Origin of the sequence: Bacillus sp. NMTD17 (assembly GCF_002998735.1) — a bacterium.
Taxonomy (GTDB): Bacteria; Bacillota; Bacilli; order Bacillales; family Bacillaceae; genus Bacillus.
Window position 1 is genome coordinate 228,082 of sequence record NZ_PVRH01000003.1, and the last position, 57,671, is coordinate 285,752.

Sequence of the window (57,671 nt, forward strand, 5' to 3'; positions counted from 1 at the left end):
TTACAAAGAAACAAATTGAAGCGGACAGTGATTTAAATCAAGCACTAAAAGATCGTAAAAAAATCAGTAAACGTGCAGAACCAAATGCAGGCAATCAGAAAGATGAACGAATTGTCGTCGGTGTTCCATTTGAGGCAAACGGAAAAAAAGGCATGGTCTTTCTTTCTCAATCATTACTCGCTGTAGAACAAACAACGAAACATACGACGCGTTATATCTTCTTAGCAGCCGGAATTGCCATTGTTCTGACCACTATCTTCGCTTTCTTCTTATCAACACGTGTCACCTATCCTCTCAGAAAGATGAGAGAGGGAGCACAGGATTTGGCGAAGGGGAAATTTGATACAAAGATTCCTATATTAACGCAAGACGAAATTGGAGAATTGGCCATCGCCTTTAATCAAATGGGCAAGCAGCTTAAATTCCATATCACAGCCTTAAATCAAGAAAAAGAACATTTGTCCAACATTTTAAGCAGTATGGCCGATGGTGTCATCACCATCAATATTGATGGAACGATTCTCATGACGAATCCTCCTGCAGAACGATTCTTGCAGGCATGGTATTACGAGCAAAATATGAAGATCAAAGATGGAGATGAACTGCCACCAGAAGCGAGAGAACTGTTTCATACAGCCGTCAGCACAGAAAAAGAGCAAATGATCGAAGTCACGCTGCAAGGACGTACTTGGGTTCTTCTCATGTCTCCGCTTTATAATCAGCAGGATGTCAGGGGAGCAGTTGCGGTCCTTCGTGATATGACAGAGGAACGAAGACTTGATAAGCTGAGAAAAGACTTCATTGCCAATGTCAGTCATGAACTTCGTACACCAATTGCCATGCTTCAAGGGTATAGTGAGGCGATTGTAGATGATATTGCAGGCTCAGAAGAGGAAAAGAAAGAGATTGCGCAAATTATCTACGACGAATCACTTCGAATGGGACGTCTTGTGAATGACCTTCTAGATCTAGCGAGAATGGAAGCGGGCCATATTACACTTAATCTTGAATCGACAGATACAGAAGAGTTAACCGAGAAGATTTACCGCAAGTTTCTCGGTATTGCGAAAGAAAAACAAGTTGATCTCACATATGACATTCAAGTGGATGAACCGCACTTTGTACTCGATCCGGATAAGATTGAGCAGGTGTTTACGAATCTCATTGATAACGCCATTCGTCATACACCAGAGGGCGGAGAGGTTCACTTCTCGGTTCAATCGGTGGAAAGCGGTCTGAAAATGGATGTAAAAGATTCGGGAAGCGGAATCCCGGAAGAGGATCTGCCATTTATTTTCGAACGTTTCTATAAAGCGGATAAGGCAAGAACAAGAGGGCGTTCTGGTACTGGGCTTGGTCTTGCGATTGTGAAGAACATCGTAGAGGCGCATCAAGGCTCCATTCATGCACATAGCAAAGCGGGTACAGGTACACACTTTACCTTTTATATTCCGAGAAAAAAGCAGGAACTCGTCTAATCCTGACGAAGAATCTTGTTACATGAGAAACACTTCTTTTCTAAAAAAAGAAGTGTTTTTTTATTTTCATATTTTTAAGGAGAAGTTAAACAAAAAGCCCTTCCCAAATTGTCGAACTTGTAATATATTTGTCATAAAGTTGTAATGTAACGTTTTGTAAGAGTCAATCGACAAAAATAAGTGAACGGAGGGGTTTCCTATGCATGAAACCTTTCAAAAAATATATGATTCGTACCATCAAGATTTGTACCAGTTTTTATTTTATATGGTTAAAGATAAAAATCAGGCAGAGGATCTCGTTCAGGAGGTTTACATCCGGGTACTTCACTCATATAAAACTTTTGAAGGAAGAAGCAGCGAGAAAACATGGCTGTTTTCAATTGCGAGGCATGTGGCGATTGATTGGTTTCGCAAACAGCAAACCATTAGACAACGGGTACTCGGCACGTTTGATTGGGATAAGCAGGATGTAAAGGACCCAGACTTGCTCCCAGACGAACTGGCTGTACAGGATGAAAATGTAAAAGAAATCTATGCCGCACTTGATCATTGCACGATTGATCAACGAGCTGTCATCATTTTAAGATTTATCCAGGGCTACTCAATCATGGAGACGGCAAAGGCGCTAAAGTTCTCGGAAAGCAAAGTCAAAACAACGCAGCACCGAGGCCTGAAAGTGCTCCGAAAACATATGGAGCTTTTGAAGGAGGAGCTAGTGAATGAAAACGAACAGGTCCGATTGGAGCGAAGAACGAATCAAGGTGTTACTAAGTCAGCTTCCAAAGGTGGAGGACAACCGTTCATCTAAGCAGATATACCAGCAGATGCTGATGGCAAGCGGGCAGAAAAAGAAAAGTGCCAAATGGATCGGTCCAGCGGTCGCAACCGTTGTGGTTTTATTTATGGCGTTTTTGATTTCTCCTCATTTATTTCAGCCGGCTGCTCAAGATCATCATAAGCAAGTGGAAACAAGTGCTGACAAAAGTCAGGTGAACGCCACATTAGAGGCGGTCAAACAGACTGATGGGCCCTCACACGTTGTTTCTCGTAAGCAGCAGCAAAAGTATATGACCATTGCATACATAGATGAATCAACCTCTCAGGTAGTTCCAATTAGCATTGAAAAAGAGGATGAGTATGATCATTTGCAGGAAATGATGAACACATATGAGCAGGTGCAGCTGCCTGAAATGACAAAACCTCTTCAATCTTATATTGATATGGTAGATCTTCGAGAAAAAGGAGATACACTCATCTTTCAGTTAAAAAATGATTTGTCCCTCGATACGTTAAAAGAAGCCAACCGGTTTAAAGATATGGTAAAAGAAACGCTAAAATGGAGTAAGTATAAGCAGGTACAGGTCAAGACATCCAAAGGTTCTCAACTTCAATTAGGAGCAAATGGCCGCATTGGAACAATGTCGATTGAGAAACAAACAAAGCACGCTTATTATATTTTAGACAACAAAAGCGGGACTTTTTTAGTGCCTTCAAAAACCCATTATTCTTCGTATGAAGATGCGGTAGAGGCCATGAAGCGGACAAGTGATGCCGGACTTGATCCATTAATTAAAGATGAATCGATTAAAGAAGTGACGACTAAAGGAAAACATGTGACTATCACATTTGGAGCATCAGCGCAATTATCGGACTCAAATGATCATATTCTACTCATTGAAGGTCTGCTGCTCTCAGCGAAAGATTTTGGTTTTACAGAGGTCACCATTCAACAGGCGGGGGCAGATCAAGTTGGTCCATATGAATTAGAAGAACCCATAGAGGTGCCGGCTCTGCCGAATCCAGTTGTTATAAGAGACCGTTAAAGGACGCAAGAAATTGCGTTCTTTTTTGATGTATAGAAAATAGCTTCCTTGCTGTATACTAAGCTGTCATAAAAAGAACCTCAAAGAAGGGGAGTCACTGATGAAAAGGTATTGCTTCATATGTGCCAGCTGTTTTTTGCTGTTGATCTTTTCGCCTTTTGCTCATGCACAGAAAACAAGCGAATGGGTGGAGCCGATAAAAGGAGAAGTCACGGATTTGTTTGGGACAAGAGGTGGCTCGCACAAGGGATTAGATATAGCTGCGCCTGAAGGAGAATCCATATTTGCTGCAAGTGAAGGTGTGGTCTCGCGTTCGTATGTATCTGCTACATATGGAGAGGTTGTGTTTATCCAGCATCCAAATGGATATGAAACCGTCTATGCACATTTACACGAGCGTTTTGTTAAAAAAGGTGACCATGTAGAAGCAGGGCAGCCGATCGGCATTATCGGCAACACAGGGGCTTCTAGAGGCACTCATTTGCATTTTGAGGTGCACAAGGGTAATTGGTCAGTCAGTAAAGAAGATGCGGTAGATCCACTCACAATCATTGCGATGGATCGTTTCCAAGAGCCGGCTCTTCATGTAAACGGGCAAGAAAAAAATACATATCTCATTAAACAAGGAGATACCCTTTGGTCGATTGCAAAGGCGCACGAGATGACTGTGGAACAATTGAAAAAAATCAATGAGCTTACTACTCATCTCATCCGAACGGGAGACCGTTTAATGATTTCAACAAAATAAACCTCATGCAAATGCATGAGGTTTAACATTATTTTTTATAGGTCGATCAGACGGACAGAAAGTATATCTTGCACTTCGGTTAATTCTTTGACAATTTCGTCCTCAAGATGTTTGTCGAAAGAAAGCATCATGATGGCTTCGCCGCCTTTTTCTTTACGTCCTACTTGCATTGTCGCAATGTTGACATCATGGTCGCCTAATATTTGTCCAACCTTTCCAATCACACCAGGTGCATCTGTATGCTGGATGTAGACAAGGTGTCCATCTGGATAAAAATCAATATTAAATCCATTAATGGAAACAACGCGTTCTCCTAAATGCGGGATGTAGGTTGCTTTTAGAGTAAAGGTTGAAAGGTCACCTTTGACTTCAATAGAAATGCTGTTTTCGTAACCAGATTCGCTGGAAGAAATTTTTTCACTAAAGCTAATGCCGCGTTCTTTTGCCACCATCCCAGCATTTACTTCATTTACAGTCGAATCGACGCGTTCTTTTAAAAAGCCTGACAGGAGACTTTTTGTAATAAAGGAGGTTTCGAGTTTTGAAATAGAGCCTTCGTAAGAGATGCTTACTTCTTTTACAGGTTCTCTCATTGATTGAGAGACAAGACGTCCGAGCTTTCCTGCAAACTGATGATAAGGCTGAATCTTTTTGAACTCGTCTTTTGTCATCGCTGGTAGATTAATAGATGACATGACAGGGAGTCCTTTTGCAAATTGAAGTACTTCTTCAGAAACTTGCGCCGCTACATTTAATTGTGCTTCCTTTGTCGATGCGCCAAGATGCGGAGTCGCAATGACGAGCGGATGGTCTACAAGCGGATTATCAGTAGGAGGTTCTACCTCAAATACATCGAGTGCAGCTCCTGCAACATGGCCGTTTTCAAGCGCTTCAAGAAGGTCACGCTCGTCAATAATACCGCCGCGCGCACAGTTCACTAGGCGAACGCCTTTTTTTGTTTTTGCAATTGTTTCTTTATTGAGAAGCCCTCTTGTTTCTTTTGTTAATGGGGTATGTACAGTGATAATATCTGATACTTCGAGTACTTCATCAAGTGACTTGGCATTGACACCAATTTTTTCTGCACGTTCTTTTGTGAGAAATGGATCAAATACGTTTACCGTCATGCCAAATGCTCTTGCACGCTGGGCGATTTCGCTTCCGATTCTGCCAAGTCCAACAATCCCAAGAGATTTTCCATAAAGCTCAGCACCAACATATGCGCCTCTGTTCCATTCTTTTGATTTCACAGAAATATTGGCTTGTGGAATATGACGCATGAGCGAAGAGATCATGGCAAATGTATGCTCAGCTGTTGAGATCGTATTACCGTTTGGTGCATTGATGACAATGACGCCATGCTTGGTCGCTTCATCAATATCAATATTGTCTACTCCCACACCGGCACGGCCGACAATTTTTAATGAAGACATTTTTTCATAAAGCTCTTTGGTCACTTTCGTAGCACTTCTGACAAGTAAGGCATCAAATGTGTGTAATTCATCTTCTGCTTCTGTTACATTTTTTTGGACAATTTCAACAAAATCTGATTCTAAAAGTGGTAAAAGACCATCATTGCTCATTTTATCTGAGACTAATACTCGAAACATCGTAAGATTTCCTCCTAAAATAAACGTCATAAATATCTGATAATTTACCATATTCCTTTTCACTGTGTCAATCAAATTAAAGCAGTAAAGCGAAAAAGAAAACACGAACATTTATTGGTATCTTTATAAAGAATGGACACCTTTAAACAAAAGATAACCAATTTTTGCGCATTTGTCATTATAATTTTTAAGTTTTTTACGATTTCTTAAAACTGATGAAATTGCTCAGGATTTTTATCTGTACAAATGCTCATATATCATATATAATGATGTCGAATTGAATAATGATCAATCTTCGGGGCAGGGTGCAATTCCCTACCGGCGGTGATGAGCATAGTCTCTAAGCCCGCGAGCCTTTTTTGGCAGGATTCGGTGTGATTCCGAAGCCGACAGTATAGTCTGGATGGGAGAAGATGGAGGTTCGTAAACGTTGAAAACATGGTTTTTCACACGTTTATTTGTCTAGCCCAAATTCCCCGCTCCTGTTTTCATGAGCGGTTTTTTTGCGGCTGAAATTGAACAATCCTCTTTTCGAAAGATTTGATCGAAAAGGAGAGAGAATATTGAATCAAAGTAAAGTAAAACGTTTAGTCGTCACCAGTATGCTCAGCAGTATTTCGTTCGTGTTAATTTTATTGGATTTCCCTTTCCCAGGGCTTCCAGCGTATTTGAAAATTGATTTCAGTGATATACCAGCCATTATTGCGATTTTAATTTATGGGCCGGGTGCAGGAATTGCCGTTGAGGCATTAAAAAATGTTCTGCATTATCTCATTCAAGGCAGTATGTCTGGTGTTCCAGTTGGGCAAGTCGCGAACTTCATTGCAGGCACATTATTCATCTTACCAGTTGCCTTTATGTTCAAAAAAATTAAATCAGCAAAAGGGATGGCATGGTCAATGATCATGGGTACATTACTGATGACTGTGATGATGAGCATTTTAAATTACTTCTTATTCCTGCCAGCTTACACATGGTTTTTAAACGCACCTGAACTATCTGATCATGCGCTCAAGACGACCATTACAGCAGGGATCTTACCTTTTAACTTTATTAAAGGAATGATCATTACCATCGTGTTTAGCTTCATTTTTGTGAAAATGCGTCCATGGTTTGAAAATAAACGCCGACTTCAAAATAGTTAATATAAAAAAAGCCCCTGCATAAGGGGCTTTTATACTATTCATGCTTAAGTGGGTCACCCTCGAAAGATTCGTCCGCAACTTTGATTGAGTCAGTTGGACATCCTTCAAATGCATCAAGCATATCTTCTTCAAGTACTTCTGGAACTTCTACAGTCCCTTGGTTGTCGTCAAGCGTAACAAATGCAATGCCTTCATCATCATAATCATAAATGTCTGGAGCAGCTGCACCGCATGCGCCGCAAGCAATACATGTGTCTTTGTCTACAATTGTATATTTTGCCATGTTAAAAAATACCTCCCAGATAGTTCGATGGAACACATGGTTTAACCTTTTTAGTTTCACCGATAAAAAACAATTTCCTCAAACCTTATTGTAATGATTTTAAATTCACATTTCAACTGTAAAGTGATTGAGAATGCTTATCACATAAGGGTTTGTTCATAACTTTCCCCCATAAATTGAGTTTAAACATTTCTTCTTGTATGAAATCTGTTAAAATAAAGGGAGAAAATATTCGAATTTTGTCAGGAAGACAGGTGCTTTGATGAATGACTCTTCATTATTTGGATGTCATGTTAATGGACAGCGTATATAAATTGAACGGCGAACGCTCCATTAGTGCTGTCTACCATCTTTTTAAAGGAAAAAAATCATCACAAACCATACAGGATGCCAGCTTGTTTGAGCTTTCCAGGTACTTCGGCTGTTACCCGGGGTTTACGAGGGATCAGCTGAATCGTTCTGCTTTAAAGCTTGAAGAGAAGCACTACATTAGAAAAAACGATGAGACATTCAGCATCACTGAAGCAGGGCAGCGAATGCTAAACCAGCATTTTTCTGAAAAACCGATGCCCGCTTATTTTCATGGTGCCAAATATCACGATAAAGCAAAGATGCTATGGATGAGGCTCTCTTTACTTGTACAAGTGCTTTCTCACTATATGGCTGGATCGCATCAATATGTTCCAATACAAAGAGATGTCTCGGTTCAAAGCTGGACGAAATCTTTCTTGAAACAGCATCAGCAGAAAAGCAAGCTTTCAGAAGATCTGCATCATGAACTAGAAAAGCTCCTTGTTTGTTTAAGCGATCAAGAGGCACTGATTTTTGTTTATTCATTGACCTCAAATGAACGAATCGGGCGTACGTATCAGCAAATGGCGGAGTGGATGAAAGAAGATGTGTGGTATGTGTACCTGCTTTTTTGGAATGTACTCCATTATTTTATTCAATCTGCCCAAAAAGGTGAGGCACCGATTTTGCAGCAGCTCGTAGGTGACCTTGAATTCAAACGCGTGTTAACAACTTCTACCCATAAAACACTTGAGCTTGTCCAAAAAGGATTTGATATTGAACAGATTGCTCACATTCGTTCACTAAAAAAGGCAACGATCGAAGATCATATCGTGGAGCTGTCGATACATGAGCCAAGCTTTTCAATAGATCCGTATGTGAGTATAGAAGAGCAGCGCGCGATCCTTACTGTAGCCAGGGAGCTTCAAACAAATAAAATGAAGCTGATTAAAGAAAAACTCGAGCATCCATTTACTTATTTTCAAATACGATTGGCACTGACAAGGATGGTGAAAGCAAATGGATAAGCTTCATCAGACGCTCATGCGATACTTTGGCCACGACACATTTAAAGTGGGTCAAGAGGACATTATTCAAAGTGTACTGCATCAAAAAGATACGGTTGCCATGCTGCCTACTGGCGGAGGGAAGTCACTTTGCTATCAAATTCCCGGTTATATGACAGAAGGATTAGTTCTGATTATTTCGCCTCTTTTATCGCTTATGGAGGATCAAGTCGAACGAATGAAAATGCGCGGAGAAAAACGAGTGGCGGCGCTTAACAGCACATTGTCTTTTCAGGAGAGACGACATATCATTCGGCATTTGCTATCATATAAATTTTTATTCGTCGCACCTGAGGCATTAATGTCAGAAGTGCTGCTAGAACAGCTCAAGTCGATGCATATTGGTCTGTTTGTCGTCGATGAAGCGCATTGTATATCAGAATGGGGGCATGATTTCCGTCCTGAATATTCAAAGCTGGGAGAATGGAGAGAAGCGTTAGGTCATCCTGTTGCTTTAGCTCTTACAGCTACAGCAACGAAACAAACGCTAAAAGATACAGTGCAAACGCTAAGATTACAGCATCCTGACTTTCATATTCATTCCGTCAACCGCCCGAACATTGCCTTCGTCAAAGAAGCGCACGAATCGAAAGAAGCAAAAGAGAAACGGGCCATTGAGCTTGCGGACTTCCTGCAAGGACCAGGTCTTATTTATTGCCCGACCCGGCAAATGACAGAAGAGCTTGCACTCTGGATGAAACAAAAAACCAATCAGCGTGTTGAGTTTTATCATGGCGGAATGGATGCAGGAGACCGTATGCTCATTCAGCAGCAATTTATCAGCGGTCAGCTTGATCTCATTTGCTGCACGAGTGCTTTTGGCATGGGAATTGATAAAGCGGATATCCGATTTGTCATTCATATGAGCCCGCCGCAATCGATTGAAGCATTTATGCAAGAGATTGGAAGAGCGGGAAGGGACGGGAAAAACAGTGTGAGCATTCTTTTATATACAGAAGAGGATGCAGATATTCAGCAACACTTGATCCAAGCAGAAGGATTTGACGATCCAGAAATTGATTTCTACTTAGCACAGCTCACACAAATGCAGACAAATGATGAAAAAAAATTACGTGAACGATTAATGGAAACAGGGCTTCAGGAGACCCGTGCAAGAATGCTGACGCATTATTACATGATGCATGAGTCCGAACAGCGCCCGGCAATCCTCATGAATCTAAAAGAAAAATTGCAGGACAGACAAACAGAAAAGCTGAGAAAAGTGTGGCAATTTAAAGAGCGGATCATGGGTCATGACTGCTTTAGACAATCTCTGTTATCATACTTTCACGAACAGCTTAATCAAACAGAGCACGCGTCCTCTGATCATTGCTGCTCTTCTTGCGGACTTGACCTGTCTGATTATGAAAAAAAAGATCAATCATTGGAGCTGAATGAAATGAAACACTGGAAGACCGTGCTGGATCGTATGTTTCATCTGACAAAAGAGGCGCAGCATTGATTGAACAACATCGTCGAATCATTGAAAAATTAACCGATCGACAAGTCGTAGAACAGCTGTATTTCACGCAGCTCCTCATGCTTATCGTTTCTTTTTTACTAGGCATATTTATGTTCGATCAATGGACGGATTTTACAGCACTTTGGCAGATTCATGATATGCGCATTCTGACATATGGAATTGGCGGTGCTTTGCTCGTCATCATTGTGGATGCGATTTTCATGAAGGTGTTTCCCGCTCATATGTATGATGATGGCGGTTTAAATGAAAAGATGTTCAAAAACCGAAGCATCCCGCATATTGTTTGGTTAGCACTACTTATCGCCTTTTCAGAGGAAATACTATTTCGCGGAATCGTTCAACAGCAATTTGGGCTGGAGATTGCCAGCATCGTGTTTGCGCTTCTTCACTTTCGCTATTTATCAAAAATACTCTTGTTTATCCTCGTGGTTTCCATTAGTATTTTTTTAGGACTTTTATACGAGTGGACAGAGAATTTATTTGTTCCTGTCATGACTCATTTTGTCATTGACTTAGTCTTTGCTTGTCAAATTCGTTTGAAATATAAGGGGAGGGATGAACATGGAAGAAATGTCGAGAATGCAGAGAAAGAAGGAGCAGCTGACAAACAACCATGACGACGATGTAGAGGAAATTCTTGAAGAAAAAGTACATCCTTCTGATGACTCTCACTTTCCTACACGAGAAGACTTTCATGAATATAAGAAGCAGCGCACGAAAAAAGTGCGCAATCCTTTGTTTACGACATTGGCTATTATCTTTCCTATCATCGTCATCACTGTTTTCTTTCTATTGATCTATTACACATCAAAGGAAATCAACGATAATAACAATCAAGGTGTATACATCGATAAAACCTCAAGTGCTGACACAGACCCAGTTCCGTCAGCACTTGTCGAAACAAAAAATGACGCTAGCGATGATAAAGCGGATGCGTCTGATGAAGAGAAGAAAAAGAAAGATGAAGAAAAAGAAAAGCAGCGATCAAAAGAAAAAGCAGAGCAGAAGAAAAAAGAAAAAGCTGCTAAAGAGAAAGAAGAGCGTGAAAAAGCCGCAGCTGCGAAAAAGCGTGAACAGCAGCAGCTCGCACTGCAAAAACAACAAGAAGAGAAAAAACGAAAAGAAGCCGAAGAGAAAAAGAAGCAGGAAAAAAAGCCGGTTCGTGTCGTACAGCACACTGTGGGCCCAGAGGAAAACCTGTATCGAATCTCGATGAAATATTACAAAAACCGATCGGGTGAAGAGAAAATTAAAGCCTATAATCATTTAAATGGGAGCAGTGTATACAGTGGTCAAGTACTCAACATTCCATTGGAAAACTAATTACCTGACATGATCGAATGAAAAAGCACATACATATGTAGAAAAAAGGGACAGGGTGTATGTGATGACATTGCACGTAATCAGCCGCTATATGGATCAGCCGACACAGAAAATGATGGAAACGTTGATCAAAAGAAAGCACAAATATGAGGGCTTTGCTAAGCAGTGCAAAAGATGGCAATGGACAGCCCTATTGTCGCTGGCGATTCTTTTGTTTTATTTTGTAATAACGGCAAATAAGGGAGGCTCTCTTCAGCCGGAAGCGATGATTGCAACACTGCTTGGTCATGAGATCTTTCTATTTTGGATAATGGCTGAGGTGTTTGCTTTTTACGCATCTTATTACTATAAGAAAAAAGAGGAAAAGGCTGAGGATGAATATCATCGGCTTAGATGTGAGATTATACAAAAAAGCACAGACTTATGGCCGCAATCAGACCAGTGGAAAGAGCGTGAAGCGGTTTTTCACTATATGCAGAAGCAATATGACATTAATCTCTATTATGAAAGTAAATAAATGTGTAAAAAGACGTTTTAATAGTTGAAACGTCTTTTTTCATTCAAGCGTCTTATGAACGAAACATATGCAAGGGAGCCATTTATGATGAAATATGCGATCGGATTTACTGCCGCCATTGCGGCTGTTACAACAGGTGTGTGTGTAACGGCAAAAATGGTGAAAACGGCAAAACAAAACAACATCAAAAAGCATTACTTTACAATAGAAGCGCTTCAATCAGATCGACCAGCAGTGATTTTCTTTATTTCTGATACACACCGGCGTCTTATTAGTGACTCATTATTAGCAGAAGTCACACAAGAAGAACCAGATGTCATTATGGTAGGCGGGGACTTAGCAGAAAAAGGTGTACCCTACGCCAGGATTGAAGAAAATGTGAAACGTTTATCAAGAATTGCGCCCGTTTATTTTGTTTGGGGAAATAATGATCATGAGCTGCACCAGCAGAAGTTTAAAGAGATACTTCATGCATATGATGTCACGACTCTGCAAAATGAAACGGCTGTGTGGGATTTCGAAGGCCAGCCAATCAAAGTTGGAGGTATCGATGATATTCGGCTTGAAAAGGCGGATTATGAAGCGATACGGCCTGAGTTTGTGAAAGATGAAGTGAATATTCTCTTATCACACAACCCAGATGTACATCATTTGATGAGTGAAGAAGAGGGAATCGACCTTGTTCTGAGCGGTCATACGCATGGAGGTCAGATCCGAATCGGAAAATTTGGTCCGTATGAAAAAGGAAGAACAGGTCAGGTCAAAGGCGCGTTTTTTCTCATTAGTAATGGCTATGGAACAACAAAGATTCCAATGCGTCTCGGGGCAGAACCAGAAACCCATCTGATCTATTTAATGCCTGTAAAAACGCGATGACTTGCTGCACCCTCAATATTTTCCATAAAAGTCACCGTAAGCATAGCTTCATGCTTGTCTTCCGTCTTGACACAGTGTAAACTGAATACAAAATTAAGAACCTATGACTCATCATCTCATATACTACAGTATGATGTGTGTTTAGAAGAGGCAGGAGGGAACGTTATGCGACTGGAGCGTCTGAATTATAATAAAATCAAAATTTTTCTCACACTAGATGACCTGACAGACCGGGGTCTTACGAAAGAAGACCTTTGGAAAGATTCGTTCAAAGTCCATCAGCTGTTTAAAGACATGATGAACGAGGCGAATCAGGAGCTCGGTTTTGAAGCGAGTGGACCGATTGCTGTTGAAGTATTTTCTCTTCAGGCGCAGGGGATGGTCGTCATTGTCACAAAGAGTCAGCAGGAAGATGCTGATGATGATGAGTTTGATGAAGATTACATTGAGATGCAAGTCAAGCTCGACGAGAGTAATCATGTGCTCTATCAATTTGCCTCGTTTGAAGATGTGATTCAACTGTCCCATAGTTTAAGTCGTATTGGACTTTTAGGGGGTACAGTTTACCATTATGAAGGTCAATATTTTCTCAGCCTAGATGATTTTGAAGAACTGTCAGCTGATACAGTCATTTCCATTTTAGCGGAGTTTGGTTCTCCTACGACATTAACGATTCATCGGCTAAAAGAATATGGAAAAGTGATCATGCAAGATGATGCAGTGAAAACGATTCAAATGTATTTTTAATCACTTTTTTCTATTATATTTAATACTGTTGTGATGAAACAACAGTATTTTTTATATTCTTTTTTATATTTATAAACGCTGATATTTTATTTTGATAAAAAACGTTTTTTACCTTTGCTTTACCAGTACGAAGGTGTATACTATTGCTTGAAAGGGAGCAGTAGATCATGAAAGATTTCTAGGGGGTTTATTTTAATGGCAGCCGATCAAAACGCCGCTCATAACGCAGAAGATAAGCTAGATGTTTTAAAGTCAACTCAAACCGTCATACATAAAGCGCTAGACAAATTAGGGTATCCGCAAGAAGTGTATGAATTGCTGAAGGAGCCAATTCGTCTATTAACGGTCAAAATTCCAGTACGGATGGATGATGGATCAGTGAAAATTTTCACTGGTTACCGCGCACAGCACAATGATGCTGTCGGACCGACAAAAGGCGGCATTCGTTTCCACCCAAACGTTACTGAAAAAGAAGTAAAAGCGCTTTCAATTTGGATGAGTTTAAAATGTGGTATTGTGGATCTTCCTTATGGCGGAGGAAAAGGCGGTATTATCTGTGATCCAAGAGAAATGTCATTTAGAGAGCTTGAAAAACTAAGCCGCGGCTATGTTCGCGCAATCAGTCAAATCGTTGGTCCAACAAAAGATGTACCAGCACCAGATGTGTTTACAAACTCTCAAATTATGGCATGGATGATGGACGAATATTCTAGAATTGATGAATTTAACTCGCCAGGATTTATTACAGGAAAACCAATTGTTCTTGGAGGGTCACACGGACGTGATACTGCAACAGCAAAAGGTGTGACGATCTGCATCAAAGAAGCGGCGAAGAAAAAAGGAATTGACATCAACGGGGCTCGTGTTGTCGTACAGGGATTCGGAAATGCAGGAAGCTACTTGGCTAAATTCATGTATGATGCCGGAGCAAAAATCGTAGGGATTTCAGATGCTTACGGCGGATTATACGATGAAGATGGTCTTGATATTGACTACTTGCTAGACCGGCGCGACAGCTTTGGAACCGTGACTAAATTATTTAACGATACCATTACAAACCAAGAGCTGCTTGAGCTTGATTGTGATATCTTAGTACCTGCAGCCATTGAGAACCAAATCACTGAAGATAACGCGGCAAACATTAAAGCCAAAATTGTCGTAGAAGCAGCAAATGGTCCAACGACACTTGAAGGAACAAAAATTCTTTCAGATCGTGGAGTACTGCTTGTCCCAGACGTACTTGCGAGTGCGGGTGGTGTAACGGTTTCTTACTTTGAATGGGTGCAGAATAACCAAGGGTTCTACTGGACTGAAGAGGAAGTCGAAACTCGTTTAGAAGATATGATGGTGAAATCATTTAATAATATTTATGAAATGGCGCAAAACCGCCGCATCGATATGCGTCTTGCTGCATATATGGTCGGCGTACGTAAAATGGCTGAAGCTTCTCGATTCAGAGGCTGGATTTAAGCGGCTTATTTGCATCGCGCCTTAAAATCTCCTATCCTTAAATAGGAGATTTTTTTATGGAATGGAACAAATCATCAAACAGCTAGCAGTTGTTATTGTATTGAAACGACAGGAGTGGAACAAATGAAACAAGAAAAAGCGATCATAATAGGAGGCGGCCCATGCGGGCTATCAGCTGCCATCGCGTTCAAGCAAATCGGAATTGATGCACTTGTCATTGAAAAGGGGAATGTCGTTAACAGTATTTATCATTACCCAACACATCAAACCTTTTTCAGTACAAGTGAAAAGCTTGAGATTGGTGATGTCGCTTTTATTACTGAAAATCGCAAGCCCGTTCGTATCCAGGCGCTTTCTTATTACCGAGAAGTAGTCAGACGAAAAAGCCTGCGTGTGCATGCCTTTGAAAAAGTAACCGCTGTGACGAAAAAAGATGGCTGTTTTACCGTGAGCACATCAAAAGACGACTATTCATGTGATTATGTCGTGATTGCTACTGGTTACTATGATCATCCAAACTATATGAACGTCAAAGGAGAAGACCTTCCTCATGTGTATCATTATTTTAAAGAAGGACACCCATACTTTGATAAAGATGTGACGGTGATCGGCGGGAAAAACTCAAGTGTCGATGCAGCGCTAGAACTTGTGAAATGCGGAAGCAGAGTCACTGTGCTGTATCGAGGAACTGAATATTCGTCTAGCATCAAACCTTGGATTTTACCAGAGTTTGAAGCGCTTGTGCGGAATGGAACCATCCGAATGGAGTTTGGAGCGCAGGTGAAGGAAATCACAGAAGAAGAGGTGATTTTTACAAACCAGCAAGATCAAACGGAGCGAGTGAAAAGTGATTATGTTTTTGCCATGACAGGCTATCATCCAGATCATTCTTTCTTAGAAAAAATGGGTGTGACAATTGATCAAGAATCAGGCCGTCCAGCATTTGATGAACAGACGATGGAGACAAACGTAGAAGGTATTTTCATTGCAGGAGTCATTGCAGCTGGAAATAATGCCAATGAAATTTTCATTGAAAATGGAAGGTTTCATGGGGGGCTTATTGCAGAAGAAATCAACAAAAGAATGAACGGATAAAAAAAGAACTGGATCCTTCTGAGGGATTCGGTTCTTTTTGATATAAAATGGGATTATATAGAAGAATATTTTCATAAAAATGGGCTCGAGTCATATAAAAAAAGGGTAAATCATGGTACGATAATGAAGGATAATGTAGGGAAAGAGGTCTGGTTATGATCGCAATCATCTCAGCAGGTTTAGCTCCCGGCATCGCACTTTTAAGTTATTTTTATTTGAAAGATCAGTACGACAATGAGCCGGTTCACATGGTCATCAGATCTTTTATGCTAGGCGTTATACTTGTGTTTCCAACCATGTTTATTCAATATGTCCTTCAAGAGGAGCATATTGCAACGAACCCTATCTTGATTTCATTTGTGACGTCAGGTTTTTTAGAAGAATCTTTAAAATGGTTTATTTTAATGGTCAGCGTCTATGCGCATGCCCAGTTTGACGAACACTATGATGGGATTGTATATGGAACAAGTGTCTCACTTGGTTTCGCAACACTTGAAAATATTCTTTACTTGGTCGGGCATGGGGTTGAATATGCGTTCACCCGTGCTTTATTACCCGTCTCAAGTCACGCTTTATTCGGTGTTGTGATGGGGTTTTATATTGGGAAAGCCCGTTTCTCTGCAAAAAAAGAGCAAGTGAAATGGTTGATCCTATCTTTAACGCTCCCAGTACTTTTTCACGGCTTATATGATTTTATTCTTCTTGGCATGAGAAATTGGGGATATATTATGCTGCCATTCATGATTTTTTTATGGTGGTTTGGCCTGCGGAAAGCAAAAAAGGCTCGTTCCGTGAAAATGGTGCAAATTTAATGTGGAAAACGTCCTATCAGTTGATAGGGCGTTTTTTTTGTCTTTTCATCCAATTCACTCCTGTGATGAATGTATAAAAATAGGGATCGGAAGAAATATATATTCAAACATCAAAAGTACAGGAGGATCAAATATGGACAAAGCTCGTTTCATGAAACAAATCGTCCTTATCTTCTCAATCGTTCTACTCGCAGCTTCACTGATGTCAGCTGAAAAAAGTGAAGCCTTCACCAGTCAAGTCATCCAGCGAGGTGCAACAGGAGAAGATGTAGTCGAGCTGCAAGCACGGCTCCAATATAATGGCTTTTACAATGGCAAAATTGATGGTGTATATGGCTGGGGGACGTACTGGGCCGTTCGCAACTTTCAAAGCCAATATGGTGTAAAGAAGGTCGATGGACTTGTAGGTAAACAAACAAAAAGCCTATTAGTTCAAAAGACAAAATACTATAAAGACTTTGTTCAGCAGCAGCTGCAAAAGGGGAATGAGTTTACCCATTATGGCGGGAAACCTCTTGATCAGCAAACAAAAGCTTCTGCGAAAAGAAGCTCACAAAAAAAGACAGCTCAAGGGGCAAAAGAGAATCAAAAAAGTCAAAGCGGAGGAAGCGGGACATCTGGAAAGACTGGGAATCAGTCAGGCAATCAGCAAGCAAACCAAACACCGAAACAAACGGCAGCCAACATGCCAGGTGGTTTTTCTAGTAATGATATTCAGCTCTTATCACAAGCTGTTTATAGCGAAGCAAGAGGCGAGCCGTATGAAGGTCAGGTGGCGATCGCTGCGGTTATCTTAAACCGATTGAACAACCCGACTTTTCCAAATACGATCGCAGGTGTTATTTTTGAACCGCTTGCGTTTACAGCTGTGGCGGATGGTCAATTTTATATGTCGCCAAATGACACTGCTAAAAAGGCTGTGTTTGATGCCATTAACGGCTGGGACCCGTCTGAGAGCGCCGTCTATTACTTTAATCCTGATACAGCAACCAGTCCATGGATTTGGGGAAGACCACAAATTAAACGAATCGGGAAACATATTTTCTGCGAATAAAAAGAGGTGTAAATAAATGATCAGAGGAATATTGATTGCCATTTTAGGAATTGCTGTCATCTCAACAGGTTATTGGGGCTATAAAGAGCATCAAGAAAAAGACGCAGTGCTGCTGCACGCAGAGAACAACTATCAAAGGGCTTTTCACGATTTAACATACCAAGTGGATCAGCTGCACGACAAACTTGGGGCAACGCTTGCGATGAACAGCCAAACGTCGATTTCACCAGCACTTGCAGATGTATGGAGAATGTCATCAGAAGCACATAACAATGTGAGTCAGCTTCCGCTCACATTAATGCCTTTTAACAAAACGGAAGAATTTTTGGCGAATGTCGGAGACTTTAGCTACAAATCATCAGTCAAATCCTTATCAGATGAACCATTAAACAAAAATACGCACAAAACCATTACGTCTTTATATCATCAAGCGGCTGATATCCAAAACGAACTGAGACAAGTACAGCACCTTGTCCTCAATAAAAATTTAAAATGGATGGATGTTGAAATGGCGCTTGCTGATGGCGACCGAAAGAATGATAACACCATCATTGACGGGTTGAAAACAGTCGAGAGAAATGCAGATGCATTTGCGGATGTCAATCTCGGTCCGACAAATGTGTCGACAGAATCAGAAACACGTGGCTACAATCATTTAAAAGGGAAAAAGATCTCAAAGAAAGAAGCGATACGCATTGCCCAGCAATTCGCACCTGATCATAATCAACATTTTAAGGTCAGAAAAAGCGGAAGCAAAACCAATCGAGATGTGTACAGCTTATCGATGTCAGATCCTGATAGTAAAGCGAATTTCTATTTAGACTTGACTGAAAAAGGAGGGCACCCAGTCTACCTTCTTCAAAATCGAGACGTAAAAAAACAGAAAATCAGTTTAAATGATGCATCAGAAAAAGCACTCAGCTTCTTAAAGAAGCAAGGATTTGATGCAGAGTCGTTCCATTTAGATGAAAGCGCGCAATTTGATAATATCGGTGTATTTACCTATGTACCTCTTCAAAAAAATGTACTGCTTTATCCAGATAGTATACGCATGAAGGTCGCATTAGATGATGGTGAGGTGGTTGGATTTTCAGCGAAAGACTATTTAACGAATCATAAAACAAGAGACATAAAAGCACCTAAAATCTCACAAAAAGAAGCGAAGAAAACATTGAATCAGCATGTAAAAATCGAAGATTCTCATGTAGCGATTGTTCAAAATGATATGTCAGAGGAAGTTTTGTGCTATGAGTTCCTCGGAACTATTAAGAACGATACGTACCGAATGTTCATTAATGCGGATACTGGAAAAGAAGAACGAGTAGATAAACTAAAAAACGCAGAACCTATATATAAAGACCTATAGAAAAGGAAGCGAGGAAAAGGCGACTAAGCCTTTTCCTTTTGTTTTATACATGGTTTAATATAGGAGAGGATATGATTTCACAGATGAAAAGAGTGATGAGGAATGTTACAAATAGGGGATGCAATCACAATTGAATACGTCAATGAGAACAAAGAAGTGAAAATTGCAAAATCGAAAGTTTTGGAAAATAATAACGATGATATTTGCATTAATTATCCAGCTGATAAAGAAACGGGCCGCACGATCTATTTAAACCAGCAAACAGAAATCACCGTTTTCTTTTTCGATGAAAATCAAATTCCATACAAATGTACAAGCGAAGTCATCGGAAAGAGGAAAGAAGATATTCCGATGATTGTCATTTCCATTCCGCCAAGAGAAGAAATGATTCGGCTTCAGCGCAGAGAATACCTGAGAGTCGATACAATGGTCAAAGCGGCGATCACGCAAACGGATGAAGAAGCCTTTGACACGTTTATTGTCAATATGAGTGCTGGCGGCTTAGCAATTGCTGTTCCTGAAGGTGTCTCATTGAAAGAATACGGAGAAGTGGTCACAGAGTTTGAACTTCCGCTGAAAGAGCCTGTGAAAATTAAAGCGGTTGCAGAGATGAATCGAGTATATCAAGATGAGCAGACTGGCAAAACAAGAGCGATCATGGAGTTTTCTGAGATTACAAATGACCACCAGCAGCACATTATGAAGTACTGCTTCCAGCAGCAGCTTTTAACACGGGTAAAAAAAGCATAAGAATAAAGGATGTTAAAAGCTTCCATACTAGAGGTGAAAGAATCTAGCGTGGAGGCTTTTTGTATGAAGACAATGGAAAGATGGTTATTGAAAGCGGTGCTCATTCAGCTTGTCTTATTATTAGCCGTTCAGATCACACTTCATTTGACAAAAGGAGAACTCTTTTTGTCAAAAGTCGTGCAATACGAGGGTGTAAATAACATGAGCATTGAAGATTGGATCGAAACGTTTAAGCAGAAGGATTGATAGAAAATTCCCCCGTTTGAGCGGTGATCGTGTTACAATTCATAAGGGAGATTCAATCAAGGAGAGGTATTATGAAAAAGAAATTATCTATCGCAATTGACGGTCCTGCTGCAGCAGGAAAAAGCACTGTGGCAAAAATTGTCGCAGCAAAAAAATCATATATCTATATCGATACAGGTGCCATGTACCGCGCGATTACACTTGCGGCACTTAATCATGGTGTAGACCTTGAGGACGAAACAGCACTTGATGCATTACTAAAAAAAACTGTGATTGATCTGGTCTCAACGGTCGAGGGTCAAAAAGTTCATCTAGACAATACCGATGTCACAGAGGATATTCGCACAGACCGCGTGAGCAACCAAGTATCGGTTGTCGCAAAGCACAGAGCTGTTCGGGAAGAAATGGTCCGCAGGCAGCAAGAGCTTGGTCAAAAAGGCGGTGTCGTTATGGACGGAAGAGACATAGGTACGCACGTTCTTCCAGATGCCGAAGTGAAAATTTTCTTGCTTGCATCAGTAGAAGAAAGAGCAAAACGCCGTTTTGAAGAGAATCAGAAAAAAGGCTACGATGTCAATTACGATCAGCTGATCGAAGAGATTGCAAGACGTGACAAACTTGATTCTGAGCGCGAAGTTTCGCCACTTAAGAAAGCGGATGACGCCATTGAAATTGACACAACTTCTCTTTCCATTCAAGAGGTAGCAGGTAAAATTTTAGATGCAGCAGACCGCGTGGAGAAACAGTAAGAAATTTTAGAAAACTTTAATAAGTTAGAGGTTTATCTCTTGACAAACAAGGTCTTTTATTAGAAGTTTATACTAATACTATTTTTATTGATCATTCAAGCAATTATATTGATTTGAATGTTTCTTTAATACATATTCGGCTGGTAATCATCATGCTTAAGACACATATTCGCCCAGTCGTTTTAACTAAGCTGTGTAGGTTTGGACCAAGGAGGTTATCGAAATGACAGAGGAAATGAATCAAATCGATGTTCAGGTACCAGAGGTTGGAGATGTAGTGAAAGGGATTGTTTCTAAAGTTGAGGACAAGCATGTCAATGTAGATATCGTCAATGTGAAACAGCCTGGGATTATCCCAATCAGTGAATTATCAAGTCTTCACGTTGAAAAAGCATCAGATGTCGTGAAAGATGGCGACGAGTTAGAGCTTAAAGTAACAAAAGTCGAAGACGATGCTTTGATTTTATCGAAACGTGCTGTTGATGCAGACCGCGCTTGGGAAGACCTAGAGAAAAAGTTTGAGACAAAAGAAGTATTTGAAGCTGAAGTAAAAGACGTTGTAAAAGGTGGTCTTGTCGTAGATATTGGTGTGCGTGGATTTATTCCTGCATCTCTTGTAGAAGCGCACTATGTAGAGGACTTCTCAGACTACAAAGGTAAAACACTCTCACTTGTCGTGGTCGAACTTGACCGCGAAAAAAATCGTGTGATTCTCTCGCACCGTGCAGTAGTGGAGCAAGAGCAATTAGACAAAAAGCAAGACTTCCTGCAAAAGCTTGAAGTAGGCAGTGTGATTGATGGTAAAGTGCAGCGCCTTACTGATTTTGGTGCATTTGTAGACATTGGCGGCATTGATGGATTGGTTCACATTTCTCAACTATCCCATGCGCATGTTGAAAAGCCATCTGACGTAGTGGAAGAAGGCCAGGAAGTCCAGGTCAAAGTACTTGCTGTTGATCGTGATAACGAACGTATCTCACTATCTATTAAAGAAACATTACCAGGACCTTGGAGCCAGATTGGCGAAAAGGTAAAACAAGGTGATGTGCTTGAAGGAACTGTTCAACGTCTTGTGAGCTTTGGTGCATTTGTTGAAATTCTGCCAGGCGTCGAAGGACTTGTGCATATTTCCCAAATCTCTCATAAACATATCGGTACACCGCAAGAAGTCCTTGAAGAAGGGCAGACTGTGAAAGTGAAAGTGCTTGATGTGAATGAAGATGAAGAGCGCATTTCATTAAGCATCCGTGATTTAGAAGAAAATCCTGAAAAACAAATCGAAGAGAATTATCGTCAATATCAGGCGAAAGAAGAAAACACAAGCGGATTCCAGCTTGGTGACCTGATCGGCGATAAGCTTAATAAATTAAAATAATTTGGTGATCAAAATTGACGAGAGCAGAAAGAAAGAAGCAGCATATTGAACATGCCTTGTCCACTGGACAGCATGCAGCAACAGGTTTAAAAGATGTTTCCTTCGTTCACGTCGGTCTACCAGATCTTGCGACATCACAAATTGATACACATACGACAATTGGCGGACTGACTTTCGGTTCGCCAATTTTTATCAATGCAATGACTGGCGGGGGCGGAAAGTCGACCTATGAGATCAACCGCTCTTTATCGATCGCAGCGAAGGAAACGAATATTCCGGTGGCAGTTGGATCACAAATGGCTGCACTGAAAGATAAAGAAGAAAGACGTACGTATGAAGTTGTTCGAAAAGTCAATCCTGATGGAATTGTGTTTGCGAACTTAGGCAGTGAAGCATCGATTAAGCAAGCGGAGGAAGCAGTCGAGATGCTGGAGGCCAATTTGCTCCAGATTCATTTAAATGTGATCCAAGAGATCGTCATGCCTGAAGGAGACCGTGATTTCAGGGGGGCGCTTGAGCGCATCGCAGCCATCGCTGAATCAGTTGGTGTGCCTGTTGTCGTAAAAGAAGTCGGATTTGGCATGAGCAAGGAAACGGCAAAAAAGTTATTTCATGCTGGAGTTGCGGCCGTTGATGTAGGAGGATTTGGTGGTACGAACTTTTCAAAGATCGAAAATCTTCGCCGCCAAAAAGCGCTTCATTATTTTGACCAGTGGGGGATTCCAACAGCAGCGAGTCTTGCTGAAGTACATACAAGTTTTCCAGATCAAACGGTTTTAGCCTCCGGAGGTATACAAGACGCCCTTGATGTAACAAAATCAATTGCTCTTGGCGCATCCGCTGCTGGTCTAGCTGGCTTTTTCTTAAAATCACTGACTGGCGGAGGGGAGAGCGGCCTCATCGCTGATATCATAGATCTTCAAGAAGATGTGAAGATGATGATGACAGTGCTTGGCGTGAAGACCATTGAAGAACTGAGAAAAACCCAGGTTGTCATTTCCGGGGAAACAAGTCATTGGCTCAAAGAAAGAGGCATCGACACAACGTACTATAGTTTAAGATCAAAGAAGAAAAAGGACTAAAATCAAGTTTAGCCCCTAAACATCTAAGGCATGTGGTCATCACATGCCTTTTTTTATTGATTTCTTCTTCGTGCGCTATCTGGACCTTCTAATACTGTTGCCCCTTTATGATGAATGGATTGATCACGGTCAGATTCCACTCTTTTTGATGCCTTTAATCGTTTTTCCTGTCTATCTTTTCCCATTATGCATCCCTCCTCAATTATTAGGGTGTCACCTCTTGTTTATTTCATACAATGTTCAAAGCGATCCCTTACGTTTAAAAATTGGGGATTTTCCCATAATGTAATTGAGGTGATGAGACGTTGGAGGCTTTGTACTATTATTGGTCCATATGGTTCGTTTGGATTATGGTGACATTTATTATGGAAAAAAGCTCATGGCGCAGTATGCTAGGCGTTTGTGTCCTCGTCCATATTATATGTAGTCATTTCATGGTATCCATGTTTGATATGAGCCTCAATGCGGGGTACTTGATGACCTTTTTATATGCATGTGCAGGTTTCGTTATATTCCGGTCTGGCCATCAAATGATGAGAATCATGCAATTAGGCTCTATGGTGAGCGCATATGCCTTTTTTATGATTTTTGCATTATATGACCCGGTTTGGTTCACGCTAATAAAAGTGGATTGGGTCGTATTTGCCTTGCTGATCTTGATGTCTTTGACATATGGACATCATTTCACAGAACGAGTCACCCTATGGATGATGTCTGTATGTCTTGGCGAAGCCCTTTATGCGCTGACGATTCACCGCCTGACATCATCGATTGTCATAGGAGATCTCTCTTTTCTGTCCCTTGTTGTTCAAGGGTCCATCTTCCTATTAGGTGTCGATCAGCTTGAAAAGCTCTTGAACGCCCGTTCATCAAGAAAACCAGTAAAAGGGGCTGCAAAATCAACATGACGGATTATACGTTTCCTGTGATTATTGGTGTCATCTTTGGGATGGCGGCCAGACTTTATATGTTAAGAACAGATTACCGGCAATACCCCACGTATATTCATGGACAAGTGATTCATATTGCGCTTGGTTTTATCGCTTCAGGACTTGGTGCGATCATTATGCCTGCACTCATTCAGGAGGAATTTACGGCGATTACCTTTCTCACGCTGGCGGCCACACAATTCCGAGACGTCCGCAATATGGAAAGAAATACGTTAACTCAAATGGATTCATATGAGCTAGTCTCAAGAGGCAGTACATATATAGAAGGCATTGCCATTGCCTTTGAAAGCCGGAATTATATTGCGATTCTCACGGCACTGATTACGACCACAGCCTGTATTTTCTTCTCGCTCGTTATTGGGACAGTGGTCGGTATTCTTTGTTTTTTCTTGGCAAAGCTATTAATGTCTGGCAGTCAATTAAAGGATATTGTCAATATACAAAAAGGAGAGCTTCGCTTTGATGGGGCAGGGCTTTATGTAAATGATATTTACATCATGAATATCGGACTGCCCGAAAAGCAAAAGCTCATTTTAGAGCATGGGATGGGCTTTATTTTGACGCCGAAAAATTTCAACTCAGCCACAACGATTGCCAATCTTGGGCAGCGGCAAGCCATTTTATTTGATTTATCCAACGTACTTGGTGTGTATCGCGACTCTGGTGAACCATCGCTCTGTCCGCTCGCAAAACGTGATCTAAATAACGGCACACTTGGCGTGTTCATTTTACCGCAATGGTATCGTGAAGATTTGGCTGTCCGTGTATTGGAAGAAGTGCCTATTTTAGAAAATGCCATCAGAATGCCGACAGAGTTCATAAAAAAGAAAGTGAGGTAATAGAGCATGGCGAACACCATTGAACAATTTATACTCGCTGTGGCTACAACAAATAAAGAGCGGGTCATGGGCGGAACAGCCGTTTTTTTCTGTGAAAATAAAGAAGAACTCGACATGTACGCCATGAATTTAGAGGCCATTTTAGATGGAATTGCACACGGAATTGGAGAAGATCTTTACTTGATTGTCAAACATTTTTAAGTTATTCATTGTGGTCTGATTAAAAATTGATATAATATATAAGTTGAACCCTTCATGTTTGAAGGGTTTATTTTATAAAACTGAATGAAAATTTTAAATCCCGGTTGAAACATGATGATGAACATATTGAATCGCGGCTGGATTGAAAGGAAGGGTACTATGGGTAAACCTGTCGTAGCCATTGTTGGAAGGCCCAACGTTGGAAAATCTACAATTTTTAATCGAATCGCAGGCGAAAGAATATCGATTGTAGAAGACACACCTGGTGTAACAAGAGATCGAATCTATAGCTCTGCTGAATGGTTAAATTATGACTTTAACTTAATAGATACTGGTGGAATTGATATTGGAGATGAGCCATTTTTAGCGCAAATTCGCCATCAGGCAGAAATCGCAATGGATGAAGCGGATGTCATTATCTTTATGGTGAATGGCCGAGATGGTGTCACATCTGCGGACGAAGAAGTCGCAAAAATTTTATATCGCACGAAAAAGCCAGTTGTACTTGCTGTCAATAAACTGGACAACCCTGAAATGAGAAGTGACGTGTATGACTTTTATGCGCTAGGGTTTGGCGAACCGTATCCGATTTCTGGAACGCACGGATTAGGTCTAGGTGATTTACTTGATGCTGTCGCAGAACACTTCAAAAATTTACCGGATACACAGTATGCTGAAGAAGTTGTTCAGTTCTGCTTAATCGGCCGCCCGAATGTAGGGAAATCTTCTTTAGTGAATGCAATGCTTGGAGAAGACCGGGTCATTGTGAGCAACATCGCTGGTACAACAAGAGATGCTGTGGATACGATGTTTACGTACAATCAGCGTGACTTTGTCATTGTCGATACAGCAGGTATGAGGAAAAAAGGAAAAGTATATGAAACAACAGAGAAATACAGTGTGCTTCGTGCATTAAAAGCCATTGATCGTTCTGATGTTGTCGCTGTTGTTCTAGACGGTGAAGAAGGCATTATTGAGCAGGATAAACGTATTGCAGGCTATGCACACGAAGCTGGTAAAGCTGTTGTGATCGTTGTGAACAAATGGGACGCTGTTGAAAAAGATGAGCGTACAATGAAGGAATTTGAGCAAAACATTCGCGAGCATTTTCAATTCCTGGATTATGCACCTGTCTTGTTTATGTCTGCTCTCACGAAAAAGAGAATTCATACGTTAATGCCATCCATTATTACAGCTAGTGAAAATCATGCGATGCGCGTTCAAACGAATATTTTGAACGATATCATTATGGATGCAGTGGCAATGAATCCAACACCGACTCATAATGGACAGCGTCTGAAAATTTACTATGCGACACAGGTGGCTATTAAGCCTCCGTCCTTTGTGGTGTTTGTAAATGATCCAGAGCTTATGCACTTTTCTTATGAACGTTTCCTAGAAAACCGCATTCGAGATGCATTTGGTTTTGAAGGAACACCGATTAAAATATTTGCGAGAGCGAGAAAATAAAAAGGGTGAGCAGAATGAAGAAAATTTCAGTACTTGGAGCAGGAAGCTGGGGGACAGCTCTTGCTCTTGTATTAGCTGATAATCATCATGATGTACACATGTGGGGACATAGACAAGAGCTCATTGACCAAATCAATGAGAAACATGAAAATCATGATTACTTGCCAAATGTCGCACTGCCAGCGTCTATCAAGGCGACGACAGACATAAAGCAGGCGTTAGAGGGGACAGACGCTATTATTGTCGCTGTGCCAACAAAGGCCATTCGTGAAGTATTAAAGCAGGCAAATGAGCTGATCATATCGAAAGTGCCGTTTGTTCATGTAAGTAAAGGGATTGAACCAGATACACTTCTGAGAATATCTCAAATGATTGAACAAGAAGTCCCAGATGAGAAAAGAGAAGCTGTTGTTGTCTTATCAGGGCCGAGCCATGCCGAAGAAGTAGGCTTGCGTCATCCGACAACTGTCACTGTCTCATCAGAAAATATTGAAGCGGCTCAATTTGTTCAAGATTTGTTCATGAACAACAACTTTAGAGTATACACAAACCCTGATGTGATTGGTGTAGAAATTGGCGGAGCACTGAAAAATATCATTGCTCTTGCGGCAGGGATCACAGACGGACTTGGATATGGTGACAATGCGAAAGCGGCGCTCATCACTAGAGGACTCGCTGAAATCGCACGTCTCGGTACAAAAATGGGAGGAAATCCTCTGACATTTGCCGGATTAACAGGCGTGGGAGATTTGATCGTGACATGTACAAGTGTTCATTCGCGTAACTGGCGCTGCGGAAATCTACTTGGTAAAGGGTATAAGCTTGAAGAAGTGCTTGAAAAAATGGGGATGGTTGTTGAAGGCGTACGTACAACAAAAGGCGCTTATCAGCTCTCCAAAGAATACAAGGTCAGCATGCCGATTACAGAGGCGCTTTACCACGTCTTATTTGAAGGGAAAAAGGTCGACGATGCTGTAGAATCATTGATGGCACGTGTGAAAACACATGAAATGGAAGACCTTGTGAACATGTTTGAAAACCAAACAAAATAAATGGAAGACTGAACTTAGGCATGTAGAGGATGCAAGAAGGGGAAGACTTGCATAACATAGCAATGAAGTTTGAATAGAGCTTTGCCTCTACAGAATGAGGAAAAATAGTCGATTTAATGACTGAAGCAGAGTCCCCCTCTTTGCTTCAGTTTTTTTATGCGCTTTTTTCTGAATGATTGGAAAAATGATTGATATTTACCTTATTTTTGGTTTAGAATGAAATATAAACGCTTACAATTTGTTCGTTTTGAAGGGGGACAGGCACGATGAGTTTTGCTTTAATCAAGATGTGGTTTGCGCTTGGTTCAATGGGGCTCATGTTTTTAGCCGTAGTAACCATTTATTTCAGTCGATTTAAGCTGAAAAGCCGGTTTCTTAAAATAACAGCCTCGACCGTCGCATACAGCTTGATGCTTATATCAGGTATCATTGTGTTTTTAGTTGTATTTAGCGGGCCGGTCAATGAATAAAGAAAAAGGAAGAATGTGATGATCAAAGCAAAAGTCAGTGTCACGTTGTTAGCACTTATTTTACTAACAGGATGTCTGTATCCAGAAAATCGCAAAACTGAAAACCGTGTGCCATATGAAGAACAGCTGCAAAGCGTTCAGACAGCGATTGAGGAATTTCAAAAAGCAACAAATGGCCTTTTGCCGATTGAAACGAAAGAAGCAGACACGCCGGTTTATCAGAAGTACGTCATCGACTTTAAGCGCTTGTCACCAAGATATTTACACGATGTACCGTCTACATCTTTTGAAGGCGGGGGCGAATATATGTATGTCCTCACAGACGTCGAAAAAAAACCAACGGTGAAACTGCTTGATGTCAAAATGACGCAAACCATCAGTGAATTACGGCTTAGAATCAAAATATATCAAGATGAACATACATATCCGCCATATGGCAAAGTAGTATCAAGCAATTTATATACGTTAAATGAAAAAAAGCTAGGCTTAAAATCGCCGCCTACGGTCATGAGTCCGGTGACGGGGAATTCCCTCCCGTTACTGATTTCATCAAATGGCGAAATCTATGTGGACTACCGAAGTGATTTTGCTCATATTTTGAAGAATACGAAACAAAAGCTCAAACCAGGTGAAAACATTCAAGATGTCTATTGGCAGGAAACCCCGTTTGTACCCGCGTTTTCTGTCCCATATACCATCAACAAAAAAGGTGAGCCTGACTTTTTAGAAAAAAAGACGTCATAAACAAGAATGAACCTTTTTCCTCTGCATATAAATGAGGAGAAAGGTTTTTTTATGGCTAAACATACTCTCAAAACAAAAAAGGTGTCATATTCAAATAGGACAACGTCATACACATATATTGTCCAGACACCTTTCAAGCACAGTTTGATTGAAGAATAGAGTATTTTATTTGAAAACGAGGATAGCAAGTCCGGGAGGGGATCACTTGGAAAAAGTCGATATTTTCAAGGATATCGCTGAACGAACAGGAGGCGATATATATTTAGGAGTCGTTGGCGCTGTTCGTACAGGGAAATCTACGTTTATTAAAAAGTTTATGGAGCTCGTGGTGCTCCCGAATATCAATAATGAGGCAGATCGTGCAAGAGCACAGGATGAATTGCCGCAAAGTGCAGCAGGAAAAACCATTATGACCACTGAGCCAAAATTTGTACCGAATCAAGCGGCATCGATCCATGTGAGTGACGGTCTTGATGTCAACATCAGGCTTGTTGATTGTGTCGGATACACAGTCCCTGGTGCGCGCGGGTATGAAGATGAAAATGGTCCAAGAATGATCAACACGCCGTGGTATGAAGAGCCAATCCCGTTCCATGAAGCAGCGGAAATTGGCACACGCAAGGTCATTCAAGAGCATTCAACCATCGGTGTTGTGATTACAACAGATGGTTCCATTGGAGAAATCCCAAGACATGATTATATTGAATCTGAAGAACGTGTGATTGATGAGCTCAAAGAGGTTGGAAAGCCGTTTATTATGGTGATCAACTCTGTGAGGCCATATCACCCTGAAACTGAAGCGCTGCGGCAGGAACTCAGCCAAAAATATGATATTCCAGTACTCGCCATGAGTGTAGAAAGTATGAGAGAGCAAGACGTCCTTAGTGTGCTTCGTGAAGCATTATATGAATTCCCAGTCCTAGAGGTGAATGTGAACTTGCCAAGCTGGGTCATGGTGCTGAAAGAAGATCATTGGCTGAGAGAAAGTTATCAGGATTCAGTGAAGGAAACCGTAAAGGATATTAAAAGATTAAGAGATGTTGACCGTGTCGTTGGTCAATTCAGCGAATTTGACTTTATTGAAAGAGCGGGCTTAGCAGGGATTGAAATGGGTCAGGGGATTGCGGAGATTGACCTGTACGCCCCAGATGATCTATATGATCATATTCTAAAAGAAGTGGTTGGTGTGGAAATTAGAGGGAAAGACCATCTTCTAGAGCTCATGCAAGATTTTGCGCATGCGAAGACAGAATATGATCAAGTATCAGACGCATTAAAAATGGTGAAGCAGACGGGATACGGGATTGCGGCCCCGGCCTTGTCAGATATGAGTTTAGATGAGCCAGAAATCATTAGGCAAGGCTCGAGATTCGGCGTGAGATTAAAGGCGGTTGCGCCATCTATTCATATGATTAAGGTAGATGTAGAGAGTGAATTTGCACCGATTATTGGAACAGAGAAACAAAGTGAAGAGCTCGTCCGCTACTTAATGCAAGACTTTGAAGATGATCCGCTTTCGATTTGGAATTCTGATATATTTGGGCGCTCACTCAGCTCCCTTGTCAGAGAAGGTATTCAAGCAAAGCTGTCGCTGATGCCAGAAAATGCAAGGTATAAGCTGAAAGAAACGCTTGAAAGAATCATCAACGAAGGATCAGGCGGTTTGATCGCCATTATCCTATAGCATGTGAGACCTCTCATTGACAGGGGTCTTTTTTTGCGTATTGAATGAGTCATAAAAAGACAAATGTATAAAGATTAGTCAGATTCAGGCTGAAATTAGGAATATTCGTTCGCAAAAGTGCCCTTAATCCTTGACGAATAAGGATTCTTCCCTTTAAAATGCTTGATATGGTATTTCATATGTGTTAATCTACTTACAGAAAATCTTCACTTTGTTGGACAAACATTCCTTCAAAGAGTTGTTTTCTAATGAATAGCCATGTATAACGCTTTCTAAACGCTCTTTTTTTCGAAAAAAGTGTATAGAAAGAAGATGAATTGTGAAGAAATGATAACAATCTACTGAATGCATATTTTTGGGAGGAGGTGAAAGGCATGAACAAGACAGAACTTATTAACGCGGTTGCTGAAGCAAGCGAGTTATCTAAAAAAGACGCGACAAAAGCAGTTGATTCTGTTTTTGATACAATTTTAGATGCACTTAAAAATGGTGACAAAATCCAACTTATCGGTTTTGGTAACTTTGAAGTACGTGAGCGTTCAGCTCGTAAAGGACGTAACCCACAAACTGGTGCAGAGATCGAAATCCCTGCAAGCAAAGTACCTGCTTTCAAACCAGGTAAAGCACTTAAAGACGCGGTGGCAGGTAAATAATCGTTATGTGTAATGATCCTATTGCAGGAGTTATACATATACAGTTTCACACTGGTCTAGAAAAGCCCCTTTCATAAGGGGCTTTTCCTTTTGAATCAAAAGGTTCGTTTAGAACGCTCTCCTTTGCTTTTAGGATCTGAAGTGTGCTAGAATCTGATTGAAATGTAATCGCCTTTGGAGGATATAATACATGAGTGAAATAAATAAAGAACTAATTGAACACGCAGTACGCGATATATTAAAAGCCATCGGAGAAGATCCAGATCGTGAAGGACTTCTTGATACCCCAAAACGAGTAGCAAAAATGTATGAAGAAGTGTTCTCGGGATTAAATGAAGATCCAAAAGAACATTTTAAAACCATTTTTGGTGAAGACCACGAAGAACTCGTTCTTGTAAAAGATATTGCTTTCCATTCAATGTGTGAACACCACCTTGTACCTTTTTACGGAAAAGCCCATGTCGCTTATATTCCGCGCGGCGGAAAAGTAACGGGACTTAGCAAACTTGCAAGAGCTGTAGAGGCTGTTGCCAAACGCCCGCAGCTTCAGGAACGCATTACATCAACCATTGCAGATAGTATGGTGGAAACACTCAATCCGCATGGCGTGATGATTGTCGTTGAAGCAGAACATATGTGTATGACGATGCGCGGAGTGAAAAAGCCAGGTGCTAAAACCGTGACATCAGCAGTACGCGGTACATTTGCAAATGATACGGCGGCAAGAGCAGAAGTGCTTTCCTTTATTAAAAACGACTAATTCAATAGATGGAAGGTGAACAGATTGAGTGAAAATAAAGCATCTGATTTTGTAGTGATTAAAGCCATTGATAATGGTGTAAATGTCATCGGCTTAACTAGAGGCTCTGATACAAGATTTCACCATTCCGAAAAGCTCGATAAAGGTGAAGTCATCATTGCACAATTTACTGAGCATACGTCAGCGATCAAAGTAAGAGGCGATGCTGTCATTCAAACAAGCTTCGGTGAAATTCAAAGCGAAGCAAAGAAATAAGCACTTGAATGCACTTGATAGCATAAAAGTGAGAGCTGATATGGTATAATAAATCTCTATACAATGTGCAGGGCTACATATGAAACTGTAATTTTTGGGACAAGGGTGATATCTTTGCAAGACATCTACGGAATTTTATCTAATCTAAATATAAAATTAAATAAAAAGCTTTCTCATCCTTATTTGGCGAAGCATTTACGTGCGCCACTCATCGATGAAGATAAGCTCCTTCTTTTTCATGCAATGTTTGATGAAGCTCAAATTGATGCAGAGAAAAAAGAAAATTATATTTTAACGGCGATGCTTGTACAAATTGCCCTTGATACCCATGACGAAGTCACAACTGCTGCAGCCATCAAACAAGACGAATTCAAAAATCGTCAGCTGACCATCCTAGCAGGAGACTATTTCAGCGGTCTCTATTATTCTCTTCTCTCTGACATGAAAGACATCTACATGATTCGCACGCTCGCAACGGCGATCAAAGAGATCAATGAACATAAAATTAGACTGTATGATCGATCCATTCAAGATGCAGCGCACTTTTACAAAAGTGTAGCAACTGTTGAGTCTGCGTTATTCCAAAGGGTTTCTGAGCATTTTCAATTAACGCATTGGAATGAGATTGCAAGTCGTTTCCTTGTTTATAAGCGTTTCATGAAACAAGCAGAAGATGACAAACATTTAAAACTTTTTTTGAACGATAGCTATACGGACGCCTATACATGTTTTGACAACTTTGAGAAGGAAGGCTATGAAAAGGCCAAACGATCGATCAAGGAGCATCTTGTTTCATCTCCGGTCGTTCAAAAAGAGCTATTAAATCGCTTGGATCATATGAAAAATGAACCTGCGTACCATCAGAAAGTGGAAGAAGGGTAAGTCATGCAGCAATCAAAAGAACAGCGAGTACACGGTGTATTTGAAAAAATTTATAAAAATTATGATCAAATGAACTCTGTCATCAGCTTTAAGCAGCATAAAAAGTGGCGCGATAAAACAATGAAACTCATGAATGTTCAAAAAGGAGCCATAGCATTGGATGTATGCTGCGGAACAGCCGATTGGACCATTGCGCTTGCTGATGCTGTAGGCGAAAAAGGCGAAGTCAAAGGCCTTGATTTTAGTAAAAATATGCTGAGTGTTGGAGAAACGAAGGTGAAAACTGGGGGCTATAATCAAATTGAACTGCTTCACGGCAATGCGATGGAGCTTCCTTTTGAGGATAACACATTTGATTATGTCACGATCGGTTTTGGCCTACGAAACGTCCCTGATTACTTAACGGTGCTAAAGGAAATGACAAGAGTCGTGAAGCCTGGTGGAATGGTTGTCTGTCTTGAGACATCACAGCCTGAAATGATTGGGTTTAAACAAGGTTACTATGTCTATTTCAAATACATCATGCCGCTCTTTGGTAAACTGTTTGCCAAAAGCTATCAGGAGTATTCTTGGCTTCAAGAATCAGCCAAAGCGTTCCCTGGCATGAAAGAACTGGCGGCTCTTTTCGAAGAGGCGGGTCTGTCTGATGTCTCGTATCATCCATTTACAGGCGGTGTAGCAGCAACACATATCGGAAAGAAGCTTTGAATAAACGATATTTGGGTGAAAATAATGAAACTAAAAGCAATGATCTCTTTTTTAAATCATGATATCGATATTATTGAAAAAGAGCTTGAACAAACAGTTCGCTCTGATTATGCATTATTAAGTGAAGCAGGTCTTCATTTGCTGCAAGCGGGCGGAAAACGAATCCGCCCCGTTTTTGTTCTCCTTTCAGGCATGTTTGGCGACTATGACATTAATAAAATTAAATATGTTGCCGTTGCTCTTGAGCTGATTCATATGGCATCGCTCGTTCATGATGATGTCATTGATGATGCTGAGCTGAGAAGAGGCAAGCCAACGATTAAGGCAAAATGGGACAATCGAATTGCCATGTACACAGGAGATTATATGTTTGCAAGATCGCTTGAGTATATGACAAAGATCAATCACCCAATGGCGCATGAAATTTTGTCAAAGATGGTCGTCGAGCTCTGTCTTGGTGAAATCGAGCAAGTGAAAGACAAATACAATATGGATCAAAACCTGCGTACATACTTAAGAAGAATCAAACGAAAAACAGCCTTGCTCATTGCAGGCAGCTGCCAGTTAGGTGCGATAGCAGCAGGTACAGATGAGAAAACACATAAAGCCCTTTACTGGTTTGGCTATTATGTCGGTATGTCCTATCAGATCATTGATGATGTGCTTGATTTCACATCAACTGAAGAAGAGCTTGGTAAGCCTGTTGGGGGAGACCTTTTACAAGGAAATGTCACACTCCCGGTCTTATATGCACTGAAGAACCAGGCACTCGAAGGCCAATTAAAGCTGATTAATAGTGAAACAACGGAAATGCAGCTGAAGCCTGTGATTGAACATCTCAAACAAACAGATGCGATCGACCGCTCGATTCGAGTGAGTGAAATGTATTTGAAGAAGGCATTTGAACAGCTGGACAAACTTCCTCGAGGACGAGCGAAAACGTCACTCGCCTCCATTGCCAAATATATTGGAAAACGAAAATTCTAATCAACATGTTGTTGATTGGTTTTTTTGTGAAATTTTTTGTCAAAAATTGATTATTATAAAAAAAAATGATACGATCACTTTGTAACAATGTAAGCCTATACATACATAACGACGGGGTGGAGAACGTATATGGACAAAACATTTCTTATGGTCAAACCTGATGGTGTGGAAAGACAATTAATCGGTGAAATTGTGTCAAGATTCGAAAAAAAGGGGCTTCAGCTTGTTGGTGCAAAACTAATGAGTATTCCAAAAGAAGTAGCAGAAACACATTACGGAGAGCATAAAGAAAAACCATTTTTCGGGGAATTGGTTGACTTTATTACGTCAGGACCAGTATTTGCAATGGTATGGCAAGGTGAACAGGTAGTAGATGTAACAAGACAGATTATCGGCAAAACAAACCCGAAGGAAGCACTTCCAGGCACAATAAGAGGAGACTATGGATTGACGGTTGGAAAAAACATTATCCATGGCTCAGACTCACCAGAAAGTGCTGAAAGAGAAATCAACTTATTCTTCAAACAAGAAGAACTCACAAGCTGGGATCAAACCATCTCAAGCTGGATTTATTAAGGTTCAAGCCAAGGTGTTCATCAAATGAGCACCTTGGCTTTTTTTATATGAATATTTCTACACGAAATTTCGCATGAGAAGATACAAATTTTCGATAAAAACAGCTATACTAGGACAAAGATAGATGAGACAGGAGAGGACTTTGATGGATCAATATCAAGTATTTGTCGGAAAATGGAAAAAACTAACCGGGGTGGATCTGAATTTATATAAAGAAGCACAAATGAAACGAAGATTAACGTCACTTTATGATAAAAAAGGATATAGAGATTTTGAAGCATTCGCGGCTGCCCTTGAAAAGGATAGAGCACTATTAGATGAGACGATGGATCGAATGACGATCAATGTGTCAGAATTTTACCGAAACTATCAGCGCTGGGAAGTGCTTGACCAAAAAATTCTTCCGCTGCTTTCGAAAAACAGCGGCACCCTAAAAATATGGAGTGCAGCATGTTCGACAGGAGAGGAGCCGTATACACTCTCAATGCTTCTATCAAGCCATCCGCTCGTGAAGGACTTCCAAATTATTGCAACTGATATTGATGATAAAGTTCTGCAATCAGCTCAAAAAGGAAGATATCATGAACGATCATTGCAAGAGGTACCAGATCAAATCAAGCAAAAATATTTCACAAAAGAAGATTCTTCATTTTACACTGTGAAGGATGATGTGCGAAAGCACATTCAATTTAAGAAGCACAACCTTTTAGCAGATCCTTATGAAAAACAGCTTGATCTTATCGTGTGCCGAAATGTCCTCATTTACTTTACAGAAGAGGCAAAAGAAGAGATTTACTTGAAAATGAGCAGCAGTTTAAAACCAAATGGCGTATTATTTGTGGGTTCTACTGAACAAATTTTTCACCCAGAAAAGTTTGGACTGACATCTGCTGATACTTTCTTTTATCAAAAGAAGGGGTTGTAGCTGACTTTTTAGTAGTAAGTGTGTTATCATAGTTTTACTTAAAAGCGTTAATGCGATGAAGGGAGATCAAGTCATGAGATACTTAACAGCAGGTGAATCACATGGTCCACAATTGACCACAATTATTGAAGGCGTTCCAGCGGGACTTTACATAGAGCAGGATGACATCAATTATGAATTGGCTAGAAGACAAAAAGGTCACGGCCGCGGGCGAAGAATGCAGATTGAAAAAGACCAAGCGAAAGTGTTAAGTGGTGTTCGCCACGGGAAAACATTAGGTTCTCCTATTGCACTTGTCGTTGAAAACAACGACTGGAAGCATTGGACAAAGGTGATGGGGGCAGAGCCGATCACAGAAGAAGAAGAGAGTGAAATGAAGCGTCAAATTTCACGCCCTAGACCAGGACATGCGGATTTAAATGGTGCGATTAAATATGGACATCGTGATATGCGAAACGTATTAGAGCGTTCATCAGCCCGCGAGACAACCGTTCGCGTAGCAGCAGGCGCAGTCGCCAAACAAATCTTGGCTCATCTAGGAATCAAGGTAGCTGGCCACGTTCTTGAAATTGGCGGAGTGAAAGCAGCTCATACGACATATAAATCGATTGAAGATTTGCAAAAGGTAACGGAAGAGTCGCCTGTTCGCTGCTACGACAGTGAAGCAGGTCAAAAAATGATGGATGCCATTGATGAAGCGAAGAAAAACGGTGATTCAATTGGCGGAATTGTTGAAGTTATCGTTGAAGGAATGCCGGTTGGAGTCGGAAGCTATGTTCACTATGACCGCAAATTAGACAGCAAGCTTGCAGGTGCTGTTCTGAGTATCAACGCTTTTAAAGGGGTTGAATTCGGTATCGGCTTCGAGGCGGCTTCTAAAAATGGCAGTGAGGTCCATGATGAAATCATCTGGGATGAAGAAAAAGGCTATACGAGAAAAACAAATCGCTTAGGCGGTCTTGAAGGCGGAATGTCAACTGGTATGCCAATTGTCGTAAGAGGGGTCATGAAACCAATCCCAACGCTTTATAAACCGCTTCAAAGCGTTGACATTGAAACAAAAGAACCTTTCTCCGCAAGTATTGAACGTTCTGACAGCTGTGCTGTTCCTGCCGCAAGTGTTGTCGCAGAAGCAGTCGTGGCTTGGGAAATTGCCAATGCTGTTGTTGAGCAGTTTGGTCTTGATCAAATCGACCGCATTAAAGAAAATGTTGAAAAAATGCGCCAGCTTCAGAGGGAATTTTAATGAAAACACTGGAAGTTAAGGCGTCTTCAGCCACTTATCCTGTATACATCGGTGATGGGATTAAACGCAATATCGTCGACTTGATGACTTCCACGGGGCATTCCTATACGAAGCTCCTAATCGTTACAGATACAGCTGTTGATGCCATTTACGGTGATGAAATGGTTCGATTACTTAAGCAGAAGTGGTCTGTGCATAAAGTGGTTGTGCCAAGCGGAGAGCAGTCGAAATCTTTTGCTGAGTTTGAGCATATTCATACGAAGGCCATTCAGTTTCAGCTGGATCGCTCCTCGTGCATCATTGCGCTGGGAGGAGGCGTAATTGGGGATTTGGCTGGCTTTGTTGCTGCTAGTTATATGAGAGGCATTGATTTTATTCAAGTGCCGACGACGCTGCTGGCACATGACAGTGCAGTTGGCGGGAAAACAGGGATTAACCACCCGCTCGGTAAAAATTTAATCGGTGCATTTCATCAGCCGAAAGCTGTGATCTATGATACGAGTATGCTTGAGACACTATCTCAAATTGAAATGAGGTCAGGCTTTGCTGAGGTCATCAAACATGCCCTCATTTCAAGTGAAGACTTTTTATCAGAACTGATGTCCATTCGTTCTTTGGCGGAATGTTCAAAGAGCGAGCTGGCACATATGCTGTATCAAGGGATTCAAGTCAAAGCGTCGATTGTTCAAAAAGACGAAAGAGAACAAGGCGTGCGTGCATTTTTGAATTTAGGTCATACACTTGGGCACGCCATTGAAGCAGAGTATGGATACGGCGTTATCACGCACGGAGATGCTATTGCAATCGGCATGCAGTTTGCGCTATATGTGAGCGAAAAGAAGCTGGGACTCAGCCTCAATCGGATGGAACTAAAAAATTGGATGAAAGAACTCGGATTCCCGGTACAAGTCACTCAAAACATTTCCATGAAAACATTTGTTGACCGAATGATTGGTGATAAAAAGGCAAGAGGCGGAACCGTTCAATTTGTTTTATTAAAACAGGTTGGAGACGCTGTCTTGCAGTCTTTCACAAAAGATGAGCTGCATCACTGGCTCGAAGAATGGAAACGGGAGGAGGGATGTCTATGATGTTTCGCGGGATACGTGGGGCTACAACTGTGACAGAAGATACAGAAACAGAAGTGTTAAACAAAACGAAACAGCTGCTAGAAGCGATTATTTCAAGAAATCAAGTAGATCCAGAACGTGTCGTGCAGATCTTAATTTCAGCTACACAAGATATTCACTCCGTTTTTCCGGCAAAAGCCCTTCGTCAGTTTGAAGGATGGACGTATGTGCCTGTTACTTGTATGCAGGAGCTGGACATTCAAGGCGGTCTAAAGCATTGCATTCGCGTTTTAATGACGGTCCAAACAGACACAAAGCAGGAAGATGTGCAGCATGTGTACTTGGAAGAAGCTGTGACGCTTCGCCCTGATTTACAGTTGACAAAAAACAAGGAATTATAATACGATATGAACAGCCGAAGTTTACACACAGGTGTAAACGGCATTGCAAGCTTAGAGAAGATGAGAATGAGACTAGGGTAGTTGAGATGAGTAGAGTTGAGCAGAGATACGATACGTCTATTTCATCATACTGCCTAAAAGAGCAACCCTCTTTTAGGCTTATTTCGTATACTCATACAAACCCTCTATATGTCCCCTCATTCTCCTTAATCCCATTTAAGGAGTGTGCTTATGAATTCCCAATCAAACCTGACCCAATTTTTAAGGGACAGCGAGTCCCACAAAACAATCCCGATTGTTGAAACCATTACAGTTGATACGCTCTCACCGATTCAAATTGTCGAAAAACTCAAGCAAGATATTGTGTATCTGCTAGAAAGCAGAGACGAGTCTTCTAGCTGGTCGAGATATTCCTTCATCGGATTACATCCTTTTTTAACCTTACACGATGACCAAAACCAATATATTGCACGTGACGCTGCAGGGCAGGAAGTCATGAAAAAGCAAGAACTGAAAGACTTACTAGACTGGATGAAAGAGCAATACCAAATCAAGACACCAGATGTTGACATCCCATTTACAGGCGGGGCAGTTGGGTACTTAAGTTACGATCTTATTCCAAATATTGAACCTTCTGTCAGGCCACACCTAAGCGCATCAACGACAGACAATTGTACTCTATTTGTCTGCCAAACGATGATTGCCTTTGATCATGAAACGAATCATGTTCATTTTATCCAATACACCCAGCTGACCGGAAATGAAACAGAAGACGAAAAAATACAAGCTTATAAAGAAAATCAAAAGCGGCTTGAACAGATGATTCACAAGCTCCATACAAAGATTGATATGAAAGAACTGATTTTATCAGGGAATATGAACGAATCACCGTCCTTTGAACATGTGACGTCAACCTATGAAAAAGCGCAATTTTTAAAGGACGTAGAAAAAATCAAAGAATACATTCGAGCAGGTGATATTTTTCAAGGCGTCCTCTCACAGCGCTTTGATATCCCAGTGTCAGTGAGTTCATTTGAATTATACCGCGTGCTTCGCATTGTGAATCCATCTCCATACATGTATTTTATGAAATTAAAAGACCGCGATTTAGTCGGAAGCTCGCCAGAACGATTAATCCATGCCAAAAATGGGCACTTAGAAATTCACCCCATTGCAGGCACAAGAAAACGAGGAAAAACAAAAGAAGAGGACGCTGCGCTTGCAAGAGAGCTGTTAGAGGATGAGAAAGAAAAAGCAGAACATTACATGTTAGTAGATCTAGCCAGAAATGATGTCGGCCGCGTAGCAGAATACGGCAGTGTGTCTGTACCGACCTTTACAAAAGTTGTGAACTTTTCACATGTCATGCACATCATCTCCATTGTGACAGGGAAGCTAAAGCAGGATACACACCCAGTCGATGCGCTCATGTCCGCTTTTCCTGCAGGCACATTAACAGGGGCACCGAAAATAAGAGCGATGCAATTATTAAATGAAATGGAGCCTGAGCCAAGGGAAACGTATGGCGGCTGTATTGCCTATATTGGGTTCGACGGCAATATCGACTCTTGTATTACCATTCGCACCATGAGCATCAAAGATCAGACCGCTTCCATACAAGCAGGCGCTGGCATTGTCGCAGATTCTGTTCCAGAAAATGAATGGGAAGAGACTTGTAACAAGGCAGGAGCGCTTCTGAAGGCCATTCAGCTTGCTGAACATATTTTCTCAGAAAAGGAGAGTGTGCAGGATGAATCAGCGACTTTCAGCTCTTGTTAACGGAGGCTTCCTATCAGAAAATGAAGCCCATAGGCTAATGCATGATATGATGAGCGGATCTTTAACAGATGCTGAAGTCGCTGCAAGTCTATCGATTTTAGCGCACAGAGGAGAAACCGCTGAAGAAATGACAGGCTTCGTGAGGGCCATGCGGCAAAAGGCAGCACCAGCGGAAAGATCGCTCGATGTCGTTGACACATGCGGTACAGGAGGCGATGGACTCTCTACATTTAATATATCAACTGCAGCTGCCATTGTGGCTTCCGCCGCTGGTGCTAAAATCGCAAAACACGGAAATCGTTCAGTCTCTTCTAAAAGCGGAAGTGCCGACGTGCTAGAGTGTCTTGGCATTCACATTCAATCCACTCCAGAAGAAACGAGAAGACAAATACAAGACAAAAACATGGGCTTTTTATTTGCACCACTGTACCATTCATCTATGAAACAAGTAGCAGCAGTCCGCAAGCAGCTTGGCTTCCGGACGGTATTTAATCTATTAGGACCGCTTTGCCACCCGATGCAAGCCAAAAAGCAAATCATCGGTGTGTATGCAAAGGAAAAGGCGAAATTAATGGCGGAAGCCCTTGCCCCATTAGAGCCAGAGCATGTCTTGTTTGTATGCGGGGAAGACGGGCTGGATGAATTAACGATTACAGCAAATTCATATGTGATTGAACTCAAAAAAGGTGCCATGACAGAATATACGCTAAACCCAGAAGACTTTGGACTGGAAAAAGGATACTTATCAGATATTCAGGTCCAATCACCGGAAGAGAGCGCAAAATTGATTCAGAATATATTGAATCATCAAACAGAAGGGGCGCCGCTTCATATTACAGCTCTGAATGCCGGAGCGGCTTTATATATCGCAGGCAAGTCTGAAAGCCTCATGGCAGGAACATTAAAAGCATTAGAAACGATAAAAAACGGAGCAGCCAAAGAACAATTGGCTCGTTTAAGACAAAAAACGAAAGAGGAAGAGATCTATGCTTAATCAAATCATTGCACGCAAAAAAGAACATATCCAAACGTTGGAGTTACCTGATGATGGACACTATGAAAGACGATCATTTAAAGAAGCACTGATGAATCCTCACCGTTCGATTGGGCTCATTGCTGAGGTGAAAAAGGCATCTCCTTCCAAAGGAATCATTCAGCCGAATTTTGATCCTCTGCAAACAGCAAAAGCATACGAAAAATCGAATGCTGATTGCTTATCAGTCTTAACAGATGAACCATTTTTTCAAGGGAAGAACGAGTATCTTTCCTTAATTAAAGAACACGTCGGACGTCCAATTTTAAGAAAAGACTTTATCATCGATTCCATACAGGTAGAAGAGTCAAGACGTATCGGTGCAGATGCCATTTTATTAATTGGAGAAGTGCTTGAACCGAAACATCTGCATGAACTCTATGTTGAAGCGAAGGAAAAAGGACTAGATATTCTTGTCGAAGTTCATGCAGCAGATACACTGGAACAAATCTTAAACCTATTCACCCCTGAAATCATTGGCGTGAATAACCGAAATTTAAAAACATTTAAAACAACAGTTGAGCAAACAAAAGAGATTGCACCACTTGTTCCAAAGGATGTCTTACTAGTAAGTGAAAGCGGTATTCAGACATTTGATGATCTGACCTTTGTTAAAAAACATGGAGCGAGTGCTGTCCTTGTAGGTGAATCATTAATGAGAGAACCCTCACAAGAAAAAGCCGTCCAGACGTTGTTTGGTGAATGATCACGATGAAGCCTTTTTTAAAATATTGCGGAGCGGTCTCACTAGAAGATGTAGAATGCATTGCGCAATCTCAAGCAGATGCGATCGGGTTTATTTTTGCTCCAAGTAAAAGACAAGTCGATCCAGAACAAGTGAAACAATGGCTCACCGAGTCGCAGTGCGAGAAAGAGATTACTGGTGTATTTGTAAATGAAAAAATCCAAAAAGTGTGTGACATCACAAAGCATATTCCTTTAGATATCGTGCAGCTGCATGGAGATGAAACACGAGAGGATGCAAAAGAAATAAAACAACAAACAGGAGCGATTGTGTGGAAAGTCTTTCACCACGAGCCCGATGTAAAAGAAACACTCGATAAAATGACGGCATTTGCGCCGTTTGTCGATGGTTTCCTCATTGATGCGAAAGTAAAAGGAATGAGAGGTGGTTCTGGCACAGCTTTTACATGGGAAGCGGTACCTGTATACATTCAGCAGGCAAAACGACTGGAGAAAACATGCATCATTGCAGGCGGAATAACACCAGAAACGCTGCCAGAGCTGCTTGCCTATGGCCCAAAAGCGATCGATCTTTCAAGCGGCATAGAAGAAAACGGGAAGAAAAGCAGTGCTAAGATCAAAGCGCTCGAAGAAAGGATGTTAAACGATGTACGCATATCCAAATGAGATTGGCAGATATGGAGAATTCGGAGGGAAATTTGTTCCTGAGACGCTCATGCAGCCACTCAAAGAAATCGAACAAGCATTTAAAGAATTAAAAGAAGACCCTGCTTTTGAGCAAGAATATCTTTCCCTTTTGCAAAACTATTCAGGCAGACCGACTGCGCTGACATATGCTGATCAATTATCAGCATACCTCGGCGGCGCAAAAATCTATTTAAAAAGAGAAGATTTAAACCATACAGGCGCTCATAAAATTAACAATGCACTTGGGCAGGCTCTGCTTGCGAAAAAAATGGGGAAATCAAACATCATCGCGGAAACAGGCGCAGGACAGCACGGAGTAGCAGCCGCAACGGTGGCCGCAAAGTTTGGATTATCCTGCACGGTATTTATGGGGAAAGAGGATGTGGAAAGACAATCACTCAATGTATTCCGAATGAAGCTCCTTGGCGCTGAGGTCATACCTGTCACAAGCGGGAACGGCACATTAAAAGATGCAACCAACGAAGCGATTCGTTACTGGGTCCAGCACTGCAGTGATCATTTCTATATGATCGGCTCAGTTGTAGGACCTCACCCGTATCCCCAAATCGTCAGTGAGTTCCAGCGGATGATTGGTGATGAAGCAAAAGAGCAGATAATTAAAAAAGAAGGCAGGCTCCCACATAAAGTCATTGCTTGTGTCGGCGGCGGAAGTAATGCCATTGGAATGTACCGAGCGTTTTTAGATGAAGAGATTGATATTATTGGTGTAGAAGCCGCTGGAAAAGGAATCGATACGCCGCTTCATGCAGCAACCATTACGAAGGGGACAAAAGGGGTCATTCATGGATCTTTGACATATTTAATCCAAGACGAATTTGGCCAGATTATTGAGCCCTATTCCATTTCAGCTGGTTTAGATTATCCTGGGATCGGGCCAGAGCACGCATATTTACATGCGAGCGGCAGGGTTCAATATGTGAGTGCTACAGATCAAGAAGCACTGGATGCGTTAAAGCTGCTGACAGAAAAGGAAGGAATCCTGCCAGCGATTGAATCAGCACACGCTTTAGCCAAGGCGTTTGAGATGAGCAGGACGATGAATGAAGATGAAATCGTCCTTGTCTGCCTGTCAGGAAGAGGAGATAAGGATGTGCATACATTAATGAATGTGTTTGAAAGTGAGGGCAAAACCAAATGATCACATTTCAATTAGAGAAAGGCGAGAAATTATTCATCCCATTTATCACGGCAGGAGATCCGTCAGAAGAAGTCACGATTGATTTAGCTGTGTCCCTTCAAGCAGCCGGTGCACATGCGATTGAACTAGGTGTCCCTTATTCCGACCCGCTAGCGGACGGTCCTGTCATTCAAAGAGCCTCCAAAAGAGCTCTAAATCATGGCATGAATATCGTAAAAGCGATAGAATTAGCAGGGAAGATGAAAAAAAATGGTGTAAAAATTCCTGTAATTCTATTTACGTATTATAATCCTGTGTTACAATTAGACACAGAATACTTTTTCGCTTTACTGCGCAAAAATCATATTTCGGGACTCTTAACACCCGACTTGCCGTTTGAAGAGAGCAGTGAGCTGCAAAAGAACTGTCAAACATATGACATTTCATATATTTCGCTCGTTGCACCAACCAGCAAGGAACGATTAGTAAACATTGTAGAGCAGGCAGAAGGTTTTGTGTATTGTGTTTCATCTCTTGGTGTAACAGGTGTCAGACAAACCTTTGACGAATCGATTACTGATTTTATTCAACAAGTGAAACAGCTGAGTCACATACCGGTTGCGGTCGGTTTTGGCATCTCAACAAGAGAGCAGGTAGACTCAATGAATAAACTGAGTGACGGTGTCGTTGTAGGCAGTGCACTTGTGAAAAAAATTGAAGAACTTCAAGATCAATTGTTAGCAAGTGATACACGTCAAGAAGCTTTAAGAGAATTTGAAACCTATGCAAAAACATTTAGTCCCCTCTATTCATTCAAATGAGGTGAAACTTTTGCAAATCAAAGATCAATTAAAACAACTAAAACCGTATCAACCTGGGAAACCAATTGAAGAGGTCAAAAAAGAATATCAATTAGACAAGATTGTGAAATTGGCTTCAAATGAAAACCCTTTTGGATGTTCCTTACATGCAAGAGAGGCGATACAAGCTGAGCTCGAACATTTAGCGATCTATCCAGATGGATACAGCGCAAGTTTAAGAACGGAGCTTGCTGAGTTTCTTCAAGTAAATGAAAAACAATTAATATTCGGGAATGGCTCAGATGAACTTGTGCAAATTATTGCTAGGGCATTCCTTGACCAACATACAAATACCGTCATCCCCGCTCCATCTTTTCCGCAATACCGTCACAATGCCGTCATTGAGCAGGCAGAGATTCGAGAGGTGCCGCTTTTAGACGGAGGAGCTCACGATCTGAAGGGCATGCTGGATGCGATTGATGAGAACACGAAGGTCGTCTGGGTATGCAACCCGAATAACCCGACGGGAAATCATTTGTCAGAATCTGAGCTTGTGGCGTTTTTAGACCAAGTACCAGCTCATGTGCTTGTTGTACTAGATGAAGCATATGTCGAATACGTTCGTGCGGAAGACTTTCCGAACAGCTTATCTTTATTACACTCCTATCAAAATGTCATCGTACTCCGAACGTTTTCAAAAGCGTATGGACTGGCTGCACTTCGAGTAGGCTATGGCATTGCGTCGGAAGAGTTGATTACTGCGATTGAACCAGCGAGAGAGCCGTTTAATACGAGTCGTATCGCTCAGGCAGCTGCACGTGCAGCGATAAAAGATCAGGATTTCATTCAATCTTGCAGACAGAAAAATGAAGCAGGTCTCAAACAATATCAAGAATTTGCTGACCGTTTTGGACTTTTTATTTATCCGTCTCAAACAAACTTCGTGCTGATTGATTTTAAGAGAGATGCAGATGAATTATTCAATGCATTATTGAAAAAAGGCTACATTGTTCGTTCTGGTAAAGCACTTGGTTTTCCGACTTCTTTACGTATTACGGTCGGAACAATGGAGCAAAATGCAGAAATTCTAAGTACACTTGCCGATTTAATGCAAGGCATTCGTGCGTAGCATAACCATAAAGTCATATCCTAAGGCAGGATATGGCTTTCATTGTACCAACCTCATATACATATAAGCTGTTGAAATGGCTTTTTTAATTTTCGTGAAAAAACAGGTGATGAACATGAATGATGCAAACGAAACAATATTAATCGCTGGACTTGGCTTAATTGGAGGTTCCATCGCACTGTCGATTAAAAAAGAGTATCCCCATAAAAAAATTGTAGGATACGATGTGTCCAAAGAACAAATGGTTGCGGCAACAAAGTTGGGTATCATTGATTTAGCAGCTGATTCATTTGCGGCAGGTTTGGATGAATCTGCGACTATTATATTGGCAACACCAGTTCAGCAAACAGTCAAGATGCTTCGTGAGATTGCAAACTCTGGAATTGAGAGAGAGCTCACAATTACCGATGTTGGCAGCACAAAGCAAAAGGTCGTCCATTTTGCTGAAAAAACGCTTCCTAAGCACTACCAATTTATTGGTGGACATCCGATGGCAGGCTCTCATAAGTCAGGAGTCATTGCAGCGAAAGACTTTTTATTTGAAAATGCATTCTACATTTTAACGCCGGCAAAGGAAACAAATCGCCAGGCTGTTGATCGTTTGAAGGACTTGTTAAAGGGGACAAATGCTCATTTCATTGAGATGACTCCAGAAGAACATGATGGTGTAACAAGTGTGATTAGTCATTTCCCTCATATTGTTGCAGCCAGCCTTGTGCATCAAGCACATCATTTTGAAGAACAATTCCCACTTGTCAAACGGTTTGCTGCTGGAGGCTTTCGTGACATTACACGTATTGCTTCAAGCAATCCTGCAATGTGGCGAGATATCCTTCTGCACAACAAAAACAAGATTTTAGATCGGTTTCATGAATGGAAAAAAGAGATCGACCGCATTGAGACCTTTGTACAGCAAGAAGACGCTGAAGGCTTGTTCTCTTATTTTCAAGAGGCAAAGGAATATCGCGATGGACTTCCTCTTAGGAAAAAAGGTGCCATTCCTGCTTTTTATGACCTTTATGTGGATGTTCCAGATCACCCTGGGGTCATTTCGGAGATTACAGGGCATTTAGCAAATGAAAACATCAGTATTACGAATATCCGTATTATTGAAACGCGAGAAGACATTAATGGGATTTTGCGCATTAGTTTTCAAACAGATGACGACCGTAAGCGTGCAGAGATCTGTATAAAAAATAGAGCGAATTACGATACATTTTATGCTGACTGAGGTGACAAACATGAAAATTCATAAAAATGCTCCTATGAATGGAGTCATTCATATTCCAGGTGATAAATCCATTTCTCATAGATCAGTGATGTTTGGTGCAATTGCTGATGGGACTACAGTGGTGAAAAACTTTCTTCCTGGAGCCGATTGTTTAAGTACGATTGATTGCTTTAGAAAGATGGGCGTTGAAATTGAACAAAAAGGGACAGATGTTGTGATCCACGGTAAGGGACTGAAAGAGCTCAAGGAGCCGTCTGACGTCCTCGATGTTGGGAATTCTGGTACAACCATTCGATTAATGATGGGAATATTAGCTGGTTGTGAGTTTCACAGTACACTGATCGGTGATGAGAGTATTGCTAAAAGACCAATGCAACGAGTAACAGGTCCACTTAAACAACTGGGAGCGAAAATAGATGGCAGAGCAAACGGCGAGTATACGCCACTGTCTATTCGTGGCGGTCATTTAAAAGGTATCTCATATGAGTCTCCGGTGGCAAGTGCCCAAATTAAGTCCGCTGTCCTTTTAGCGGGACTTCAAGCAGAGGGAACAACAACATTAACTGAACCGCATAAATCAAGAGATCATACAGAAAGAATGCTCTCTATGTTTGGTGTAAAACTAGACGAAGATGAACAAAGTGTTTCCATTGAAGGCGGTCAAACATTAAAAGCAACAGATATATTTGTTCCTGGAGACATCTCTTCAGCTGCATTTTTCCTTGTTGCTGGATCTATTGTTCCTAACAGCCGGATTGTGTTAAAAAATGTCGGGCTAAACAAAACAAGAACGGGTATTATCGATGTACTGAAACAAATGGGTGCGAATCTTGAGATCAAAGAAGTAGATGCAAAAGACGGAGAACCGTATGGTGATTTAACGATTTCAACCTCTTCATTAAAAGGGATTGAAATTTCTGGTGACATGATTTCAAGACTCATCGACGAAATCCCGATTATAGCGCTTCTAGCGACACAAGCAGAAGGAACAACGATTATTAAAGATGCTGCTGAGTTAAAAGTAAAAGAGACCAATCGAATTGATACCGTCGTGTCAGAACTTAAAAAACTCGGTGCTGAAATTGAAGCAACTGATGATGGTATGAAGATTCATGGTAAAACCACACTTAAAGGCGGCGCTATCGTGTCAAGCTACGGAGATCACCGAATCGGTATGATGCTGGGGGTTGCTGCTTGCATCACAAAGCAAGCTGTTGAGATTGAAGATACAGATGCTGTTCGTGTATCATACCCGAATTTCTTTGAACACATTGAATACTTAACCAAAACAGTCTGAGGATGTCCTCAGGCTTTTTCTTTCCTTATGCATATTTGTAAGAAATATAGCATAGCTTGTCTCAAGATGAAACCTGGAAAAAAATCATTTTATCCGATAAAAAAATGAATTTCAGGTGCTTGCAGTTTACAAAACTTCCGTTTCGTAAAGGATGAAATGAAAAACAGTCTTTAAAACAAAAAAATGGGTTCATTTTAAAAGAGCAACATATTTGCTGGATGAGTACCTGTCGATTATGATATGAAGTAACAATAGTTTAGGTTTTTGGAAACAGAAAGGAACGGTTTGATTTGAATAGTTCATTACAAGAAGCCATAAAATTAGTTGAGGCGGGTGAGACTGAAAAAGGACTCCAAACACTTGCTCAGGCAGAAAATCATTTGCATGATGAAGAAAAGGCGCAGGCAGCTCAGTTATATTATGATTGGGGAGATATCGATAAAGCGCGGAATCTCATCAGTGATTTACATGATTTATATCCAGAGGAAACAGGGTTAACATGTTTTTATGCAGAGCTACTGATTGACTCTGATGAAGAAGAAAAGGCGATTTCGGTATTAGAGACGATTCCTGAAGATGATGATGCGTATCCAGAGAGTTTATTGTTAATGGCAGATTTGTATCAAATGCAAGGACTATTTGAAGTCAGTGAACAAAAGCTCTTAAAAGCGAAAGAACTGCTTCCAAATGAAGCCATCATTGATTTTGCGTTAGGTGAATTGTATTTTTCACAAGGTCTTTCAAAGAAAGCCGCCGACTATTTCTACAAAGTCGCAGATCAACAACATGAGGTTGGCGGCGTCAATGTTTACCAGAGACTCGCTGAATCACTCAGCACCGCTGGAGAATTTGAAGATGCGCTTGAATGGTACGAAAAGGCAGTAAAAGATCAAACAGACCCGAATACACTTTTTGGCTACGGATTTACAGCGATGAGGGCCGGCAGAACGAAAACAGCCATTCAGCAGCTTTCAGAACTAAAAGATATTGATCCGTCTTATTCGTCTCTTTATATGCCTTTAGCGAAAAGTTATGAGGAAGAAGGACTATATCAGGAGGCTTTAGAGGTAGTAAAAGAGGGTATTAAAATTGATGAGTATAACAAAGAATTATATTTATATGGTGCAAAGATTGACTTGAAAAATGGGGATTCAGAAGATGCGAAAAAGCTGCTTCAAGAAGCACTTGCTCTTGATCCGGGATATATTGAAGCGGTTCAAACATTGCTCGCGATCTATTTAAATGAAGAGCTTTTTGATGAAATCCTGGATGTCATTAAAGAGGTTAAAAGCTTTGGGGAAGATGATCCAAAATGGAATTGGTATGCTGCATCTGCTTCTGTTGGACGAGAGGAATACAAAGAAGCAGCCGATTACTTCAAGCTGGCTCTGCCTGATTTTGATGAGGAGCGTGACTTTTTATATGAATACGCTTCGTTCCTTTTAGAAGAAGGCAGACAAAAAGAAGCATTGCCGCTATTACGCAAAGTTCTTCAGAAAGATGGCACGAATGAAGAAATCGAAGAAACGATTTTAAGAATTGAAGACGAAATTTCCTTATAGTTTGCAGGAATGAAGAACTGGTTTGTTGAATAATTCATGTATAGCAATTTAATTTACGATAGAGGAGGGAATAACATGCAGACCCCTGTTTCTGTCAATGAAAAGAAGGAATTCATCCGGTGGTTTTTAAACCATTATCAGCTAAAACGAAGAGAGTGTGTTTGGATATTAAATTATTTAATGAGTCACGACTCTTTGATGGAAAAGGTTCATTTTGTAGAGCAAGCAGAATTTTGCCCAAGGGGAATCATTATGTCAACACACTGTGTGGATGAAGTTCCCTTTAGATTTTATAAAGAAAACATCATGACGACAGATGCTGAAAAGTCATTTCATGATATTCGTTTGAATAAACAGCAAGATTTGTTTATTCAATTGAATTTCCGTTCTGCTTATCGTTCGCCGGAATATGCAGCTGTGCTTGAAACAAATCCTCATATTCCAAAGGATCTTTATGAGAACGAAAAAGATAAGGATCTTGCGGAGAAAGTGCTTGAACACTCGATCGCAACGTTCCAAAAAGAACGGCTTATGAAAGAGATAGATGAGGCACTTGACCGTCATGATCAAGAAACATTTAATAAGTTAGCAAAAGAATTAAGCCTATTGTCATAAACTGAACGAATAAGCCTTGCCCTATACAGGCAGGGCTTATGTCATGAAAGAGGGGAAATTGATGAAGTTTCAAGCGGAGGATGCGGATCGCTTTTTGCAATCTAAAGATTACATTGATACCGCTATCATTCCAATAGTTGGAATAGATGCGAATCAAATCAAACAAACTGTATCTTTAGGTGAGTTTACCATTCTTGTAGCAGAGGAACTTGAAAGGCAGCTGAAAGGGCGGGTCTTTCTTTTTCCACCACATACATATGTAGAGATCAATGATCGAAAACTAGAAGACATCTTCACGATGAAGCAGTCGCTAGAAGATCATTTTCAGCATGTCGTGTTGATCTCATCTGATCATCAATGGAAAGAGCATGCGGCGGTTAGTGAAGCGCTATTTTTGTTAAAGCCGGTTCCGCTCGAGCATTTAAAGGTAGAATTAAAGCAAAAAATCGTTCAAGACAGTGTAGAACAAATTTTGAACTTTTTGTTACAAAAGTGGAACCCTTCATAAAAACCCTTACATTTGCATTGTACATAGCTTTTTAGGCTGTTGACCTTGTGAATAGATTGATATATTATGAGGGTGTCCTAGTTTTATGAAATTTTTTCTAATTCAGTTATAAAGTAGCTGACGACCTGAGGGGGGGAGAAAAAAATGAGCGAGAAGAGACATGGAGTGTCCAGGCGTCAATTTTTGAATTACACGTTGACCGGCGTGGGGGGATTTATGGCCGCTGGAATGCTCATGCCTATGGTTCGCTTTGCGCTTGACCCTGTGCTAAAAGGAACAGAGGATCAGGATATGGTTCAAGTTGTCAGTGTAGATGAACTGACGAAGGAACCGAAGCGCTTTGACTTTAAAATTGATCAAGTAGATGCATGGTATGAGTCAAAGGAATCTAGGTCAGCATGGGTGTACAAAGAAGGGGATGAAATTGTCGCTTTATCGCCAATCTGTAAACATTTAGGATGTACAGTGAACTGGAACAGTGATCCGAAAAATCCAAACAAATTTTTCTGCCCATGCCACTATGGGCTGTACGACAAGGATGGTACAAACGTACCCGGAACTCCACCGCTTGCACCGCTTGACCATTATAAGCAGCAAGTGAAGGACGGATACCTCTATCTTGGAAAAGCTGTGCCGAAAGGGGAAGGGTAACGATGCTTAACAAGATTTATGATTGGGTAGATGAGCGGCTAGACATTACACCAATATGGAGAGATATTGCGGATCATGAGGTGCCAGAGCATGTCAATCCAGCACATCATTTCTCCGCTTTTGTGTACTGTTTTGGCGGTTTAACGTTTTTTGTGACAGTCATTCAAGTCCTTTCGGGCATGTTTTTAACGATGTATTATGTGCCGGATATTAAAAATGCCTGGGAATCTGTCTATTATTTGCAAAATGAAGTGGCATTTGGTCAGATTGTCAGAGGGATGCACCACTGGGGTGCGAGTCTAGTCATTGTCATGATGTTTTTACATACGCTAAGGGTCTTTTTCCAAGGGGCGTATAAAAAGCCTAGAGAGCTGAACTGGATTGTTGGTGTGCTCATTTTCTTTGTGATGCTTGGACTTGGTTTTACAGGATATCTCTTGCCATGGGATATGAAGGCGCTATTTGCGACGAAGGTTGGTCTTCAAATTGCAGAAGCCACACCATTCATTGGAAAAGAGATCAAAACGCTGCTTGCAGGTCATCCTGACATTGTAGGGGCACAAACGCTGACGAGATTTTTCGCTATCCATGTCTTTTTCTTGCCAGCGGCATTATTTGGGCTGATGGCTGCCCACTTTATTATGATTCGTAAGCAAGGAATTTCTGGACCGCTATAAAAAAAGTTGCGTTTGATGAATGTTCAATGAGGAGGGGATGACTTTGCATAGGGGAAAAGGGATGAAGTTTGTCGGAGACTCCAGAATTCCGGCAGAAAGAAAACCTAACATACCTAAAGACTATTCCGAATATCCGGGAAAAACAGAAGCCTTTTGGCCGAACTTTCTTTTAAAGGAATGGCTTGTAGGTGCCGTTTTTTTAATTGGATTTCTTGTCCTAACTGTTGTTCATGCACCTCCGCTTGAGCGGATGGCTGATCCAACAGATACCGGCTATATTCCGCTGCCAGACTGGTATTTCCTATTCTTGTACCAGTTATTAAAATATGAATTTGCTGCAGGAGGCTATACAGTAGTTGGCGCGATGATTATGCCTGGAATTGCGTTTGGTGCACTTTTGCTCGCACCATTTCTTGATTCTGGTCCTGAACGCAGACCGTATAGAAGACCGGTTGCAGTGGGGATGATGATCCTTGCAGTCGGCGCAGCAACATATTTAACGTGGGAGTCTGTTGCTACTCATGATTGGGAAGCAGCGGCGAAGCAAGGTGAAATTAAGAAAGAAGCAGAGATTGATACCTCAGCGGAAGAGTATAAAATTTATCAGGAGCAGACATGTATTTCCTGTCACGGGGATAACATGCAGGGCGGAGCAGCCGGACCGTCACTTGTTGACAACGGTCTTGCACCTGAGGAGATAGCTAAAATCGCTGTTGAAGGAAAAGGCAACATGCCTAAGGGTATCTTTAAAGGTAGCGATGAAGAACTTGAAAAGCTTTCTAAATATTTATCTGAAGTCAAATCTAAATAATTCAGTTGTTTAAATGCAAGTACAAGGATATACTCAAAAGAGAAAAAGCTGGCGCTGTCAGCTTTTTTCTGATTTTAACAGATCGTGAGTGAAGAGACGTATGAGATGGATTCAATATCTGCTAGCCACGCGCTACATGCTTGTGCTAGTCCTGATGATCAATTTCCTTGGCACTGTGTACGGCTACTATTGGTATATTCCTCAGCTTGTAGAGACGCCGGCTATCTTTTTAGCTTTTGTTCCAGACAGCCCAACGGCAAGCTTTTTCTTTTTATTTGTACTACTTGCGTTTTTGATGAAACGAAACGCTCCTTATTTTGAAGCACTTGCCCTTGTGACCTTGATTAAGTACGGGTTATGGGCTGTAGGAATGAATATCTTTGTGCTTTTATCTGTTGATGACTTTCCGTGGGAAGGATACATGCTGATTGGGTCTCACTTTGCGATGGCGGTTCAAGCTGTATTGTTTGCACCGTATTATCGTTTTAAAATGCGTCATTTGGTGGTAGCCGGCATATGGATTTTACATAACGATGTGATTGATTATGTATTTGGTATGATGCCGCGTTATTCTATGCTGTCTGCCTATTCAAACGAGATCGGCTATGTCACGTTTTGGTTAAGTATTGCCGTTCTTCTTGTTTCGTATTATCTCGTCCTATCGAAAAAATCGGTCAAGCTTGAACTCCCTTAACAATATTGGTCTAACCTTGTCCTTTTCTTCATACGCTGTATGGAGAAGGGCTAGGAGGGACTTGCATGAAACGAAAGCCAATCGCGATGATTCTATTATTTTTTCTCGTATTACAGCCATCTGTTGCCAAAGGCGAGGAAACAGCCGCTAACGTGCTGCAAGAATTAACGGAACTATCAGATTCAATCTTTCAATTAACGAGACAAGCTAAATATGATGAGGCGTTACAGGTCGCATTGTATGTTGAAAAGACATTTAAAGCTGAGAATTGGCGTGGTACTCTGACAAATACGCAGATTCGGCAAATTACACTTGGCTATCAAGATATTATAAAAGGGCTGCCGCAGGAAGAATTGAATGAGCGCGAAAAGCTTCGTTATGCCTCTCAGTTTAGAATGCTGCTTGATGCAATCCAGTCAGACTCTGAGCCTCTTTGGGGTTCGCTGGAGAAGCCCATTATGGGGTCTTTTCCTACTTTGAAAAAAGAAGTGAAGGATCCGGAGTCGACGACGTTTTATGAAACTTGGAATGAGCTGGTTTCTTTATACGATATGATATACCCTAGTTTAACCATTGATATTTCGCCTGAAAAGCTGCAAACGATTAAGCAGCATATGGAAGTGATTGAGCAAGGTGAATTTTTAAAAGCATCAAGTGGAACAAAGCTTGAGCGTCTCACGAAGCTCGAAGAGGATTTATCGAGTGTGTTTGCTCACGTCGATCAAGATGAAGCTGATCCATCGCTTTTATGGGTCATTTTAACAACAGGGAGTATCATTTTATTAACGTTAACGTATGTTGGGTTTCGGAAATACCGTGCTGAAAAAGAGAAGAAGCAAAAGCGTCAGGCTGATTATCCGAAATCATAAAAAAAAGAAGCACCATTTTTGGGCTTCTTTTTTTAATGCGGATTAAGCGGCTTTTTGTGTTCATCTAATGTGAAGCCTTCACCAAGCACATCATGCACGTCACTGACAGATACAAATGCATGAGGATCGACTGAGGTCACGACGCTTTTGAGATGGACAAGCTCGTTTTTCGGGACGACGCAATAAAGGACGTTGCGCTCCTGTTTTGTATAGGAACCAACCCCTTTTAAAATGGTCACACCGCGCTCCATTTCCTCTGTGATTTTCTTTTGAATGATGTCATCTTTTTCAGAGATAATCATGGCGCCTTTGGCTGCGTAAGCGCCTTCTTGCATGAAGTCAATGACCTTTGCGGCAACAAACACTGCGACGAGTGTATACATGGCTTCTTTGTAATTTAAATAAGTAAGAGAAATCGTAATGACACATGCGTCGAAGATGAACATTGTTCGTCCCATGGCCACCTGATAATGCTTGTTGATGAGTCTTGCGATGATGTCCACGCCGCCGGTTGTACCGCCGAACTTAAAGATGATCCCGAGGCCTGTTCCGATAAACACACCAGCAAAGAGCGCGGCTAGCGCCAAATCGTGCTGGAGAGGCATATGTATTTGAAAGCGCTGGAAGATGGCAAGAAAGACAGAAAGACTGACGGTTCCTACAATTGTATAAGTAAACATGGTTTTGCCGAGCATTTTCCAGCCGATAAAAAAGATCGGAATGTTTAAGACAAGGTTTGAAATGGATGGATCAATGTGGAATAGAAAATATAAAAGCAGTGTAATACCTGTAAATCCGCCTTCCGCCAAATTGTTCTGCATATTAAAATGAACAAGACCGAAAGAAAAAATCGCAGATCCTATTAAAATAAATACGATATTTTTAAGACGAATTTCTTTTAGCAAGAGACCACTCCTTTTTTTGCTTAGACAGCGATAATATTATATGGTATGGGAGAGAAACAAGCAAACTGAGTCTTAAACATTTGTCAAATATTTATGATTTCGCTAACATGTAAGAGATGGATAGGAGGATGAGCTTCATGACGAATGAAAAAACGCTGCGTCACGTGCAGCAAGAAGTAGATGATTACATAGGACAATTTAAAGAAGGCTATTTCAGCCCGCTTGCCATGATGGCCCGTCTGACAGAAGAATTAGGCGAGCTAGCAAGAGAGGTTAACCATTACTATGGAGAAAAGCCGAAAAAAACAACGGAAACAGAAAAAAGCATGGAAGAAGAAATTGGCGATGTTTTGTTTGTGTTAACATGCCTCGCTAATTCACTAGATATATCACTAGAGGAAGCACACGATCGTGTGATGCATAAATTCAATACAAGAGACAAAGACCGCTGGACGAAAAAAGAAGGGAAGTAGAGACGATGACGAACCAAACCATCAAAGTAGTAATCGCTGGAGCAAGAGGAAGAATGGGGATAGAGGCTGTGAAGCTGGCAGAAGAAACGAGCCATTTTGAGCTTGTGGCAGCCCTTGATCACGCGCACGAAGGAAAAAAATTATCTGATGTGATTCATACGACATCTGAGGCGCCAATTTATACAGATATTGATGTGTGTCTTTCAGAGACAACACCTGATGTATTAATTGATTTGACGACACCAGAAATCGGGAAAGTACATACAAAAAAGGCACTTGAACATGGCGTCCGTCCAGTCGTAGGAACCACTGGATTTTCTGAAGCTGACCTGAAAGAGCTACAGCAATTAACAGAAGAAAAGAGCATAGGCTGTATTATTGCGCCAAACTTTGCTGTCGGTGCGGTCTTAATGATGAAGTTTGCCAAAATGGCAGCGAATTACTTTCCTGACGTTGAAATCATTGAGCTTCACCATGATAAAAAACTAGATGCTCCGAGCGGTACTGGGCTTAAAACAGCTGAAATGATTGCAGAAGTCAGAGAAAGCAAAAAGCAGGGACATCCAGAAGAGAAAGAATTAATCGAAGGTGCACGAGGCGCAGATTATGACGGTATCCGTCTGCACAGCGTAAGACTTCCGGGTATGATTGCACATCAAGAAGTACTGTTTGGAATGGACGGACAGACGCTCACCATTCGCCATGATTCTTATAACCGTGCATCATTTATGTCAGGTGTGAAGCTTTCAGTTGAACAGGTCATGCATATTGATCAGCTCGTCTATGGTTTAGAAAATATCATCGACTAATAAGGAGTGGATTCCTGATGAACATTGCTTTAATC

General features: G+C 41.2%; 65 protein-coding genes and 1 riboswitch (2 of these 66 only partly in view). Of the genes, 61 read left to right on the top strand and 4 right to left on the bottom strand.

All coding sequences use genetic code 11. From position 1 onward, the window contains the following. The 4 genes from C6347_RS10825 to C6347_RS10840 form a co-directional block, all read left to right on the top strand. A protein-coding gene (locus C6347_RS10825) for an ATP-binding protein (RefSeq protein WP_060596757.1) crosses the window boundary here: on the top strand, positions 1–1,478 show its 3' portion. 304 nt of this gene lie to the left of the window's left edge; the window shows 1,478 of its 1,782 coding nt (coding positions 305–1,782); its start codon lies beyond the left edge, outside the window; the stop codon is at positions 1,476–1,478. 199 nt (positions 1,479–1,677) lie between these two features. Further along, positions 1,678–2,286, top strand: a complete 609-nt coding sequence (gene sigX, locus C6347_RS10830) for an RNA polymerase sigma factor SigX (protein WP_034318821.1) — start codon at positions 1,678–1,680, stop codon at positions 2,284–2,286. Further along, the gene (locus C6347_RS10835; RefSeq protein WP_106031048.1) at positions 2,198–3,301 is read left to right on the top strand and encodes a sigma X negative regulator; all 1,104 of its coding nucleotides are present in this window, start codon (positions 2,198–2,200) and stop codon (positions 3,299–3,301) included. The genes sigX and C6347_RS10835 overlap by 89 nt, the downstream gene beginning before the upstream one ends. A 100-nt stretch (positions 3,302–3,401) precedes the next feature. Beyond that, complete coding sequence (locus C6347_RS10840) at positions 3,402–4,049, top strand: M23 family metallopeptidase (RefSeq protein ID WP_034661114.1); 648 nt, start codon at positions 3,402–3,404, stop codon at positions 4,047–4,049. Between the two features lie 35 nt (positions 4,050–4,084). Here the strand turns inward: C6347_RS10840 and serA are convergent, their stop codons facing one another. Then, positions 4,085–5,659, bottom strand: a complete 1,575-nt coding sequence (gene serA / locus C6347_RS10845) for a phosphoglycerate dehydrogenase (RefSeq protein WP_106036832.1) — start codon at positions 5,657–5,659, stop codon at positions 4,085–4,087. Between the two features lie 287 nt (positions 5,660–5,946). Then, positions 5,947–6,078: riboswitch (FMN riboswitch) on the top strand. 144 nt (positions 6,079–6,222) lie between these two features. Between serA and fmnP the strand changes: the two genes are divergently transcribed. Beyond that, positions 6,223–6,804, top strand: a complete 582-nt coding sequence (fmnP, locus tag C6347_RS10850) for a riboflavin transporter FmnP (RefSeq protein WP_106036831.1) — start codon at positions 6,223–6,225, stop codon at positions 6,802–6,804. Between the two features lie 34 nt (positions 6,805–6,838). Here fmnP and C6347_RS10855 read toward each other — a convergent pair whose 3' ends face one another. Further along, complete coding sequence (locus C6347_RS10855) at positions 6,839–7,087, bottom strand: ferredoxin (RefSeq protein ID WP_003215700.1); 249 nt, start codon at positions 7,085–7,087, stop codon at positions 6,839–6,841. A 266-nt stretch (positions 7,088–7,353) separates the two neighbouring features. On the opposite strand from C6347_RS10855, the gene C6347_RS10860 reads away from it, so the two are divergent. The 17 genes from C6347_RS10860 to fni all read left to right on the top strand — a co-directional run bounded on the left by C6347_RS10860 (position 7,354) and on the right by fni (position 23,390). Further along, positions 7,354–8,406 (top strand): YpbB family protein, encoded by a 1,053-nt coding sequence (locus C6347_RS10860; RefSeq protein WP_060596756.1) that lies wholly within the window; start codon positions 7,354–7,356, stop codon positions 8,404–8,406. Further along, complete coding sequence (locus tag C6347_RS10865) at positions 8,399–9,907, top strand: RecQ family ATP-dependent DNA helicase (protein ID WP_106071638.1); 1,509 nt, start codon at positions 8,399–8,401, stop codon at positions 9,905–9,907. The genes C6347_RS10860 and C6347_RS10865 overlap by 8 nt, the downstream gene beginning before the upstream one ends. Next, entirely contained in the window at positions 9,904–10,545 is a 642-nt protein-coding gene (locus C6347_RS10870; RefSeq protein ID WP_060596754.1) for a CPBP family intramembrane glutamic endopeptidase, read from the top strand. The genes C6347_RS10865 and C6347_RS10870 overlap by 4 nt, the downstream gene beginning before the upstream one ends. After that, complete coding sequence (locus C6347_RS10875; RefSeq protein WP_106039215.1) at positions 10,490–11,251, top strand: LysM peptidoglycan-binding domain-containing protein; 762 nt, start codon at positions 10,490–10,492, stop codon at positions 11,249–11,251. Before C6347_RS10870 ends, C6347_RS10875 begins: the two co-directional genes overlap by 56 nt. Before the next feature lie 64 nt (positions 11,252–11,315). Next, on the top strand, positions 11,316–11,768 hold the full coding sequence (locus tag C6347_RS10880) for a DUF2663 family protein (protein WP_060596753.1): 453 nt from the start codon (positions 11,316–11,318) through the stop codon (positions 11,766–11,768). Between the two features lie 87 nt (positions 11,769–11,855). Further along, entirely contained in the window at positions 11,856–12,644 is a 789-nt protein-coding gene (locus C6347_RS10885) for a metallophosphoesterase (protein ID WP_034661982.1), read from the top strand. Positions 12,645–12,809: 165 nt separating this feature from the next. Next, positions 12,810–13,391, top strand: a complete 582-nt coding sequence (locus C6347_RS10890; protein WP_034661102.1) for a genetic competence negative regulator — start codon at positions 12,810–12,812, stop codon at positions 13,389–13,391. Positions 13,392–13,586: 195 nt separating this feature from the next. Further along, the gene (locus tag C6347_RS10895) at positions 13,587–14,861 is read left to right on the top strand and encodes a Glu/Leu/Phe/Val family dehydrogenase (protein ID WP_007500982.1); all 1,275 of its coding nucleotides are present in this window, start codon (positions 13,587–13,589) and stop codon (positions 14,859–14,861) included. A 123-nt stretch (positions 14,862–14,984) separates the two neighbouring features. After that, positions 14,985–15,956 carry a YpdA family putative bacillithiol disulfide reductase gene (locus tag C6347_RS10900; protein ID WP_034661101.1) on the top strand — a complete coding sequence of 324 codons (972 nt, stop codon included), beginning with the start codon at positions 14,985–14,987 and terminating at the stop codon, positions 15,954–15,956. A gap of 155 nt (positions 15,957–16,111) precedes the next feature. Further along, positions 16,112–16,768, top strand: a complete 657-nt coding sequence (prsW, locus tag C6347_RS10905) for a glutamic-type intramembrane protease PrsW (protein WP_060596752.1) — start codon at positions 16,112–16,114, stop codon at positions 16,766–16,768. Positions 16,769–16,901: 133 nt separating this feature from the next. After that, positions 16,902–17,822, top strand: coding sequence for a spore cortex-lytic enzyme (gene sleB / locus C6347_RS10910; protein WP_060596751.1), 921 nt, complete (start codon positions 16,902–16,904; stop codon positions 17,820–17,822). A gap of 16 nt (positions 17,823–17,838) precedes the next feature. Next, positions 17,839–19,188: a germination protein YpeB gene (ypeB, locus tag C6347_RS10915; protein WP_034661094.1), complete on the top strand. Its 1,350-nt coding sequence runs from the start codon at positions 17,839–17,841 to the stop codon at positions 19,186–19,188. A 102-nt stretch (positions 19,189–19,290) separates the two neighbouring features. Continuing rightward, positions 19,291–19,938 carry a flagellar brake protein gene (locus C6347_RS10920; RefSeq protein WP_106071639.1) on the top strand — a complete coding sequence of 216 codons (648 nt, stop codon included), beginning with the start codon at positions 19,291–19,293 and terminating at the stop codon, positions 19,936–19,938. Between the two features lie 63 nt (positions 19,939–20,001). Next, a complete protein-coding gene (locus C6347_RS10925; RefSeq protein ID WP_034661090.1) occupies positions 20,002–20,184 on the top strand; it encodes a YpfB family protein in 183 nt (60 codons plus the stop codon). A gap of 71 nt (positions 20,185–20,255) precedes the next feature. After that, on the top strand, positions 20,256–20,933 hold the full coding sequence (gene cmk / locus C6347_RS10930; RefSeq protein ID WP_106071640.1) for a (d)CMP kinase: 678 nt from the start codon (positions 20,256–20,258) through the stop codon (positions 20,931–20,933). A 223-nt stretch (positions 20,934–21,156) separates the two neighbouring features. Continuing rightward, positions 21,157–22,308 carry a 30S ribosomal protein S1 gene (rpsA, locus tag C6347_RS10935; RefSeq protein WP_034661087.1) on the top strand — a complete coding sequence of 384 codons (1,152 nt, stop codon included), beginning with the start codon at positions 21,157–21,159 and terminating at the stop codon, positions 22,306–22,308. Positions 22,309–22,322: 14 nt separating this feature from the next. Further along, positions 22,323–23,390 carry a type 2 isopentenyl-diphosphate Delta-isomerase gene (gene fni / locus C6347_RS10940; protein ID WP_060596749.1) on the top strand — a complete coding sequence of 356 codons (1,068 nt, stop codon included), beginning with the start codon at positions 22,323–22,325 and terminating at the stop codon, positions 23,388–23,390. Between the two features lie 53 nt (positions 23,391–23,443). On the opposite strand, the gene C6347_RS10945 is transcribed toward fni, so the two are convergent. After that, on the bottom strand, positions 23,444–23,575 hold the full coding sequence (locus C6347_RS10945) for a YpzI family protein (protein ID WP_106071641.1): 132 nt from the start codon (positions 23,573–23,575) through the stop codon (positions 23,444–23,446). A gap of 120 nt (positions 23,576–23,695) precedes the next feature. Between C6347_RS10945 and C6347_RS10950 the strand changes: the two genes are divergently transcribed. The 36 genes from C6347_RS10950 to ypjB all read left to right on the top strand — a co-directional run bounded on the left by C6347_RS10950 (position 23,696) and on the right by ypjB (position 55,449). Further along, positions 23,696–24,298: a YphA family membrane protein gene (locus C6347_RS10950; RefSeq protein ID WP_223249886.1), complete on the top strand. Its 603-nt coding sequence runs from the start codon at positions 23,696–23,698 to the stop codon at positions 24,296–24,298. Further along, positions 24,295–25,179 carry a YIEGIA family protein gene (locus C6347_RS10955; RefSeq protein WP_034661083.1) on the top strand — a complete coding sequence of 295 codons (885 nt, stop codon included), beginning with the start codon at positions 24,295–24,297 and terminating at the stop codon, positions 25,177–25,179. The genes C6347_RS10950 and C6347_RS10955 overlap by 4 nt, the downstream gene beginning before the upstream one ends. A gap of 6 nt (positions 25,180–25,185) precedes the next feature. Beyond that, positions 25,186–25,380 (top strand): capping complex subunit for YIEGIA, encoded by a 195-nt coding sequence (locus C6347_RS10960; RefSeq protein ID WP_003215794.1) that lies wholly within the window; start codon positions 25,186–25,188, stop codon positions 25,378–25,380. Positions 25,381–25,539: 159 nt separating this feature from the next. Beyond that, on the top strand, positions 25,540–26,850 hold the full coding sequence (der, locus tag C6347_RS10965; protein ID WP_034661082.1) for a ribosome biogenesis GTPase Der: 1,311 nt from the start codon (positions 25,540–25,542) through the stop codon (positions 26,848–26,850). A 14-nt stretch (positions 26,851–26,864) separates the two neighbouring features. Next, the gene (locus C6347_RS10970; RefSeq protein WP_066030722.1) at positions 26,865–27,902 is read left to right on the top strand and encodes an NAD(P)H-dependent glycerol-3-phosphate dehydrogenase; all 1,038 of its coding nucleotides are present in this window, start codon (positions 26,865–26,867) and stop codon (positions 27,900–27,902) included. A gap of 266 nt (positions 27,903–28,168) precedes the next feature. After that, positions 28,169–28,372 carry a DUF2768 domain-containing protein gene (locus C6347_RS10975; RefSeq protein ID WP_034318888.1) on the top strand — a complete coding sequence of 68 codons (204 nt, stop codon included), beginning with the start codon at positions 28,169–28,171 and terminating at the stop codon, positions 28,370–28,372. Positions 28,373–28,390: 18 nt separating this feature from the next. Then, positions 28,391–29,116, top strand: a complete 726-nt coding sequence (locus C6347_RS10980; RefSeq protein ID WP_034661080.1) for a hypothetical protein — start codon at positions 28,391–28,393, stop codon at positions 29,114–29,116. A gap of 205 nt (positions 29,117–29,321) precedes the next feature. Then, positions 29,322–30,800, top strand: a complete 1,479-nt coding sequence (gene spoIVA, locus C6347_RS10985; protein WP_008344534.1) for a stage IV sporulation protein A — start codon at positions 29,322–29,324, stop codon at positions 30,798–30,800. A gap of 374 nt (positions 30,801–31,174) precedes the next feature. Then, positions 31,175–31,453 carry a non-specific DNA-binding protein Hbs gene (gene hbs / locus C6347_RS10995; RefSeq protein WP_003215863.1) on the top strand — a complete coding sequence of 93 codons (279 nt, stop codon included), beginning with the start codon at positions 31,175–31,177 and terminating at the stop codon, positions 31,451–31,453. Between the two features lie 190 nt (positions 31,454–31,643). After that, on the top strand, positions 31,644–32,213 hold the full coding sequence (gene folE / locus C6347_RS11000; RefSeq protein WP_034661079.1) for a GTP cyclohydrolase I FolE: 570 nt from the start codon (positions 31,644–31,646) through the stop codon (positions 32,211–32,213). 24 nt (positions 32,214–32,237) lie between these two features. Next, entirely contained in the window at positions 32,238–32,468 is a 231-nt protein-coding gene (mtrB, locus tag C6347_RS11005; RefSeq protein WP_008344541.1) for a trp RNA-binding attenuation protein MtrB, read from the top strand. Positions 32,469–32,582: 114 nt separating this feature from the next. Continuing rightward, complete coding sequence (locus C6347_RS11010; protein ID WP_060596747.1) at positions 32,583–33,350, top strand: heptaprenyl diphosphate synthase component 1; 768 nt, start codon at positions 32,583–32,585, stop codon at positions 33,348–33,350. 3 nt (positions 33,351–33,353) lie between these two features. Continuing rightward, a complete protein-coding gene (locus C6347_RS11015) occupies positions 33,354–34,058 on the top strand; it encodes a demethylmenaquinone methyltransferase (protein ID WP_066030724.1) in 705 nt (234 codons plus the stop codon). 24 nt (positions 34,059–34,082) lie between these two features. After that, positions 34,083–35,045: a heptaprenyl diphosphate synthase component II gene (hepT, locus tag C6347_RS11020; protein WP_034661075.1), complete on the top strand. Its 963-nt coding sequence runs from the start codon at positions 34,083–34,085 to the stop codon at positions 35,043–35,045. A 129-nt stretch (positions 35,046–35,174) separates the two neighbouring features. Then, a complete protein-coding gene (ndk, locus tag C6347_RS11025) occupies positions 35,175–35,621 on the top strand; it encodes a nucleoside-diphosphate kinase (protein WP_034661072.1) in 447 nt (148 codons plus the stop codon). 145 nt (positions 35,622–35,766) lie between these two features. Then, positions 35,767–36,546: a CheR family methyltransferase gene (locus tag C6347_RS11030; RefSeq protein ID WP_066030725.1), complete on the top strand. Its 780-nt coding sequence runs from the start codon at positions 35,767–35,769 to the stop codon at positions 36,544–36,546. Positions 36,547–36,619: 73 nt separating this feature from the next. Continuing rightward, a complete protein-coding gene (aroC, locus tag C6347_RS11035) occupies positions 36,620–37,792 on the top strand; it encodes a chorismate synthase (protein ID WP_060596745.1) in 1,173 nt (390 codons plus the stop codon). Next, entirely contained in the window at positions 37,792–38,883 is a 1,092-nt protein-coding gene (gene aroB / locus C6347_RS11040) for a 3-dehydroquinate synthase (RefSeq protein ID WP_106071642.1), read from the top strand. Before aroC ends, aroB begins: the two co-directional genes overlap by 1 nt. Further along, positions 38,880–39,263 (top strand): chorismate mutase, encoded by a 384-nt coding sequence (aroH, locus tag C6347_RS11045; protein ID WP_034661065.1) that lies wholly within the window; start codon positions 38,880–38,882, stop codon positions 39,261–39,263. The genes aroB and aroH overlap by 4 nt, the downstream gene beginning before the upstream one ends. 231 nt (positions 39,264–39,494) lie before the next feature. Continuing rightward, positions 39,495–41,042: an anthranilate synthase component I gene (gene trpE, locus C6347_RS11050; RefSeq protein ID WP_106071643.1), complete on the top strand. Its 1,548-nt coding sequence runs from the start codon at positions 39,495–39,497 to the stop codon at positions 41,040–41,042. Next, on the top strand, positions 41,014–42,036 hold the full coding sequence (gene trpD / locus C6347_RS11055; protein WP_060596742.1) for an anthranilate phosphoribosyltransferase: 1,023 nt from the start codon (positions 41,014–41,016) through the stop codon (positions 42,034–42,036). Before trpE ends, trpD begins: the two co-directional genes overlap by 29 nt. Continuing rightward, entirely contained in the window at positions 42,029–42,781 is a 753-nt protein-coding gene (gene trpC, locus C6347_RS11060) for an indole-3-glycerol phosphate synthase TrpC (RefSeq protein ID WP_106071644.1), read from the top strand. Before trpD ends, trpC begins: the two co-directional genes overlap by 8 nt. Before the next feature lie 5 nt (positions 42,782–42,786). Beyond that, entirely contained in the window at positions 42,787–43,446 is a 660-nt protein-coding gene (locus tag C6347_RS11065) for a phosphoribosylanthranilate isomerase (RefSeq protein WP_081311402.1), read from the top strand. After that, complete coding sequence (gene trpB / locus C6347_RS11070; protein ID WP_066030729.1) at positions 43,427–44,626, top strand: tryptophan synthase subunit beta; 1,200 nt, start codon at positions 43,427–43,429, stop codon at positions 44,624–44,626. The genes C6347_RS11065 and trpB overlap by 20 nt, the downstream gene beginning before the upstream one ends. Beyond that, entirely contained in the window at positions 44,623–45,426 is an 804-nt protein-coding gene (gene trpA, locus C6347_RS11075) for a tryptophan synthase subunit alpha (protein WP_060596738.1), read from the top strand. Before trpB ends, trpA begins: the two co-directional genes overlap by 4 nt. Positions 45,427–45,436: 10 nt before the next feature. Next, complete coding sequence (hisC, locus tag C6347_RS11080; protein ID WP_034661979.1) at positions 45,437–46,534, top strand: histidinol-phosphate transaminase; 1,098 nt, start codon at positions 45,437–45,439, stop codon at positions 46,532–46,534. Between the two features lie 115 nt (positions 46,535–46,649). After that, positions 46,650–47,765, top strand: a complete 1,116-nt coding sequence (locus tag C6347_RS11085) for a prephenate dehydrogenase (protein WP_060596839.1) — start codon at positions 46,650–46,652, stop codon at positions 47,763–47,765. 10 nt (positions 47,766–47,775) lie between these two features. Then, a complete protein-coding gene (gene aroA / locus C6347_RS11090) occupies positions 47,776–49,062 on the top strand; it encodes a 3-phosphoshikimate 1-carboxyvinyltransferase (protein ID WP_060596737.1) in 1,287 nt (428 codons plus the stop codon). 290 nt (positions 49,063–49,352) lie between these two features. Beyond that, positions 49,353–50,624, top strand: coding sequence for a tetratricopeptide repeat protein (locus C6347_RS11095; RefSeq protein WP_066030731.1), 1,272 nt, complete (start codon positions 49,353–49,355; stop codon positions 50,622–50,624). Positions 50,625–50,699: 75 nt separating this feature from the next. Then, positions 50,700–51,239: a ReoY family proteolytic degradation factor gene (locus tag C6347_RS11100; protein ID WP_008344562.1), complete on the top strand. Its 540-nt coding sequence runs from the start codon at positions 50,700–50,702 to the stop codon at positions 51,237–51,239. Between the two features lie 61 nt (positions 51,240–51,300). Further along, positions 51,301–51,747 carry a YpiF family protein gene (locus tag C6347_RS11105; RefSeq protein WP_034661055.1) on the top strand — a complete coding sequence of 149 codons (447 nt, stop codon included), beginning with the start codon at positions 51,301–51,303 and terminating at the stop codon, positions 51,745–51,747. 144 nt (positions 51,748–51,891) lie between these two features. Then, positions 51,892–52,398: a ubiquinol-cytochrome c reductase iron-sulfur subunit gene (locus C6347_RS11110; RefSeq protein ID WP_007500911.1), complete on the top strand. Its 507-nt coding sequence runs from the start codon at positions 51,892–51,894 to the stop codon at positions 52,396–52,398. A 2-nt stretch (positions 52,399–52,400) separates the two neighbouring features. After that, entirely contained in the window at positions 52,401–53,075 is a 675-nt protein-coding gene (gene qcrB / locus C6347_RS11115) for a menaquinol-cytochrome c reductase cytochrome b subunit (protein WP_003215804.1), read from the top strand. Positions 53,076–53,118: 43 nt separating this feature from the next. Next, on the top strand, positions 53,119–53,886 hold the full coding sequence (locus C6347_RS11120) for a menaquinol-cytochrome c reductase cytochrome b/c subunit (protein WP_003215888.1): 768 nt from the start codon (positions 53,119–53,121) through the stop codon (positions 53,884–53,886). A gap of 100 nt (positions 53,887–53,986) precedes the next feature. Further along, the gene (gene lhaT, locus C6347_RS11125; RefSeq protein WP_034661054.1) at positions 53,987–54,580 is read left to right on the top strand and encodes a lipoprotein heptaprenylglyceryl N-acetyltransferase LhaT; all 594 of its coding nucleotides are present in this window, start codon (positions 53,987–53,989) and stop codon (positions 54,578–54,580) included. A gap of 65 nt (positions 54,581–54,645) precedes the next feature. Then, on the top strand, positions 54,646–55,449 hold the full coding sequence (gene ypjB, locus C6347_RS11130) for a sporulation protein YpjB (protein ID WP_066030732.1): 804 nt from the start codon (positions 54,646–54,648) through the stop codon (positions 55,447–55,449). A gap of 32 nt (positions 55,450–55,481) precedes the next feature. Here ypjB and C6347_RS11135 read toward each other — a convergent pair whose 3' ends face one another. After that, a complete protein-coding gene (locus C6347_RS11135) occupies positions 55,482–56,354 on the bottom strand; it encodes a YitT family protein (protein ID WP_106031060.1) in 873 nt (290 codons plus the stop codon). A 137-nt stretch (positions 56,355–56,491) separates the two neighbouring features. Between C6347_RS11135 and C6347_RS11140 the strand changes: the two genes are divergently transcribed. The 3 genes in view from C6347_RS11140 to mgsA are tightly spaced (at most 17 nt apart) and all read left to right on the top strand, a layout consistent with a single transcriptional unit that may run on beyond the window. Beyond that, positions 56,492–56,827 carry a nucleotide pyrophosphohydrolase gene (locus C6347_RS11140; protein ID WP_003215805.1) on the top strand — a complete coding sequence of 112 codons (336 nt, stop codon included), beginning with the start codon at positions 56,492–56,494 and terminating at the stop codon, positions 56,825–56,827. Positions 56,828–56,832: 5 nt separating this feature from the next. After that, positions 56,833–57,636, top strand: coding sequence for a 4-hydroxy-tetrahydrodipicolinate reductase (gene dapB, locus C6347_RS11145; protein WP_066030733.1), 804 nt, complete (start codon positions 56,833–56,835; stop codon positions 57,634–57,636). A 17-nt stretch (positions 57,637–57,653) separates the two neighbouring features. Continuing rightward, a protein-coding gene (gene mgsA, locus C6347_RS11150; protein WP_060596732.1) for a methylglyoxal synthase crosses the window boundary here: on the top strand, positions 57,654–57,671 show its 5' portion. It continues 402 nt past the right edge of the window; 18 of the gene's 420 nt are visible here — the first part of the coding sequence; the start codon lies at positions 57,654–57,656; the stop codon falls past the right edge of the window.

Excerpts from the sequence above, each read along its gene's own strand:
- C6347_RS10925 (WP_034661090.1), top strand. The coding sequence starts at position 20,002 with ATGAAGACAATGGAAAGATGGTTATTGAAAGCGGTGCTCATTCAGCTT.
- trpE (WP_106071643.1), top strand. The coding sequence starts at position 39,495 with ATGAATTCCCAATCAAACCTGACCCAATTTTTAAGGGACAGCGAGTCC.
- C6347_RS10835 (WP_106031048.1), top strand. The coding sequence starts at position 2,198 with ATGAAAACGAACAGGTCCGATTGGAGCGAAGAACGAATCAAGGTGTTA.
- C6347_RS11085 (WP_060596839.1), top strand. The coding sequence starts at position 46,650 with ATGAATGATGCAAACGAAACAATATTAATCGCTGGACTTGGCTTAATT.
- sigX (WP_034318821.1), top strand. The coding sequence starts at position 1,678 with ATGCATGAAACCTTTCAAAAAATATATGATTCGTACCATCAAGATTTG.
- C6347_RS10945 (WP_106071641.1), bottom strand. The coding sequence starts at position 23,575 with ATGGGAAAAGATAGACAGGAAAAACGATTAAAGGCATCAAAAAGAGTG.
- folE (WP_034661079.1), top strand. The coding sequence starts at position 31,644 with ATGAGTGAAATAAATAAAGAACTAATTGAACACGCAGTACGCGATATA.
- C6347_RS10840 (WP_034661114.1), top strand. The coding sequence starts at position 3,402 with ATGAAAAGGTATTGCTTCATATGTGCCAGCTGTTTTTTGCTGTTGATC.
- trpB (WP_066030729.1), top strand. The coding sequence starts at position 43,427 with ATGTACGCATATCCAAATGAGATTGGCAGATATGGAGAATTCGGAGGG.
- C6347_RS10970 (WP_066030722.1), top strand. The coding sequence starts at position 26,865 with ATGAAGAAAATTTCAGTACTTGGAGCAGGAAGCTGGGGGACAGCTCTT.
- dapB (WP_066030733.1), top strand. The coding sequence starts at position 56,833 with ATGACGAACCAAACCATCAAAGTAGTAATCGCTGGAGCAAGAGGAAGA.
- C6347_RS11030 (WP_066030725.1), top strand. The coding sequence starts at position 35,767 with ATGGATCAATATCAAGTATTTGTCGGAAAATGGAAAAAACTAACCGGG.
- sleB (WP_060596751.1), top strand. The coding sequence starts at position 16,902 with ATGGACAAAGCTCGTTTCATGAAACAAATCGTCCTTATCTTCTCAATC.
- aroC (WP_060596745.1), top strand. The coding sequence starts at position 36,620 with ATGAGATACTTAACAGCAGGTGAATCACATGGTCCACAATTGACCACA.
- ypeB (WP_034661094.1), top strand. The coding sequence starts at position 17,839 with ATGATCAGAGGAATATTGATTGCCATTTTAGGAATTGCTGTCATCTCA.
- C6347_RS10885 (WP_034661982.1), top strand. The coding sequence starts at position 11,856 with ATGAAATATGCGATCGGATTTACTGCCGCCATTGCGGCTGTTACAACA.
- hepT (WP_034661075.1), top strand. The coding sequence starts at position 34,083 with ATGAAACTAAAAGCAATGATCTCTTTTTTAAATCATGATATCGATATT.
- C6347_RS10960 (WP_003215794.1), top strand. The coding sequence starts at position 25,186 with ATGGCGAACACCATTGAACAATTTATACTCGCTGTGGCTACAACAAAT.
- ypjB (WP_066030732.1), top strand. The coding sequence starts at position 54,646 with ATGAAACGAAAGCCAATCGCGATGATTCTATTATTTTTTCTCGTATTA.
- C6347_RS10955 (WP_034661083.1), top strand. The coding sequence starts at position 24,295 with ATGACGGATTATACGTTTCCTGTGATTATTGGTGTCATCTTTGGGATG.
- hbs (WP_003215863.1), top strand. The coding sequence starts at position 31,175 with ATGAACAAGACAGAACTTATTAACGCGGTTGCTGAAGCAAGCGAGTTA.
- C6347_RS10890 (WP_034661102.1), top strand. The coding sequence starts at position 12,810 with ATGCGACTGGAGCGTCTGAATTATAATAAAATCAAAATTTTTCTCACA.
- C6347_RS11065 (WP_081311402.1), top strand. The coding sequence starts at position 42,787 with ATGAAGCCTTTTTTAAAATATTGCGGAGCGGTCTCACTAGAAGATGTA.
- trpA (WP_060596738.1), top strand. The coding sequence starts at position 44,623 with ATGATCACATTTCAATTAGAGAAAGGCGAGAAATTATTCATCCCATTT.
- C6347_RS10900 (WP_034661101.1), top strand. The coding sequence starts at position 14,985 with ATGAAACAAGAAAAAGCGATCATAATAGGAGGCGGCCCATGCGGGCTA.
- aroH (WP_034661065.1), top strand. The coding sequence starts at position 38,880 with ATGATGTTTCGCGGGATACGTGGGGCTACAACTGTGACAGAAGATACA.
- rpsA (WP_034661087.1), top strand. The coding sequence starts at position 21,157 with ATGACAGAGGAAATGAATCAAATCGATGTTCAGGTACCAGAGGTTGGA.
- C6347_RS11015 (WP_066030724.1), top strand. The coding sequence starts at position 33,354 with ATGCAGCAATCAAAAGAACAGCGAGTACACGGTGTATTTGAAAAAATT.
- qcrB (WP_003215804.1), top strand. The coding sequence starts at position 52,401 with ATGCTTAACAAGATTTATGATTGGGTAGATGAGCGGCTAGACATTACA.
- lhaT (WP_034661054.1), top strand. The coding sequence starts at position 53,987 with ATGAGATGGATTCAATATCTGCTAGCCACGCGCTACATGCTTGTGCTA.
- C6347_RS10860 (WP_060596756.1), top strand. The coding sequence starts at position 7,354 with ATGACTCTTCATTATTTGGATGTCATGTTAATGGACAGCGTATATAAA.
- prsW (WP_060596752.1), top strand. The coding sequence starts at position 16,112 with ATGATCGCAATCATCTCAGCAGGTTTAGCTCCCGGCATCGCACTTTTA.
- C6347_RS10875 (WP_106039215.1), top strand. The coding sequence starts at position 10,490 with ATGGAAGAAATGTCGAGAATGCAGAGAAAGAAGGAGCAGCTGACAAAC.
- aroB (WP_106071642.1), top strand. The coding sequence starts at position 37,792 with ATGAAAACACTGGAAGTTAAGGCGTCTTCAGCCACTTATCCTGTATAC.
- ndk (WP_034661072.1), top strand. The coding sequence starts at position 35,175 with ATGGACAAAACATTTCTTATGGTCAAACCTGATGGTGTGGAAAGACAA.
- der (WP_034661082.1), top strand. The coding sequence starts at position 25,540 with ATGGGTAAACCTGTCGTAGCCATTGTTGGAAGGCCCAACGTTGGAAAA.
- C6347_RS11110 (WP_007500911.1), top strand. The coding sequence starts at position 51,892 with ATGAGCGAGAAGAGACATGGAGTGTCCAGGCGTCAATTTTTGAATTAC.
- serA (WP_106036832.1), bottom strand. The coding sequence starts at position 5,659 with ATGTTTCGAGTATTAGTCTCAGATAAAATGAGCAATGATGGTCTTTTA.
- C6347_RS10880 (WP_060596753.1), top strand. The coding sequence starts at position 11,316 with ATGACATTGCACGTAATCAGCCGCTATATGGATCAGCCGACACAGAAA.
- C6347_RS10980 (WP_034661080.1), top strand. The coding sequence starts at position 28,391 with ATGATCAAAGCAAAAGTCAGTGTCACGTTGTTAGCACTTATTTTACTA.
- C6347_RS10920 (WP_106071639.1), top strand. The coding sequence starts at position 19,291 with ATGTTACAAATAGGGGATGCAATCACAATTGAATACGTCAATGAGAAC.
- cmk (WP_106071640.1), top strand. The coding sequence starts at position 20,256 with ATGAAAAAGAAATTATCTATCGCAATTGACGGTCCTGCTGCAGCAGGA.
- C6347_RS10895 (WP_007500982.1), top strand. The coding sequence starts at position 13,587 with ATGGCAGCCGATCAAAACGCCGCTCATAACGCAGAAGATAAGCTAGAT.
- aroA (WP_060596737.1), top strand. The coding sequence starts at position 47,776 with ATGAAAATTCATAAAAATGCTCCTATGAATGGAGTCATTCATATTCCA.
- trpD (WP_060596742.1), top strand. The coding sequence starts at position 41,014 with ATGAATCAGCGACTTTCAGCTCTTGTTAACGGAGGCTTCCTATCAGAA.
- C6347_RS11105 (WP_034661055.1), top strand. The coding sequence starts at position 51,301 with ATGAAGTTTCAAGCGGAGGATGCGGATCGCTTTTTGCAATCTAAAGAT.
- C6347_RS10855 (WP_003215700.1), bottom strand. The coding sequence starts at position 7,087 with ATGGCAAAATATACAATTGTAGACAAAGACACATGTATTGCTTGCGGC.
- trpC (WP_106071644.1), top strand. The coding sequence starts at position 42,029 with ATGCTTAATCAAATCATTGCACGCAAAAAAGAACATATCCAAACGTTG.
- C6347_RS11100 (WP_008344562.1), top strand. The coding sequence starts at position 50,700 with ATGCAGACCCCTGTTTCTGTCAATGAAAAGAAGGAATTCATCCGGTGG.
- C6347_RS10865 (WP_106071638.1), top strand. The coding sequence starts at position 8,399 with ATGGATAAGCTTCATCAGACGCTCATGCGATACTTTGGCCACGACACA.
- C6347_RS10975 (WP_034318888.1), top strand. The coding sequence starts at position 28,169 with ATGAGTTTTGCTTTAATCAAGATGTGGTTTGCGCTTGGTTCAATGGGG.
- C6347_RS11140 (WP_003215805.1), top strand. The coding sequence starts at position 56,492 with ATGACGAATGAAAAAACGCTGCGTCACGTGCAGCAAGAAGTAGATGAT.